Raw genomic sequence first — 42,644 nt, 5'->3', positions numbered from 1 at the left:
TATCGTATAGCTATCAGCGATGGAAGGATTACAGGTTTGGATAAGGAAAATAGGCAGGTAAGTTTTATGGTGAAAAATTACCGTAAAGGAGGTGAATTAGCAACAATAAGTCTTCCTGTCAACACCTTTGTTAATCGTTTTCAGTTACACATTTTACCCAAGGGTTTTACAAGGATCCGCCATTATGGATTGCTCAGTAGTACTACTAAGCGGAAGTACCTAAAGAAGCTGCAAGCGACATTGGCTAAAAGTCCACTAAATGTTAAAGCGCAAAAGATCAAGGACAACTACCGTATTTGCCCAAAATGTAAAAAAGGCACTTTGCAAATCATCGCTTACTTTGGGGTACGAGGTCCGCCAAAGCGCTGGTTAGAAAAACTAAAGGCTACATAGATTTTAAAAAAATCCCATAATAGGGACGGGACAAGTATTGTCCAAATTTAAAGGAAATAGCTCAAAATTGGATTAAACCCCATATAAAACTTATAATCGATGCCAATAGATTCGTTTTTCAATAGTCAAAGCGTATTTTCAAACCTTGAAATTTGTGAAAAACGAGGTTGTACTTTCTAGAATTGAAGATTACCACACATCACTTTCCCCATAAATCCACCACCGGGTCAGTCAACATCGCATTCATCTCTGGCCTATCGGCAAGACGAATGCTTTATGTGTTACAAAACGTTTTTTGTTCACCATTTTACAGGTACAGTTACACGTTCTCCTAATTTTTTTCCTTCTAAAAACTGTATGGAAATACTATCATTTTTTGTGAGTTTTTCAAAAAGTTCTTTGTGTGTTTTTTTGAACTCTTTAACGGTTCCAATGTGTAGAGTATCTTTATTTTGGGATAACATTTTTTTTATGAAAGTTTTAAATTGAGCTTGTGTAGAGCTAGTGGAATCTATAAAATGTCTTGTATATAAGATATAACTTAATTTGGTTTTGGAAGAAATTATTTTTTTTTTATTGTTTGAAATTCTTTCTAATTCATCGGTGTATAATTCGATACCTAAATTTCTCCATTTAGTTAAGGAATCTTCGTATTGATAATTTACCATAACAAAGGATTTATTTGATAAAGATTTATTTTCAAATTCTAATTTTTGAGGGAATTTTATACCAAAAACTGTGTTATATTTTGATTCCATTCTAAGAACAATAGATTCTTTAGATTTTTTTTGAGTTATCACTATGTTTTTTTTAGTTGGATTACATTCAACTAAAGAGAATATCAATCCCAAAAAAATAAGTGTTTTAAAAATTTTATTCATCAATAAAAATTGTTTCAATTACATATATAAATTCATCCCTATTACTATTTTTAGTTTTTCTATACAAAGCTTGAGTTTTATTATTAAAAACATCAATGTTTTCATCGGCATGATTTCTAAGTTCTTCAAACGTCTTAAATTCTCCTTGTATTAATTTATTAGCTGTATCACTAGAAATAGGAAGTAATTGCCAGTTAAATTTTTCATTATGATTCCAAGTACTTATAGCCTTACGAGTAGCTTCTAATCCTTCTAGTTTAGCCAGATCAATTTCGGTTTGTACTTCTTCTTCCAGCCACATATCCATTTCGGCTTTTTGCTCTTGTGCTAACACCCCTAATAAATCGGCTATTGGAGAAAGTGGACCAAAATTTAAAGGTATAGGTTTATTGGTATCTAAATCTTCGCCTACGGTTTTTACTAGGTTAAAAACATCAAATAAACTCCCTATAGGCTTTAACATTCCAAGTAATTTTACTCTTTTACCGTTTTTGGAAAAGTAATCGTATTGGCTAATTCCTTTGGTAGTATGCAGTGGTTTACCAGCATGTTTATATCCAAAATCTTTGCCTTGTTTTACATTTTCAAACAACTCCCCAGAGTTAGTATACATTTTTTTATATTCATGGATACGTCTTTGTCCTGTATATACCTTGCCAAAATTGTCTGCCATGTAGCCTTTTTCCATTTTAGTAAAAGCAATGTTACTAATTTTACTTGTAGCTTTTTCGCCTAAAGCCTCCAAGCCTTTGGAAATGGCTTTGTTTTTGGCAAAGTTTGCACTAAACTTCATCAAAAATAACGGATCTCCTTTATAGCTTATAAACTCAGGTAAATTGTGACCTATGGTTGGGGTTTTAAAAAAGAGGGTTTTGTTACTATAACCTACATAAAGCACCTCTTTTCTGCTTATAGGTAACTCTTTCTTTATATTATTATAACTCACGTTGCAGTAGAGCTCTAATTTATCACCTCCGTCATCAGCAATCATTCCACCCCAATTTTCGCTTAATTCAAATCTAGCAGTTGCTATCGTAGTTCCATCCATTTCCTGTACTATAGCTTTTGCATTAATTTCGTGTTTAGGAAATTTATTTTCATCAACATTTAAATAGTCTATTCCAAAAAAGTGGTCATATTCCCATAGTTGACAGTTAATGGACTCTCCAATTTCGATGTCTTTAGTTTGCACATGGAAGTATACAGTATCTCCAAGCATAGCATCTGTAATAGGATCGCACCCCTCACTATCACTCGTCCACCAGCCTTTAATTAAGTCAGGGTCTTTTTCTTCTATTACCGTTGGAGCAACTTGTGAGGCAAATGGGTTGCTAGGATTCCATTCGTTTTCATAGATAAAGCCATTAACCCTTAAAATACCAGGGCTTAGAATTATATTACAAGTCATGGGTTTGTTATCCTTATAGTTAAAAGACTCATGAAAACGTAACATATAGGCATTGGCAAATTCCCAATCTTTATGTTTATGCAGTCCATCACGTTGATAAAATCGGACAAGACCGCTAACCATCTGTCTAGAGGATACCGCTACAGTAAAAAATTCTACAACATCTTTAGGGGCGGGAATCGTAATATTTAGCTTACCACCATTAGTTATTGTTATAGGTAACCCTGTTCCATCATCTTGTTGGTTAATATCTGTATCAAATTTTAATACATCATATTCTTTTTCAAAGATAAAAAGCTTGGCTTTGAACATTGAGTTTTAGTTTGCGTTGATTTTGTAAATATAAATCATAACGTGCTAGTTATAAATATATTTTTTCAAGTTTGTTGAGTAATGTTTTGTAACGATTAATGTAAACGTTTGTGCGTGGTAGAGATTGCTACCTTCGACTCTAGAGTCTGCAGAATTTATTGTTTCTGATAATAAAGGTTTATATCCTTAGATAAATAGAGGTGAATACTAAAATTTTTAAGATAGGTTTGTATTCTTTGTCAAATGGACAATTTATAAAAATACTATTTTCAAACGCCATGTATATTATTCGGCTGTTTGAAGTTTCTCAACAGTTCCGTCAGTTTTATGAACTACTAAAACATTAGCTTGCTCAGAACTAAGGATTTTTTTACCATTCAGTATGGCATTTCTCTTTGTGTCAAATTTAGAAATTATTTTTTCCGAGCCTTCTCTAAAAACAACCCAATGTCCTTTTCTCGACATAACGTGAAATTTTCTTCCAGATGCTCCAGCTGTTCTAAATCTAGCGCTTAATATTTTTATTCTATCTGTTGACATAATAATTCAAATATAATGATTTAACTTTAGAAAATTTACAAAAGTTATTCCAAATCTCGACTAACGTCAATTTTTATTATTGAAAATCAAGACGTTGAAAAATCGAGATCTTCGGGTTTGATATCAAATTTATTGATTTGTTTTTTCATTCTTTTCACTAATCCCATTTTTCTTTTTTGATCGAGGAACAGATATTCATTTTTAGGTTTGTAGGGTTCTTTTTTAGTAGCCATATTCCAGATAATTACAGCTAGCTTTCTAGCTGTTGCGCTTATAGCGACTTGTCTACCTTTTTTAAATGCTATTTTTCTAAAGAAATTTGATAATTCAGTGTCTTTTAGATTTCCAATAGCATTAGCAGCTTGTCTTAGAGCAGTTTTTACCCGATTACTTCCTTTAGGAGTTCTGTGGCTGAGTACTTTGCCTCCAGATATTTTATTATTAGGAGCTAATCTCGCCCAAGAGGTAAAATTATAAGCAGAAGGGAATTTAAAAAAACCATCTGGTCCAATTTCATTAATTATCGTAAGTACCGCTGAATGACTGATTCCTTCAATTTTTAAGAAGTCTATGCCTCCAAAATATTTAAAAGCAATTTGATTGAGATCTATTTCAGGAGCATTTTTATTAGCTCTTTTATGTGGTTTAGGCTTGGTATTTAGTTTTTTTTACTGGATCAAGTTTGATCTGTTTTTTTAAGAATTTATCGATTTGTTTATCACAATCGGCAATTTTCTTTTGATAAAATTTATAGGATTCAAACTCTTGTTTTAGACCAAATAGAAAATCAGCTCTTTCATTTCCTTTAAGAGCTTTAGCAATTTCTTCTTCTGATTTTCTACAGTTGTAATGTCATCTTGAACTTTCGGGTTTATTGATTTGTAGTATTCAATCATTAATTTTCTTTAATAGTGTCTAACTTAAAAGTATAACTCACTTTAATAGTAGAAAACTCATAAGTATTAATAACTGGTTTGTTTTTTCTTAACTACAGTTGTTGCATTTTTTTTAAATTTTTTAATGTGATCTTTATTAGAAATAGTTGTATATGATTTATTTGCTACAGGCTTATAAATACGAATCCAATCTACTAAAAAAGTGTTGTTTTCTTCCATTTTCAATTGTTTTTTTGTTGGAGTTAAACCCTGCGCTGTTCTCCATGTTTGTTCTTCAGCATTGATAATGATATCCATTTCTTTATGAATACCTTTATTTTCAGCATAATTCATAGGATCAATCATATCTTTACCTTTGACAACCCTTACTAGTTCTCCGTCAATATAGTATTTTAAAGTAAAAGGATCCTTCCAATATAGTCCTACGCGCACCCACTCCTGATTCCAAATTTTACCATTTTGCGCAAACCAGCTTTCATCGTCAGTGGGTTGATAATCTTTAAAAGGTCTGCGTTCAAACATGTGATGACTTAAATGTATACGTTCTGAATACCACCTGTTTTTATCGGTGTTGGAGCCATAAGCTTCAATAATGTCAATTTCTTGGGTGTCATCGGGACTTAATAGCCATACAGCACTTGAAAGAGTAGAGTTACTTACTTTAACTTTAGTTTCAATAAAAACAGGATATTTCACTCGTATATTAGATGTGATACAACCTGTATTAATCATTTTAGTTCTTTTTTTCTTTTTGCCTTAATTTTTAAATATCCATCCGAAACTTCAGAAAAATTTTGATTCCACTCAGTTAACCCAGGTCCTTTCCAAGGGTTATGAAATGTATCGGTCCATCTTTTAGTAAAAAAATTATTTTTAGAAATGCCTTTAGTTTCATAATTAAAATCGTCTGATTGCGAATGTAATTGCCAATCGAAACCTTTCTTCAATTTAACTGGGATTTCAATATCTTTCCAATCTTGAGCAAATGAAAACATATGTACAAAAAATAGAATGTAGCTTATGTAAAGTTTAGTCATAGTTGTCTTATTTTAAAATCTAATTTCAGTCTATACCGATTGCAAACGTTTAAATAAATTCTTACAACTATTAGAGCTGTTCATTAGTGTAAGAAATTAGAATAATTAGGTATTTTTTTATTGATTTAGTGCAATTTAACGATACAATATGTCTATAAATATTATCAATTATTTCAAAAAAACATTAAAATCGTTGTAATGTATCTTTTTTAGGATTAAGTGTGTTAATTTTTTTAAATAAAGATATTTAAAGTAAGTCACTGAATGTTAGCTTGTATATTTTTCGTGTTAGCTATTATTTTTGTAGGAAACTATTGTTTCGTTGATAAAGTAACTATAAGCGTAGCTGAAGGTATGGTATACAGTATTAAATGATAAGAAACCATTTAAACGAAAATTTATTGTAGCAAATAATATCTAGAAAAAAGTTTTTCTGTTCATAAGATACTTAAGCAACCAAATAAAAAACGAGTAGGCCAAAAGCATACTCGTTTTTATACTAATTTTAAATAAAGGGCTAAAAATGCAGCCTCTTTTATTAATTTTTTCGATTGGTAGTTATCGAAAAAAGGCACAGGTTTCCCTGAAGTGTGTTACTACTTGACTTGTCAACTATTAAAAACAGTATTTATTTTCGGTAGTAATTTTATCAGCAATCGTGTTTCTTAAAGCAACTACATTAGGCATGTTTTGATATTTTGTAAAACGCTTAAGTCCCATAAGCATCATGCGTTGTTCATCACCTTCTGCAAAGCTAGCAATAGCTTCTTTTGCTTTTGAAGTAATATCCTCAACAGCGTTAAATAAGTACAATTGCGTCATGGCAATTTGTGGCGCTTGCTCAGATTCACTAGTACGTTTGATATTTTTTTCGGTTCTTAAAATAGCAGATTCTACCATGTAAATTTCAATTAAAATATCACTAGCAGCCAAAAGTAATTGTTGATGTTCTTCTAACTGTAGGCCAAATTTTTGAACAGCGCTACCAGCCACCATTAAAAACACTTTTTTTAGCTTTGCTAGTATAGCTTTTTCTTCTGAAAGTGCAGCAGAATAGTCAGGAGTATCAAATGAAGGAATTCCGGTTAATTCATCGGCAACAGCCATAGCAGGAGCTAATAGGTCTACGTGACCTTTCATAGCTTTTTTTACCAACATACCAACACAAAGCATACGGTTAATTTCGTTTGTACCTTCGTAAATACGTGAAATACGTGCATCTCTCCAAGCGGATTCCATTGGAGTATCGGCAGAGAATCCCATACCTCCATAAATTTGAATTCCCTCATCCGTACAATTTTGAACATCTTCGGAAACAGCTACTTTTAAAATAGAACACTCAATAGCATACTCTTCCACTCCTTTAAGTTCCGCTTCCTGATGTGAATTTCCTGCAGCTTCGCGCAAAGTAATACGGTCTTCAATATTTTTAGCAGCCCTGTAGGATGCAGATTCACCAACGTAACAATTGGTTGCCATATCCGCTAATTTTTTACGAATTGCACCAAACTGTACAATAGGCGTTTTAAATTGAATACGTTCCGATGCATAATTGACCCCACTTGTAATTACCCTACGTTGCGCATCCAAACACGCTGCGGCTAATTTGATTCGCCCGACGTTTAGTGCATTCATGGCAATTTTAAAACCATTACCTCTTTCCGATAGCATATTTTCAGCAGGTACTACAGTATCATTGAAAAATACTTGTCGGGTGGAGGAGGAGTGAATTCCTAATTTGTGTTCCTCCTCACCCATGGTGATTCCGTTACTAGGATTGTTTTCAACAATAAAACCAGTAATGTTTTTATCATTTTCAATACGTGCAAAAACTATAAAAACGTTGCAAAAGCCAGCGTTTGAAATCCACATTTTTTGTCCCGTAATGCTGTAAGTTTTTCCGTCACTGCTAAGTACAGCTTTTGTTTTACCACTGTTGGCATCGGATCCGGCACCTGGTTCAGTTAAACAATAGGCACCAAACCACTCGCCAGTAGCTAATTTAGGTACGTATTTTTGTTTTTGTTCTTCGGTACCATACAGCGTTATTGGCATTGTTCCAATACCTGTATGCGCTCCAAAGGCAGTTCCTACGGAACCAGTTGCTCCCGAAATATAATCACAAACCAACATGGTAGAAACAAACCCCATTCCAAGACCATCATATTTTTCGGGTACTGCAATACCTAAAAATCCAAGTTCACCAGCTTTGCGCATGACCTCTTCGGTTAAGGCATAGTCTTTCTTTTCAAAACGGTCTTTGTGCGGCCATACTTCTCGATCCACAAATTCAGTAACCGCTTCTTTCATCATTAATTGCTCCTCTGTAAAATCTTCGGGAGTAAACACATCTTCACATTTTGTTTCTTTAACAAGGAATTGTCCTCCTCGTAATATGTCTTTTTCTGTTGTTTCCATAAAATATTTTAAATTTTAAATGTTGAATTATAAATTTTGTTGAGAAGTTTTTACAATTTTAGTAAGAATACTTATTAAGTGATTAACTTCATTCAAATGTGTATCAACATTAGTGTTTGTTATATTTGATTTATTTAATAATTGCAGCCAATATTTAGTTTCTCTAGCTTCCTTAGATGCTATGGACATTTTGTAAATAAAATCTTTTTTTGAAAATCCAGCAGTAGCTTCTTGAATATTAGCTCCAATGCTAGTGCCACTTCTCAACAATTGTTTTGAAATAATAAATTCCTTTTCAATATTTAAAATTCTATACAGCTCAATAATTTTAAGTGCAAATTCAAAACTTTTATCGACGACTATGTTTCCTCTTTCCATTAAAAATTTAACATTTAAAATTTAGCATTTAGAATAATTAAGAAAGAAACTCAAATATCCCACAAGCACCTTGTCCAGTACCTACACACATAGTTACTGCACCGTATTTACCTTGCATGTTTTGCTTGCGCATTTCATCAAATAACTGTACCGAAAGTTTTGCTCCTGTACAACCTAGTGGGTGGCCCAATGCTATGGCTCCACCATTTACGTTTACAATGTCTTTATTAAGCCCAAGCTCTCTAATTACAGCTAAGGATTGTGAAGCAAAGGCTTCGTTTAACTCAATTAATGATAAATCACCTTGTTTTAAACCGGCTTGTTTTAATGCTTTTGGAATGGCTTTAACTGGTCCAATTCCCATAATTCTGGGTTCAACTCCTGCAGCTGCATAGTTCACTAAACGAGCTATTGGTTCTAGGTTAAGTTCTTTAACCATTTCCTCACTCATTACCATTACAAATGCAGCACCATCACTCATTTGTGATGAGTTTCCAGCAGTAACACTTCCGCCTTGAGCAAAAACAGGTCGCAATTTAGCCAGGACCTCCAGACTTGTTCCTTTACGAGGGCCTTCGTCTTTTGTAACTGTATAAGATTTAGAGGCTTTTTTACCATTTTCATCTACATATACTTGCTCCACGTTAATAGGTACAATTTGATCTTGAAAACGATTTTCGGCCTGCGCTTTTAAGGCTTTCATGTGTGAATTATAAGCAAACTCATCCTGATCCTCACGTGATACCTTAAATTGGTTGGCTACAGCTTCGGCCGTATTTCCCATTCCCCAGTAGTAGTCCTCATGACCCGATTGCGCAATATCGTAATTCAATTCGGGCTTATTTCCTGTCATAGGTACAGAACTCATACTCTCGGAACCACCAGCAATAATACAATCGGCCATTCCGGCCTGAATTTTTGCAGTGGCAATACCAATAGTTTCAATCCCCGAAGAGCAAAAACGATTCACCGTCACCCCAGGCACATCAATAATATCTAATCCCATTAAGGAGATTAATCTGGCCATGTTTAGTCCTTGTGAACCTTCGGGCATGGCATTACCAACAATAACGTCGTCAATACGTTTTTTGTCTAATTGTGGTAATTCTTTCATCATGTGTTGAATGGTTTCTGCGGCCAATTCATCACTTCGCTTAAATCGGAAAACGCCTTTTGGTGCTTTTCCAACCGCTGTTCTATATGCTTTTACTATATATGCTTGTTTCATAATTTTATAGATTTTAGATTTTAGAAGTGAGATATTAGATTACTCTTTTGTAAATTTTTGAATTAAAGAATAGTTTATCTTTTGCACTTCAATTAAATCTTCAATAATAGGTTGAACTAAATTTTCATCAACAAGTCCTAATTGTTGTGATAAAATGAGCTGAGTTAACAATTCATTTGAAGAGCCATTAGCAATACCTAGAAAATTTTTAAATTCTCCGTTTGTATTTCTACCAGCCCCTTCAGAAATATTAGAAGGTATAGAAATAGCAGATCTTCTGATTTGACTTATTAATCCATACTTTTCCTCTTTAGGAAAGTTACTTGTAAGCAAATAAACGTCTTTAGTTACGTTCATTGCTTTTTGCCAAATTAATAGTTTTTTAAAATCATGCATATTATCAGTCTAAAGTCTATTATCTAAAATCTCATGTCTCAGAAATTTTAATTTCTCAATGGTTTACCTCGTTTCAACATATGCTCAATACGCTCTAGTGTTTTACGTTCGGTACACAGGCTTAAAAAGGCTTCGCGTTCCAAATCCAGTAAATACTGTTCAGTGACTAAGGTTGGCTCTGATAAATCACCTCCAGCCATTACATAGGCTAATTTGTTAGCAATTTTTTTATCGTGTTCACTAATGTAATTACTAGCTTCCATAGAGTCTGTTCCTACTAAAAACATTCCCAAAGCTTGTTTTCCCAACACTTTTACGTCCTTTCGTTTTACGGGTTGCGTGTACCCTTGTTCAGCTAAAAGTTTAGCGTACGATTTTGCAAGACCAATTTGCCTGTCCTTGTTAACCACAACAATATCTTTTCCTTTTTGAAGAATTCCTGTATCGTATGCTTCATAAGCAGAAGTAGACACCTTAGCCATTCCAATAGTTAAAAAGTGTTCTTGTAAAACGTTTAATTCAACATCTCCCTTTTGGAAATTATCGCTTGCACGAAGTGCCATTTCTTTGGAACCTCCACCACCAGGAATAACGCCTACGCCAAATTCTACTAAACCGATGTAGGTTTCAGCCGCAGCAACCACTTTATCGGCGTGTAACGAAAGTTCACAACCACCACCAAGAGCCATTCCGTGTGGCGCAGCAATAGTTGGAATTGAGGAGTAACGCATACGCATCATGGTATCTTGGAAATACTTGACAGCCATGTTAAGTTCATCATATTCTTGCTCAACCGCCATCATAAAGATCATTCCAATATTGGCACCCACAGAAAAGTTAGCGGCTTGATTTCCTACAACTAGTCCTTGGTAATCTTTTTCAGCTAAATCAATGGCTTTATTTAAACCTGCCAATACATCACCACCAATGGTATTCATTTTGGATTGAAATTCAACATTAAGAATTCCATCACCTAAATCTTCAACAACAACACCTGAGTTTTTGAATACTTCATTTGATTTTCGGATATTATCCAAAATAATAAATGAATCTTGTCCTGGTTTTTTAGTTTGTGATTTAGAAGAAATATCATAAAAATACGTAGCGCCTTCTTTTACGCTATAAAAGGTATCGCTTCCGCTAGAAATCATATCGGTCACCCAATTAGCCACCTCTAAACCTTCAGCTTTAATAAATTCCATTCCTTTTTTTACACCAACGGCATCCCATATTTGAAAAGGACCGTGTTCCCATCCGAAACCAGCTTTCATGGCATCGTCAATTTTATATAGGGCATCAGTAATTTCGGGAATACGAAAGGAAACATATGAAAACAATGCAGCAAAGCTTTTACGATAAAATCCACCAGCTTTATCTTTACCACCTACTAAAACCTTAAAACGATCGACAACTTTATCAATAGATTTAGTCATTTCAAGCGTAGGGAAAGAAGCTCGCTTTTTTGTTCTGTAATCTAAAGTATCTAAGTCAAGCGAAAGAATTTCCGTTTTACCTTCAGGAGTTTTTGTTTTTTTATAAAAACCTTGTCCTGTTTTACTTCCAAGCCATTTATTTTCCATCATTTTTGTGATGAAATCAGGAAGCTTGAATAAGTCATGTTGTTCATCATTAGGGCAATTGTCAAAAATACCATTGGCCACATGTACTAAAGTATCTAAACCAACAACATCTACGGTACGGAATGTAGCTGATTTTGGACGCCCGATAACGGGTCCCGTTAGTTTGTCCACCTCTTCAATGGTTAAGCCTAGATCTTTAACAGCATGAAATAAACTTTGAATACTAAAAATACCAATTCTATTTCCAATAAATGCAGGAGTATCTTTGGCAACTACTGATGTTTTTCCTAAAAATTTATCACCATATCCATTAAGAAAATCTAATACAGACTGATCTGTTTTAGGCCCAGGAATAATTTCGAATAATTTTAAGTAACGTGCTGGGTTAAAAAAGTGTGTTCCACAAAAGTGCTTTTGAAAATCATCACTACGCCCTTCGCTCATAAATTTGATAGGAATACCTGAAGTATTACTAGTGATTAACGTGCCAGGTTTACGATACTGCTCTAGTTTTTCAAAGACTGACTTTTTAATGTCCAATCGTTCCACTACCACTTCAATAATCCAATCCACCTCACTGATTTTACTAATATCATCTTCAAGATTACCAGTAGCAATTCGTTTGGCAAAATCCTGATGATAAATAGGAGCGGGTTTTGATTTAAGAGAAGTGGTTAAAGCAGTGTTCACCAATCTGTTTCTGACTACCTTATCTTCAAGGGTAAGTCCTTTGGCCTTTTCTTTATCATCTAATTCCCGAGGAATAATATCTAGTAATAATACTTCCACGCCAATATTAGCAAAGTGGCAAGCAATACCAGAACCCATAATTCCAGAACCAATGACGGCTATTTTATTTATGTTTCTTTTCATGTGTAGGGATTTCTATTTTAAAAGTGTTTTACTTTTTTGTTTAAATACTTCATGCAATCGAATGAAAAATTGATCAAAGTGTGTCATAGGAGTGTGATTTTTTATTTAGAATTATAAATTTTTTTGTTTGAAATTAATTCGTTGATAGTATGAAAAACTTCAATAAAAGTGTCAAGTTTATCGCTGGGAACTGCATCTTTAACCGCATTATCGAATTTAAAAACTACTTCCTTTGAAAATTCACGCATTTCAACTCCAAAATCAGTTAAACCTATTAATACACTACGTCCATCATCAGGGTTTTTACTTCGGGTAATTAACCCTTTTTCTTCCATAGTTTTTAATGTTCTGGAAAGGCTTGTGGCTTCCATACCCATTTTTGGACCAAGTGAAGTTGAAGGAGTACCGCTTTCGGGATCGATACTTAGTAACGCAAATCCGGTGGACATGGAACTTCCTTTTTTACCCGCTTCTTCATTGTACATTTTGGCTACTGCAATCCAAGTGGACCGTAATAAATAATCTATGGTGAGTTCTCTCATTTATAATATTGTAGTTGTATTGCGCTTTAGAGTTCATAAAAAGAAACCACAAGCCGTTAGAGTTTACGTAAATATAAAAAATTTTATTATGCATGCATAGTAAAATGAAAATTAATTATCAATATTGTTCTTAATTTAAGTAATTAATACGTAAAAAAAAACAAACTCCCCAAAATTTGGAGAGTTTGTTTATAATTTAAGAATAGAATAAGCAATATTTTGTTTTTACAACTAAATTAAGGTGTAAAAATCAGGTATATTACTGAAATATTGCAAATTAAGCGTATATTTTGTCGTATAAATCTTTATGTAATTCTCTTATAATTTTACGTTTCAATTTAAAAGTAGGTGTAAGATGTCCAGAATCGACACTCCACTCCACGGGAGTAAGTTCAAAACGTTTTATTTGCTCCCATTTACCAAATTTGGCATTATGTTTGTCAATTTCATCTTTAATTCTATCGATTACATCTTGATTTTTACAAATTTCAATGTTTGTAGATCCCACTACCATATTTTTAATTTTTGCCCAATCTTTAATATAAGCGAAGTTTGGTTGTACAAATGCAGCGGGCATTTTTTCGCCTTCGCCTATAACCATAAGTTGTTCAATAAAAGGAGATTGTTTCATGGTATTTTCAACTAATTGCGGAGCTACATATTTACCACCTGAAGTTTTAAACATTTCCTTTTTACGATCGGTAATTTTTAAAAATCCTTCACTGTCAATTTCACCTATATCACCAGTGTGGAACTTGCCATTTTGAATAGCTTCAGCGGTTTTTTCGGGATTTTTATAATACCCCATCATTACGCTGGCACCTTCAACTAATATTTCACCATCTTCAGCAATGGTCACCTTAGTTTCATCAAGTATTTTACCCACTGTTCCAATTTTAAATCCTTTGTCTCGGATGTCATTTACTGAAATTACAGGTGAAGTTTCAGTAAGGCCGTAACCTTCCATCACGTTGATACCTGCAGCATTAAAAACACGTGCCAAGCGAGATTGTAATGCAGCACTACCCGATGCTATTACTTTTAAATTACCACCAAGTCCTTCCTGCCATTTACTAAAAATCAATTTTCGTGCAATGCCTAATTTAAATTCATACCAAGCGCCATTTTGACCGTAAGGTTCATAAATTAATCCCAGATCAATTGCCCAAAAAAATAGTTTCTTTTTTAACCCGGTTAAAGCTGCTCCTTTCGCGTATATTTTATCGTATACTTTTTCAAGTAAACGAGGTACGGCTGTCATTACATCGGGCTTAATTTCTTTCAAATTGTCGCTTATGGCTTCAATAGATTCAGCAAAATAAATGGATATTGATCGATACTGGTATAAATAAAGTAGCATGCGTTCATAAACATGACATACGGGTAAAAAACTCAGTGCTTTGGCATTTCCATCTTCTACTTCAAAGCGTTTAGAACTATTTAGAGCGTTACGAACAATATTTCGATGACTCAACATAACACCCTTAGGGCGGCCTGTAGTACCCGAAGTGTAAATTAGTGTGGCTAAATCATTTTCGTCAATGGAGTCCATTATTTTCTGTACTTCGTTTTGATTGCTTTCGTCTTCCCCCAGTTCTAATACTTCTTTCCAACTGCTGCAATTAGGAATAGCATCATAGGAGTATACTTTTTGCAAACTAGGAACCTGATCTTTAATTTTCATGACTTTATCATATACTTCTTGATCGGAAACGAATACAAATTTTGATTCGGAATGATTTAAAACGTATTGATAATCTTCCTCGGAGATTGTTGGGTAAATAGGTACATCCTGAGCTCCTGTTTGCAAAATACCAATATCAGTAATGTTCCATTCGGTTCGGTTGTTTGATGAAATTATTGCAATTTTATCATTGGGTTGTACTCCCATTTTTAGTAAGCCGCGACTGATTTGATTGGCTTTATCAATATATTCCTGAGTTGAGGTTTTTTCCCAAATACCATTAGTTTTGGTAACTAGTGCATCTTTAAGGTTACCTTTATTTAATTGATAGTAGGGGAAATCGAATAGGCGTTTTATTTCTGTCATGGTAATTTTAGGCTATATCTTTGATATGTTTTCTACTAAATATAAATAAAATGAAATTAAAAATATAATTTATTTCCAGATTATTAATAAAATTCAATTTTTAACGTAAAGATTAAATTTTACGTCAAAAAAAAATTAAAGATATAGTACCAACAGAAAGAAAAATTAGTTGGCGTTATTTTTTTACGAGTTATAACATAGTTTAGCGATTAGTTTTTTTACCAGAAGCTATAATATCAATCGAAGGTTAATCATTTTCTTAATTATTATTAATTATTGAGTAATAATTTCTCCACAACCAATTCTTGGTCCGGCGGCACCTGATGGTTGTGAGGTAAAATCATCGGGGCCTTTGTGAATAATTATAGCTTTACCAATAATGTTCTTTTTATCATCTTCGCAATTAATGCACCATAAATCAGTAGTTCTTGAAATGGTGCCATTTCCTTTTTCATTAATTTGTATGTTACCAATATCTCCAATATGAAAAGTTTCAGAATTCCATTTTCCATGATTAGTATTTGTAGGATTCCAATGGCCGCCTGCTGATTTCCCATCTTCTGAATTACAATCGCCAATAGCATGAATATGTATGGCATGCGGTCCACTGTTTGAAATATTATCCAATTGCGCTATCATTGTAACTTTTTGATCAATTTCGGTAAATGTAATTGTTCCTGATGTTTCTGTATTTGATTTTGAATCAATAGTAGCAACAGCTATTTTTTTTAAAGATTTCTTATTTTCTGCGGAAGCTTCTACTTTGATATTTGTATTTTTTTCTTTTTTGCAGGAAACTAAACTAATGGAGTAAAGAGCTAAAAAAATGTAAATTAATGTACGCATGATTTTAAAAGTTTAAATTTCACACTATTATTGAACTATCTTAAATGATTGACAAATTAGAGTAGGTAATAATTTAAGAGACTCAAATATTTGTGCTTTAACAAAGATATGTTGACGTAAGTATGCATGTTAACTCAAAAACCAAAAATGAGTTCTCATCTCATTTTTAAGAACAAAATTTTAAATAAAAACTGTTCAGTAAATTGAAACAGAAAAATAAAACACACGGTTCTTTTCAATTTAAAAACGATTTGTTTGAATTTCTTTTTTAATTTAATTTTTAAAAAAAATAGGGTAATCATTAATTGAGGTGTTATTATTAAAAATAATACACAAAACTATAATTATGAAAAAACTTTTTTTACCCTTATTTCTATTTTTCACAAGTATGCTATTGGCACAGACAAATCCTGATGCTTTTGTATTTAAATATAATATAACAAATGCAAATCAAGCTATTTCGTTTGATGTTGGAGCTTCAACAAAGGCTTTTGATTATAATGTAGATTGGGGAGATGGGACTACAGATACTAATTTGTCAGCTTTGGCAAATCATACGTATACTACTCCAGGTGAATATACAGTATCTATTACGGGAGTATTTCCAATTTTAAAATTTTCTTTAAATCCAATTATTTCTATAGAACAATGGGGAACTAATGAATGGGAGTCATGCGAAAGTATGTTTGGACGAAACAGAATGTTAACATCTATTAATGCAACGGATATTCCAAATTTTGCACCAAGTGCAAGCTTACAATCAATGTTTATTGATTGCGAGCAACTAGAAGCTAATATAAATAATTGGGATGTTAGTAATGTGACTAATATGTCAGGTATGTTTTTGAATGCTTTTAAGTTTAATAGTCCTTTAGATAAATGGGATGTTAGTAACGTAACTTTAATGTCTGCTATGTTTAATAATGCAGAGGCATTTAATCAGCCAATAAATAATTGGAATGTTAGTAATGTAACAGATATGACATCAATGTTTCAAAAAGCAGAAAATTTCAATACTTCAATAAATGATTGGAACGTAAGCAAAGTTACTTCAATGGCTAATATGTTTAGAGAAGCTGAAAACTTTAATCAACCTTTGGGTAAATGGAACGTTAGTAAGGTAACCAATATGCAAAATATGTTTAGAGGTGAACTTTTAAGAGGAAAAATGGTTTTTAACCAGCCTTTAAATACTTGGGATGTAAGTAATGTTACTGACATGAGTACTATGTTTGGCGATGCGGAAGTATTTAATCAGCCTTTGAATAACTGGGATGTAAGTAAGGTGGCAGATATGAGCAGTATGTTTGGTGGTGCTAAAGCTTTTAATCAAAACATTAATAGTTGGACAACAACATCATTAAAAGATACAAGGGGCATGTTTTTTAAAGCAGAGGCATTTAATCAGCCTTTAGATAATTGGGATGTAAGTAAGGTAACAGATATGCGCAGCATGTTTAGCGAAACTAAAGTTTTTAATCAAAACATAAATAGTTGGAATACAGGTAGTTTAAAAAATGTTAGCTCGTTATTTGAAAGTGCCGAAGCTTTTAATCAGCCACTAGACAATTGGGATTTGAGTAATATATCTTCAATTGAATATGAATTTGTATTTAATGGGGCAACTGCTTTTGATCAGCCTCTTGAAAATTGGTACCCTAGACAAGGAAGCGGAGTTAGGTTTATGCCATTTTTCTTGAACAACTCAGGAATGTCAAGTGCTAATTATACTAAAACTTTAATTGCATGGTCAAAGGCACCAGATATTTTGGATAACAGCAGTGAAAGATTTGGGTTTATATTTCAAGCTGAAGGAATAAACTATTGTGATGAGGCTATATTAGCAATACAAATTTTAGAAGACGATTTAAATTGGAGTGTCAGACATGGAGATTTAGATCCTGACTGTACTGGTCCTACTTTAAGTACTTTTGATTTTGATACAGAAAATTCTAATTCAATGTTTTATAACTATAACAATGATACATTGGATATTGTTACCGAAAAAAATACTAATTTGACAATTTATGATTTATTAGGAAGAGAAGTTATGGTAAAAGAAGTTGAGTCTGGTGCTACATCACAAAATTTAAGAGAATTACTACCAGCTGTTTACATTGCAAAACTTGAAAATCATGCTACAGGAAATAGTAAATTGATAAAAATTATACTTAACTAATCTGACTTCAAGAATTTTATATTCTACTAAGCAAAAAATATTAAGAAATAAAGAATTGCTATTAAAGAGAAGAGCCGCTTGGAAGAAATTTCATGCGGCTTTTATTGATTTATTAAAATAGTAAAGATTGTTTTTGTTTATAAAATCAAGTTTTTCAAGCACAAAATAACTCTCATGCGTATTTGACACTAAAATGATCTAAATAATTTATTGAAATGAATATAAAACTAACTCTAGATTGCAACAATTAAAAGTTTTTTAAATAATTTAAAAACAAATTTTTACATTAAAATTATGTAAGTCTTAGTTATATTGTAATCAATTTTATCATTTTTTTAGCGCTCATATTTCTACGTAAATACTGTGTTCAGAAATAAACATACGCAACCTTGAAATGTATTTTCTTTCTTTTTTTTGTAAGAATTAATTTTTAACCACATATATTGCCATTCTAAATTAAATACTTACTCATAATTGATGTAAGAATTATTTTAAAAGAGTTAATGTACAAATTTGTTGTAAAACGGAGTTTAGATTTTTTTGGAGCACTATTACTATTAGTATTCATTTCTCCGGTGTTTATGCTGGTTGCAGTTTTTTTGTTTATTACCAATAAGGGAACTCCATTTTTTGTTCAAAAAAGACCAGGTAAAAATGAACGCATTTTTAAAATTATTAAATTTAAAACAATGAATGATTTTAAAGATGCCAATGGTAATTTATTGCCTGATGGTGAGCGACTGACTAAAATGGGAAGCATTATCAGAAAAACATCATTGGATGAAATACCCCAGTTAATCAATGTATTAAAAGGAGAAATGAGTTTTATTGGACCAAGACCATTGTTAACAAGGTATTTGCCCTATTATACTGCTGTAGAAAAGAAAAGACATACGGTAAGACCCGGAATAACAGGTTTGGCTCAGGTTTCAGGTAGAAATTTGTTACACTGGGAACAACGATTGGCAAAGGATGTATTTTACGTTGAAAATTTATCCATGCTCATGGATATAAAAATTATTTTTAAAACAATTGTCAATGTATTATCGTCAAAGGATATAGTAATAGACCCAAGTTCAACATTACAAGATTTGGATGCGTACAGAAAAAAATAAAATCAACTGGGCCATTTTGGTAACAGGCTGGGGGCGTAATGCAAAAGATACGTTAGATTTTTACAGTAAAGGAGTGTTTAAAAAAAGTGCTATTTCATTAGTAGTTTATGAATCAGATCCGTGTGGTGCGGCCGATCGTGCTACAGAATTAGGTATTGAAACGATTAAGTTGATCAAAAATGATTTTTCTAATTTACTTGAATATCAAAAAGAACTTACAGCAATACTTCAGAGCAAAAAAATTGATTTCGTGTTTATGCTAAATTACAAATATGTAATAAAGCAAGAAATGCTTAATGCTTTTCCGAATAGAATTTTAAATATTCATCCATCGCTTTTTCCAAGTTTTTTAGGCACTAAAACCGCCATACAAGATGCATTAGCTTACGGCGTTAAAATTACAGGCATTACGACACATATCATTGATGATAAATTAGACGAAGGTATAATTTTAGCCCAAAAAGCTATTAAAATAAAAAAGAACGATAATTTTGATAGTTTGTATCCAAAATTTGCCGAACACGGAAAAAATTTAGTTGCAAAAACTATTAAAATTATTGAAAAGCAATATTTTTTATCGATCAATTAAAAGTAATTTTAAAATTTGTACTACATAATATCCAATGAGTAACGATTTACGAATCATTCCTGTAACAAAAGCAGCACTAAGAATAGCTGTTGAAAAAAACACCTATTGGGATAGGGAAAATGTTCCTATTCCTAAAAGTAAAGCTATTTGGTTGTTGTCAAATTTAAGAATTGAAGAAGATGATTATTGCGGTGTATTTGGGTTTGAAGGCGATCAAATGGTGGCTTTTATTTATATGTTTCCTGACTTATTTAACTTTGGAGGTAAAATAGAAAAAGCATACTGGGAACTTTTATGGTGGGTGAGTGATGCTTACAAAAATACCGTATTAGGAACCTATATTTTTAATGAAGCTTTAAATTTGGCAAATAAAAAAGTGGTTGTAAAGTCTTATGCTGAAGGTGTCAATGAATTTTATGCAAAACAACCTTTCAATTTAATAGAAGCTAGGTTACGGCATACCATTTTTTTTAGTTTAGATGCCAATATTTTATTGAGTCGATTTTCATTTTTGAAACATTATAAATTTATTTTACAAACAGCCGATAAATTTGTGGGTACTGTGGTAAAAAAAATTAATAACCTAAAGGTAAAATCAAGAACAGCAAACATTACATACCATTATTTAAATAAACTTGACCGGCAAACGTGGGAGTTTATAGCACCCCTTTGCACAAATGATTTGATTTATAAAACTGAGGAATATGTGAATTGGCAATTGGATAATGCACAATATACCCAAACTCCTGTTTCATCAAAATATCCTAAGCGCTCCTTGCAAGTAGGCATTGGTCAAAATATTCGTATACATAATGTAAAAGTTATTTATAATGAAAAAGTGATTTGCTTTTTGTCCTATATTGTAAATCACAAAGAATTTAATGTCAAATATTTTTTAGTGAATGAAAATAGCAATTATGACATTTGTGTTGATGTACTTATGGAACATTTTTTACAGTCAGGAATGAATTTTATTTTTACTGATGATACTGAATTATCAAATACGATAACAAATCGCTACAAGTCGGTATTTACTTATAAAATTGAAAAAAAGGCGCTAGCTCATGAATCAATTTCATTTGGAACTGATCATTTAAAAATTTACAATAGAGATGGACACTTTTATTAATCAAAACTCATGGAATTCGTAAAAAAACTACATCAATCAATACATACAAATGCAGCATTAAATGCTTTTTATATTGAAGAAACTTTTTATACCTATCAAGAATTCTCAGATTTAATTAATGCTATCCGTTTTGCCATACAGCAAACTATTGATGAAAAAGAAAAAATGGTTGGTTTGGTAACCAATAATGATTTGCAAACTTATGCAGCTATTTTAGCATTATGGTTTGAAGGTAAAACTTACGTACCCGTAAACCCTGATTTACCAAAAATACGCAATCAAAAAATTTTTGAACTTACGGATATTAAACATATAATAGACTCCTCTGAAACTACTGTTTTTTCTAATTATAGAGTAATACATTCATCAACTATTGCATCGTATAATGAGGATTTATCTTTAAAAAACATAAAAGAAAATGACTTGGCTTATATATTGTTCACCTCAGGAACCACAGGTTTGCCAAAGGGGGTACCTATAAGTTTTAGTAACGTAAATATACTTGTGAATGCTATTGATAAAGAACCCGATTTCAATTTAGTAGCTTCAGACAAATGTTTACAAATGTTTGAACTGACATTTGATTTTTCAGTAGTTACATATTTATTTCCCTTGTTAGCAGGATCGTGTATTTATACAATTGCTAAGGATGCCATTAAATATTTTTACGTATATAAGTTAATTAAAGAACAAAAGCTAACTGTTTTAACTATGGTTCCTTCAATAATCAATTATTTAAGGCCATATTTTAGTGAAATTAATGCTCCCGATGTTAGGTATTGTAGCTTTGGTGGCGGAGCATTGCATGCCGATATCGCCAAAGAATGGAGTGAATGTTTGCCAAATTGCAAAATTTTTAATTATTACGGTCCAACTGAATATACTGTATATAGTGGCTTTTACCCATATCACAAAGATACAAACACTAAAAACCATAACGGTATCATCGCGATAGGGAAACCTCAGGCAGGTACTCAATATATAGTTGTAGACGAAAATAATCAGGAAGTTCCAACTGGAGTTACTGGAGAATTATGTTTAGGAGGGGGGCAAGTCACTCCAGGGTATTGGAAAAATCCAACAAAAAACAAGCAAAGCTTTTTTTTTAAAGCGTATAATGAAAAAAAACTACGTTTCTATAAAACGGGAGATCTTGTTTTTAAGGATGAAGAAGGGGATTTTTTATACGTTGGACGATCTGATTTTCAGGTAAAAATAAGAGGTTATCGTGTAGAGCTAGCCGAAATAGAGTATCATGCTAAAAGCAAATGCGAAAAAAAAGTAAACATGGTTGCTTTAGATTTAAAAAATAAGTTAGGAAACGCTGAATTAGGACTTGCTATTGAATCCGACAAATTCGATTTTAGCGCTGTTTTAGAATATATGAAGACTAAAATACCAGATTACATGATACCAAGTCATTTAGCCTTTGTAAAAGAATTTCCACATAGTATTAATGGTAAAATTGATCGGAAAAAATTGAAAACACATTTTGATATAAATTAAATATGAATAAAGAAGACATTTTTAAAAAAATTGAAAACGCATTAAAAACAGTTTTGGGACACGATAATTTTCAATTATCTGAAACTACGACAGCTCATGATGTTGATGGTTGGGAGTCAGTAACACACATGATGATTATTTCGGAAATAGAAAATAATTTAAATATTAAGTTTAAATTAATGGATTTAATGAACATGAATAGTGTAGGTGATCTTGTTAAAATAATTGAATCAGAATTATAGTTTTATTATAACGAGTATTTGTGTTCGTTTATCTGTTTTTATGTATTTTAGATTAAATTTTTTTGGTGTAATTGCTTTTTTATATTCAATGAAAAAAAACTACTTTTCGCAATATGTATAATCCTTTTTTTAAAAGAATTACTGATTTTGTATTATCATTAATTGGTTTTTTAATGCTTTCGCCAGTAATTATTATCATAATAATGGTATTGCTTTTTGTAAATAAAGGAAAGCCCTTTTTTTTTCAGCAACGTCCAGGTAAAAATGGCAAGCCTTTCAATATCATAAAGTTTAAAACTATGACTGATATCGATTCTAAAGATGATCAAAAAGTGCATAATTTATCCAGAGTAACAAAATCAGGTGCATTTATCAGAAAGTATTCTTTGGATGAAGTACTTCAATTAGTAAATGTATTAAAGGGTGACATGAGTTTAGTTGGTCCACGACCATTATTAATGGAATATTTGCCCTTGTATAATGACATACAAAGCAAAAGACACAACATAAGACCAGGAATCACAGGTTGGGCACAAGTAAAAGGTAGAAATTCGATCAGTTGGTCAAAAAAATTTGAATATGATGTTTGGTATGTGGATAACGTAAGCTTCCTGCTTGATTTTGAAATTTTACTGCTCACGGTAAAAAAAGTATTTATTAAAGAGGGTGTAAATTCTGATGAAAACATAACCATGGAGGTCTGGAAAGGAAATGTGTGATTCAATCATATAACTCCGTATTTGTAAAAATTGTTGAATTAAATTTCTTTTTCATTTGAATCCAAAATATACATTATCAATTCATGAAATAGTTTCAGAAAGTGATGCGGATTTTTATAATGATCTATTAAAAAAGAAATGGGGTAATAATGTTTATTATTCCATAGCGCACATGAATTATTTTTTGACAGACAATCAAAAATTAATTTATTTTCTATTCAAAAAAGATAATGATATAAAGGTGATAATGCCATTAATATTAAGGCAAATTGAAATTGAACAAGAATTAACTTCATTTTTTGATGTCACAAGTCCTTATGGATATAGTGGTCCTTTATTTTGTAACTCAACAATCAATGAAGAAATCATTAATTTTTGGTTAGCAGTTGATGAATGGTACAAGAAAAATAATGTAATTTCAGAGTTTATTCGCTTTAGTTTAAATGAAAACCACAAATATTATTCAGGCCTGTTAATAGCATCATTAATTAATGTGCGTGGCAAGCTTTGTGAAAATTTTGAAGATCAATGGTCAGGATTTCTATCAAAAGTGCGGAACAATTTTAGGAAAGCGGCAAAACATTCGCTAGAATTTAAAATTTACGAAAAAGAACAATTGACCACTCAAGTTATAGCAATTTTTTATGATATTTACACGAAAACTATGGAGCGAAATAAAGCTGCAAGTTTGTATTTTTTTTCTCAAGCCTATTTTGAAAATTTAATTCTTTCCCACTCTACAAATTTTACTATTGCCATAGCGTATTATAATAATATACCAGCGTCGGTTGAGCTGAATATCCATCATAATGAAACAATTTATGCTTTTTTAGGCGGAACTGACTCAGATTACTTTTCTTACAGGCCAAATGATTTTTTACGCGTAAAATTAATTGAATGGGCAATTAATAATAAGAAAAAATATTATGTACTGGGGGGGGGTATAAAGAATGGGGATGGTTTGTATAAAAGTAAAAAAGCTTTTTTTCCTAAGGATGAAGAAGTTATATTTTATACAGGTAGAAAAATCATTGATGCAAAAATATATAATGAACTTAACTTCGCTACCAATGAAAATTACTCAAAAACAAAAGATATTGCTTTAACTGACTTATTTTTTCCTTACTACCGAATCAATAATTAGATTTGCAAAGTAATAAAGCAAATTTTATTATTTAACAGTTGATTTAATAGCTATATGTCTACATCAAAATTTAAAACTATATCGGTTAAAAATGAATGGCAAAAACTTTTGGATGATGTGGAACAATATGATTTTTATCATACTTATGATTATCACCATTTGTCAAAAGCCAAAGGGGACATACCAATTTTAATTAAATATGAGGAAGACGGTGTTATTATAGGTCTTCCTTTTTTAATGCGAAGAATTTTTGATACAGAATACTATGATATTACATCGGTCTATGGCTACGCTGGGACACTTCATAAAAATGTTGATGAAAATTATGATAACACAAAATTTATAGCTCAGTTAATTCATTACTTTAATGAAAATAAAATTGTTTCTGTTTTCTCCCGTTTAAACCCATTCATTCCTTTTCAGGAAACTGCCATAGCTAAAATTGGTAAAATTAGTACGCTTAGTAAAATTGTAAATATTGATATTACTAAAAATATTGATGAGCAACGTACTCTTTTTTCAAAAACAACTAAGCGGTATATTAATAAAGCTCGAAAACTATGTTTAGTTAAGTCGGGTGGGACTATGGAGGATATGCAAACTTTTAGGGATTTGTATTATGAAAACATGGATCGCGTACAGGCTAAAAAATCGTATTATTTTAATGAGGCTTATTTTAACAGCTTTATAAATAGCAGTGATTTTGAAACTGATGTTTTGTTTGCAATTTTAAAAGAAACTAATGAGATCATTTCAGCAGCCATGATGGTTAAAACTAATAATATTATACAATACCATATTTCAGGGACTCGTAATGATTATTTGAACCTAACTCCGATTCGATTATTAATAGATGAAATGAGAATAAAGGGAACAGAGCATAATTATACTTACTTTAATTTAGGAGGAGGTTTGGGTAGCTCTGAAGATTCGTTGTTTAATTTTAAAGCTTCTTTTTCAAAAGATTTTAAAGACTTTAAAGTTTGGAAACATATTGTTAATCAATCAGTGTACGATGAGTTATCAAGTCAATATGCAAACAAAAGCAATGATCAAAGTTTTTTTCCTTTGTATAGAAATTCAAAACTCTAATAGATTCCCAATAAAGTAATTTTATTTGAGCAAGCTTCAATTTACTACATAAACACATCCCTGTAAAATTACTTACATTTCTAAAACAAATAGTGCAATATGTCATTTTAATAGGTATTTTGTCGATAAATGTGCTTTAAGTTTTTTTTAAATTAAAAGAATTTTTAATCACTAGTTAAATTATACATTACTTTTTGTTTAAAGTGATACTATATTTTTTTTGTTAAAATTTGTTTTTTGTAAAAATATAATAAGCTGATTATCAATAAATTAATATTTTAGGCAATTTCACATTGTTGTGTTTTTAATAATATATAATCTTTTTTTTTAAACATCCTTTAATTATTTAACATTTTTTGTATTTTTTTAGGCTAAATTGTTAAATTTTGGTTGTTTGGCGAATTTTTAATGTAGTCTAACTAAAAAGTTAAATTTTAAGCATGTAGATCGGAATAATAAATTACATTTGTTACTGAAAATTAAGTTTTATATTGTTGAACCAACTTGTAATATTATACTTATGCTTATTAATTTTTATACTCAGTTGTTTTTTAAATAAACATAATTTGATTACATACTTATTAGCAAAATCCCTTACCCTCTTATAGTTTTACTTTATAATCAAAAAAATACAATATATGTCGTTATTTGATTAAAAAAATTATGCGTCTATGAATGAAGTTACATGTAAAAAAATTTGGTTATCATCGCCTCATATGGGTGGAGCAGAACAAGTATTTGTCGATGAAGCTTTTGAAACTAATTGGGTTGCACCGCTAGGTCCTAATGTTAATGGTTTTGAATCAGATTTACAAAGTTATTTGAATGATGGTAATTATGTGGCAGCATTAAATTCTGGAACGTCAGCGTTACACTTAGGTTTAAAATTACTTGGCGTAAGTAAAGGAGATGAAGTATTGTGTCAAAGTTTAACCTTTGCAGCTTCGGCCAATCCAATAATTTATTTAGGAGCCTCACCAATTTTTATAGATAGCGAAAGCGAAACTTGGAATATTTGTCCAATTCAATTAGAAAAGGCTATTAAAGATAGGATAGCAAAAGGAAAAAAACCAAAGGCTATCGTTACAGTACATTTATATGGCATGCCTTATAATGTTGATGAAGTACACCGAGTGGCTCAAAACTACGAAATACCTATACTAGAGGATAGCGCTGAAGCTTTAGGAAGTTCTTATAAAGGTTTCAAATGCGGAACTTTTGGTGAAATGGCGATTTTGTCATTTAATGGTAACAAAATTATTACTACTTCTGGAGGTGGAGCACTGATAACTAATTCAAAAGTATTAAAAGACAAAGCGATTTTTTATGCAACACAAGCAAAAGATAATGCTCCACATTATCAACACTCGGAAATAGGATACAATTACAGAATGAGCAACATAGTTGCTGGAATAGGTCGTGGCCAAATGCAAGTATTGGATAGTCACGTTAGTAAAAGGAGGGCTAATTATGCTTTTTATGAAAATCAATTAACTGATTATTCGGAAATTGAATTTTTAAAAGAACCTAAAGGAAGTTTTTCTAACCGTTGGTTGACTTGCATATTAACAGATGCGTTTGAAACTAGAGAAAAGATAAGGTTGGCGCTAGCTGAAGAAAATATAGAATCAAGACCATTATGGAAACCCATGCATAGTCAACCTGTTTTTAAAAATTCAATTGCCTATACAAACGGTGTTTCAGAATCACTTTTTGAAAGAGGTTTGTGTTTGCCTAGTGGTTCTAATCTTGAAACTGCAGATTTAGAGAGAGTTGTATCAATAATTAAAAATGTATTGAAATGATAAAAAATTACCTAATTAAAAATTTGGATAAACATGCTTCCCAATGGCTTGTTTTATCTGTCGATATTCTTATTGTAGTTATTAATTTTTTCTTGGCATATGTTATTAGGTTCGGGATTACATTTCAAAACATCGAATTTAATATAGCTTATCAGTTACCAGTTATTATTACTTTTTCTGCACTTAGTTTTTTATGGATCGGATCGTACAAAGGAATAATAAGAAAAGCAGGCTTGCAAGATGTATATAACTTATTCCTTTCCGTAAGTGTTTTATTGGCTATGTGCAGCATTTTGGTTTTGGCAAGCAGATTAGCAATCATTCCAGCATCATTCAATATTCCAATTTCTATTATTGATATGCACTATTTGCTAAATATTATCACGCTTATTACAAGTAGAATAGTGTTTAAATATTGTTACCATTATGTAAAATATAAATTGGGACAGTCTTCAAGGGTAATGATATACGGGGCAGGGCATTCAGGTGAAATAACGTTATCTACAGTAACAAATGATACTGAAAAATTTATAACTGTTGTTGGTTTTATTGATGATAGTGCTAATAAAATTGGAAAAACAATCAATGGAATTAAAGTTTATGCCAATAAATCAATTGATCAAAAATTTATCGATAAAAATGAAATTGATGAAGTAATTGTTTCTATTCCTCATATTGATAAAAAAGGGCTAAGAAAAATATCAGATTCGTTAATTGATCTAGGGGTTAAAGTAAAAATTGTTCCTGCATATTCTGATTGGCATGATGGGGAATTTGAAGTTTCTCAAATTAAACAAATTCAAATTGAAGACTTGTTGGAAAGGCCTGCTATTGATATAGGGAACAAAAGCGTTGTAAATGAAATCAAAGATAAAGTTATTTTAATAACTGGTGCAGCAGGATCTATAGGTAGTGAAATAGTAAGGCAGTTGACAAAATTTGAGTACAAACATTTGGTTTTAGTAGATCAGGCTGAATCGGCTTTATATGATGTGCAACAGGAATTACTTAGTAAAAATATAGGTGGTTTTACGGCAATTGTAGCTGATATTAGGGAAGCACAGCGTATGGAACTTATTTTCAAAGAGTATAAACCAAGTATGGTTTTTCATGCAGCAGCGTATAAACACGTACCATTAATGGAGCGATATCCAACGGAGGCTGTTAAAATAAATGTTTTAGGGACAAGAAAACTTGCAGATTTATCTTCTAAATATGAGGTAGATAAGTTTGTGTTTGTATCTACCGATAAGGCAGTTAATCCTACTAATGTAATGGGGGCAACTAAAAGAGTTGCTGAAATTTATATTAAATGTCTTCAAAAAAAGAGTGCAACCAAATTTATAACCACCCGATTTGGTAATGTGCTAGGGTCAAATGGATCCGTTATTCCGCTATTTAAAAAACAAATAGAAAAAGGAGGGCCTATTACGGTTACCCATCAAGATGTTACCCGTTATTTTATGACTATACCCGAAGCTTCGCAATTAGTAATTGAGGCAGGTACAATGGGTAAAGGAGGAGAAATATTTATTTTTGACATGGGACAATCGGTCAAAATTTTTGATCTTGCTAAAAAAATGATTAGCCTTTCAGGACTTCATTATCCTGAGGATATCGATATTAAAATCACAGGTTTGCGACCAGGCGAAAAGTTATACGAGGAATTATTGTCTAATACAGAAAATACCTTGCCAACCTATCACAAAAAAATAATGATCAGTAAAAGTGATGAAAATGAGTCGTTAGATATTGTAAAAGACAAAATTGATGACTTATGTATTATGGATTTATTTAATCAGGATAATTTGATAGTAGGTAAAATAAAGGAAATTGTACCAGAATTTATTTCCAATAACTCTAGTTTTGAAAGTATTGATAAAAAGAATAAGGTCAAAACAAAATTAAAAATGAAGCAAAGTATTTCACTTTAATTTTAAGATTTAGCATAAAGCTTCGTAAATAATTTTATTTTTGATATAATAAAATGTTAACGCTACTTCAGTTTTTTTATGAGACCATCAAATTTACTTTACAGTTTCTTATTTTTTCTAGTAATATTTTCATGCAAAGTGCCTGAAGATGTGGCTTATTTTCAAAATACAGCCAATAAAGAAGAAGTGTCATCAGTTGATTCATTTGAACCTGTGTTTAAAATTGACGACATTATTAATATTTCAGTATCTGCAGCTGATATGGATACAGCACGACCTTTTAATTTATCGCAAGGTTTTTCATCTTCAAGTGAAGAAGGGGCAAATTCATCATCTGGTAATTCACAGTCTCCTTCATATTTGATAGACTATGAAGGAAATATTGAGTTTCCCGTATTAGGCAAACTTAAAGTGGTTGATTTGACTCGTATTCAGGTAAAAAAAATGATTCGAGAAAAGTTAAAATCTTACATTAATGATCCTATCGTTACCGTACGTTTAAATAACTTTAAAATTACAGTATTAGGTGAAGTTCGAAATCCAGGTGCTTTTTCTGTACCAAATGAAAGAATTACAATTATTGAAGCTTTAGGTTTGGCTGGAGATTTAACCATTAAAGGAAAAAGGACAAACATAACGGTAATACGTGAGAACGGCGTAAAGAAAATATTTCATAAAATAGACCTTACGTCAAAAGAAATATTTAGCTCTCCAGGATACTATTTAACTCAAAATGATGTAATTTACGTGGAACCTAATGAGTCAAAATTAAGAGAATCAGAAAATAATGCTACCAAATTAGGGGTATTATTCAGTTCTGTTGGAGTCTTAATTTCGGTATTGACATTTTTAATAACGGTTCGACGTTAATCATTTGTATATTTGATATATGGCATTAGAAAGGACAGCATCTATTTCTTCAAAAAAAATAATTCCAAAAAAAATAGATATTAGGGAAGAGGTGTCTAAATACCTTAAAAAATGGTACTTATTTTTACTGAGTATTTTATTTTTTGGTACGCTAGCTTATTTATATATCCGATATACCGTTCCACTGTATAATGTATCAGCTACAATTTCTATTTCGCAAGAAGATAATATTAGTGATTCGGCATTAGGCGCATTTCAGGATTTGGGCGTTATGAATCAAGTTAAGGATGAAATTAGTAGCGAAATCCAAATTATTCGGTCTAAAACATTAATTAATAATGTTGTCAAAAAACTAAAATTAAATATTCAATACTTTTCAAAGGGTAGAATTTTGGAAACTGAGAATTATCCAAAATCTGTTGTTGAAATAAATTTTTTATCGGCTGATTCCATTGTAGAAACCAAATCAGCAGTTTTTAATGTATTGGTAAATTCGGAAACTTCTTTTTCTTTTTTAGATGACAAAGATGTAGTATTGTCAACGCATTCATTTGGAAAAAAAATTACAACAGATGCAGGTAATATTATTTTAACACCTGATTTAAATGGCATAAAGTCAGGCTTGGGTCAAAAAATTAAAATAAAAATTAATCCAGTAAAAAATGTTGTCGAAGGATATCGTAAAAGATTAGCTGTTTTTGAAGTTTCTAAAGGGACTTCGGTGGTTAAAATAGCGTTAAACGATGCTAGTAAGGAAAAAGCAAAAGATTTTATTAATACTCTTTTGGACGAGCATCGAACAGCTACAATATTGCACAAAAAAGAAATCTCGGATAAGACCTCGAGTTTTATAAAAGAAAGAATAGGCCTTATAAATAAAGATTTAACTAGTGTTGATGATGAAGCTGCAGGTTATAAATCCAAATTCGGCTTAACCAATGATTTGGGTGCTCAAACACAACGAGTGGCTGAATTTGACTCGCAAAGTGTTCAGGAAATTGAAAGAAACAAAACGCAACTACGTCTTATTGAATCCATGAGTAGTTTTATTCAAAGTCAAGAAGGTATGTTTAATCCAATACCATCTAACCTTGGGTTTGATGATGCTTCAATCGCCAATACTGTTTCTAGGTACAACGGGCTTATTTTACAACGAAAAAGATTATTAAAAACATCAAGTGTTCAAAATCCGGTAGTTGTTAATGTTGACGAGCAAATAAGTGGTTTAAGACAAGTTTTAACTGGAGGATTAAACAGTCTTAAAAGAGCTATTAATATTAAATTAAGTAGTTTGCAAACACAAGAAAAGTACTTTAGCGGAAAGCTATATGTGGCTCCTACACGTCAAAAAGATTTAAGGGTAATTGAGAGAGAGCAAACAATAAAGGAACAATTATATTTGTACTTATTACAGAAAAGGGAAGAAGCTGAAATTACAAGTCATATAACCGTACCAAATTCAAGAATTATTGACAGAGCTTCTTCTGTAGGTTCTTTACCAGTGTCGCCAAACAAAAAAGCAATATTTGCGGGATCAATTTTTGTTGGTTTTTTGCTTCCTTTTATGTTTTTGTATTTGAAGGATTTATTAAATACAAAAGTGAGATCTAAGGAGGATCTGGAAGCAATGCTTCCAATCCCTATGCTTGGTTCGATACCTGAAAATAAGAAAAAGAATAAAATTATAATTGATGAAAAAAGTAGAACTCCCATATCTGAAGCTTTCAGAATATTAAGAACAAACCTTGATTTTGTAATGGCAGGTGTTGAAAAGAAATCGGGGAAAGTTATTTTTGTGACTTCAAGTATTTCTGGTGAGGGAAAAACTTTTATTTCATCGAATTTGGCCAAAACGCTCGCCATTTATGGGAGTAAAGTAGCTTATGTCGGGTCAGATTTTAGGTATCCGAAGTTTCATGTTTTTTTAGATTTACCAAAAGGAAAAAAGACTAAAGGATTTACAAATTTTATAATGACTCCTGATTTAAAACCTCAAGACATTATTTATAAAGAAAAGTCTGAAAACCCTTTGCATATCATTCCTTCTGGTGATATACCTCCAAATCCTTCAGGATTGCTTGTGCAGCCAAGGGTGAAAGAAATGTTTGATTATTTGGGAAAAAATTATGATTACATTATTGTTGATACTGCACCCGCCACTTTGGTAACCGATACGTTGTTGATAAGCAAACAAGCAGATTTGACAATTTATGTGGTGAGAGAGCATTATACAGATAAAAGAATTTTGAGTTATCCAGAAACATATTACGAGCAAAATCGCTTAAAAAATATGGCCATACTTTTAAACGGTGCTAAGTTAAGTATTGAAAATAATTATGGTTATTAATTTTCGGTTACATTTTTTAAAGTAGGTGCTGTTTAGTTTACTTACCATAGAAAACTCTTTTAATAGGATGATTGTACTATTTTTGCTTGGCTTATTTTAATTCGCTAAAGTCGCTTAGTGGAAATACAGGTATCCTAAAAGCAAGCGTCTTTTTTCTGCTGAACGCCTAGTGGGCTATTGAAGAGTTTGTTTGTCAAATTAAAAAGCCATTACACGGGGAAGGTGCAATGGCTCAAATTGTTGGGGGCCAATATAATTTAATTGTATGTTTGCGTTTACTATTTGTCCTGTTTTTGTAAAACTAATGTTGTCACCTCTGGAGTATCTTCAAATTCTACCACTTTTGACATTTTTTGATCATCATTAGTGATTGTCACGTCATCCGTTTTAAAAATGATGATCATTTGTACTATTACAGTAAATAGAAAAACAGATAATAACTTTATGGGGGTTCCTTTTTTCATAAGTACGTTGATTTATTTCTACAATATAAAAATAAGTAATATTATTCTTATCACCAAAAAATATTGCATTTAATCTATTTTTTTAAGCATTTTATCCATAATTAAAATCTATGCTTTGATTGATGTAATAACTTGAAATTTATTATAAATGTAATTTTATAAATAGATTACTGTGTTATAAGTTGAATTTTAAATAATTAATTAAAAAAATTTATTATTTTACAATTATTTTATATTTAATTTTTAATTTTTGACTTATAATTAAAAAGAAAAAACTTACACTCTATTAATTTGTACATGAGTTTTGTATTTCAGATACCTGATTTATAGTTATTTATTTGTTTTATTGATGTTTATGTGTAGTTAGTGTCGATTAAAAGCTATAAACAGTGTAAATTAAATGAGCGGTAGGGGTAATTCATGCTTATATTTACAATTATGAAATTACTAGGTTTATCACATATAAAAGAAGCTGATCGTTTAACTTTAATAAATCAAAACATCAGTTATTTAGATTTAATGGAGCGAGCGGGAATTGCTGTTTTTGAAACCATACATAATCGCTTACAAGGAGCTCAAGTTCCCATTCATATTTTTTGTGGATTGGGCAATAACGGAGGAGACGGGCTTGTTGTAGCTCGTTATTTAGTGACACATGGGTATAATGTAACTACCTATATTGTTAATTTTAGTAAAAATAGAAGCGAAGCTTTCTTAGTAAATTACGACCGCTTAAAAGAAGTAGATGAAGAATGGCCAGTTCAATTAAAAAATGATGATAACTTACCAGCTATTGCTGCAAATGAAATGGTCATTGATGCTATGTTTGGTATAGGACTTAACAGATCTATGTTGCCATGGGTAAAAAAGTTGATAATACATATAAATGCTTCAAAGGCGTTTGTTTTATCAATTGATGTGCCTTCTGGTTTATATGCCGAAAAATCTCCCGACGATAAAGAATCGGTTATTTATGCAAATGTGTGCTTAACATTTCAGGCACCGAAATTAGTGTTCTTTTTACCAGAAACTGCAAAATACGCTCAAGACGTAGATGTAATCGAAATTGGTCTTGACACCCAGTATCTAAATGACGTAGAAACGCAAATGAGTCTTATTCTAAAAAATGACTTGTTGGGATTTTACAACCCTCGAGGTAAGTTTAGTCATAAAGGTACTTATGGTCATGCATTATTAATAGGTGGAAGCAAAGGTAAAATCGGAAGCATGTTATTAGCATCAAAAGCATGCTTACGAGTAGGCGCAGGATTAGCTTCGGCTTTAATTCCTGAATGTGGTTACTTTACCTTACAGGTTGGTGTACCAGAAGTTATGGTTATTACTAATAAGAACACAGATTATTTGGAAGATTTTCAATTTGAAATGAAACCCAGTGTTATTTGTATTGGTATGGGACTAGGGCTACACCCTGATACTATTAATACTTTTGCTGAATTTATTAAAAGAAATCGAAATCAATTAGTTATTGATGCGGATGGTTTAAATATACTTGCTGCAAATCAGGAGTTACTTAAGTTTATTCCTGAAAAATCAGTGCTGACACCACATGTTAAAGAGCTTACGCGTCTTGTGGGTAGTTGGAAAGATGACTTTGATAAAATTGAAAAGGTGAAGGCTTTTTCAAAAAAATACGATTCCATTGTGGTTATTAAAGGAGCAAATTCTATAACGGTTTATCACGAAGAAATTTTTGTCAATACTTCGGGCAACCCTGGGATGGCAACAGCAGGTTCAGGAGATGTACTGGCCGGAATGATTGCAGGGTTAATCAGTCAAGGGTATAACGCTTTGCAAGCGACAATATTTGGGGTGTATTTGCACGGTAGTGCTGGTGATTGCGGAGTTGAAGGTTTTGGGTACCAAGCATTGTTAGCTTCCGATATTGTTGAAAATATTGGTAAGGCATACTTGGAGCTTTTTAAGCAGCCAGAAGAACAAGCAAACGCTTAAAAATAAGAAACCCCAATTGTTACCAATACAAATGGGGTTTTATTTAGTTAAGAAGTTAAATTAGTTTTTCTTCTTTTTCTTCTTTTTCTTCTTTTTAGGTTTTCCTAATGTTACACCATCAATTGGAGTAATTTCATCAACTAAATGTTTAAAAACATTTTCAGGATCTGCCCACATTGATAATGTATACGTATAGTTCGATTTTTTTGTAAGCTGAGCAGCTCCTTCCCAAATCCATAAACTTAAATCAATAGTTTTTGTTCCTGCACCTTCAACTTTATAAACTCCATTACCAATAACCTTGCCATCTTTTTTAATTCCTAAATAAATGGTACCTGGTTTGCTAGCAGTATACTTAATTTTAAATCCAGGAATACTTTGAGCTTTTGGGATGTACATTTTTGGAGGGGTAGCAAATTCTACACTTTGCGCAAAAGCTACGGCAGAAAATAATAACGCAATGGTTAAAGTTAAAAATTTGAATTTTTTTTTCATAATTAATTCTTTTTGAGGGTTAAGGTTGCAATAATACATTTTTTTCAATAAAAAAATGAAACTTATAATATCATTTTGCAATTATTGAGCCAAATTTTTTATGTAAATATAATTTGAGATTTTTAGTAAAACTAATTTCTTTTTTTTGATCGTATAGCGGCTTCCAGTTGATCCCATAGCTCTTTAGGTATTTGCTCCAACAAATTCATTTGTCCTGCTCCTTTAAGCCATTCACCTCCATCCAATAGTAATTACTTCGCCATTCATGTAAGCGGAAAAATCGGAGACTAAGTAAGCTGCTAAGTTGGCAAGTTCTTGATGATCGCCTACTCTTTTTAAAGGAACTTTTTTTGCTAAATCAAATTTATCTCTAATATCTTCAGGGAGTAATCTATCCCAAGCTCCTTTAGTAGGAAATGGTCCTGGAGCAATAGCATTAAAGCGCATTCCGTATTTAGCCCATTCCACGGCTAAGGACCTAGTCATTGCTAAAACACCTGCTTTAGCTGTAGCACTTGGTACTACGTAAGCTGAGCCAGTCCAAGCATAGGTGGTTACTATATTAAGTATACTAGTATTTTTTTGTTTAGTATCAATCCAGTGTTTTCCGAAGGTAAGAGTGCAATTTTTGGTGCCTTTTAGTACAATATCAATAATAGTATCAAACGCATTTGCAGAAAGGCGTTCGGTGGGTGATATAAAATTACCTGCCGCGTTGTTAAGTAAAACATCTACCTTTCCAAAAGTTTCAATAGCTTTTTGGTGCATAGCCTCAACTTCTTCAATATTTCGTACATCACAAGCCAATGCAAGGCATTTACTTCCAGTTTTTTCTTCTAATTCTACCTTAACTTGCTCTAATTTTTCTAGATTACGAGATGTTATAACTACATTGGCCCCAAGTTCCATGAAGTAGGTAGTCATGGATTTTCCTAGCCCACTACCACCGCCAGTTACTACTATAGTTTTTCCTTTTAAAGCGTCGTCACGCAACATTTTAGCGGTATAATTCATGTTTGTATTTTTGATGAATTTACAATATAAAACCTTAGAACCACAATTTATTTCACGAAATAGAAATTTTAGGACAAATTTCAGAAATTAATGAAGCTGTATCTCTTTCAATCGTATGACTTCCTGATAAACAATCGATAGGTGTAGAACTTAATAAATTACGTATTTTTTTAAAACGATTTAACATAATGGGATCTACTATAATAAAATCAATTTGAGCCATGTTGGCTAGGTAATAAATGGATGCTACGGATGGGATGTTTTCTGCAAAAGCAATAAAATTGAATTTTAAATAGCTAGGATTGTCAAACAAATCATGGCAAATATAAGCTAACAAAAAGCGAAGTACTCGCGTATAAATAGTTGTATTTGTTGCTGTTGTTATGGGTATTCTTAAATTGACCTTGCTTGCTTGATCTAAGGTTTGTATGTTGGTCTTAATTTGTTTAAAAAGAATAACTAAATTATTTATTGAAAACTCAGCTAACTCAAAATGTATCGTTTGTGATGTTGTTAACGCTACTTTTAAAGTCGTAACAAATTGATGTGTTTTGTATCCGCGAGTAAAAGGAGGGAACCCAGCGGCTTGTTGCTGGTCTTGGTTTTGTAGTTCTTGAGCAATGTAGTTTACTGAAATACTATTCATTGGAATATAAATTGTCCCAAATGGGTTTTTCTTGTGGAGCAGTCAAACGCTTTTTTACTATTGGTTGCCACAGTTTTTTTTTAGTACTATTTTTTTTAAAAGGGTAATTTATAGGATTTTTAATCGTTTCTGGGCGCGGTACAGTAAATTTTTTATTGAAAGCTAATTGCTCTGCACTTTCCTTTTCTTTAATTTTTTTATGTAGCAATCCTTTTTGCAATTGATGGGTAAAACCTCCGCCTTTTTGAATAGTATTCATTAATGTTTGAGTTTTGTCAATAAGTTGTTGCGTCAACTTTTCAATAAAAAAAGCATCGGTTATGTTTTCAGTTTTATTTATGCTATTTGTTTTACGTATTAATTGATTGTGATTTTTAATAATGCAGGAAAAGTCTTCTTCAAAAAAATAATAGTCTTTAGGCACGCTATTGATATGATTCACACCAGAAAATCTACCTATTTCTTGTTCAATACTACTAATTTCACTGTTAATATCTTGATCAAATAAATGAATATTACGATAGCTTTTTTGCTGAATTAATACGCATTTTATAGATAAATTGTGATTGCTAAAATAACTTTCGGTTAAAACCCTTAGAGCTTTCAATTTGGCAATTTCCAAATAAAAATCCACGCCGGTAGAAACTATAAAGTTTACGGTTTTACACGTTGTTAAGTCAATGTGTTCATTATATTGAGTCAATTGTGTTAGGCTATAAGCTAGTTGTTGTACTGGTGATGCTCCAGCATCATGAAACAAGCTTTGATTTATTAATAGGCTATTAGGAGAGTCATTTAACAGCTTATTTAGTTGATCAAAATCATGTTTAAAGTTTCGGTACCAATTGCCAGTTTGTGTTATTTTACCAATGGGGTCAAATAGTATGGTAACATTTTTAAATTTTTTTTGAATTTCAGCACAAAACTCAACGTTCAAAAAAAGAGGATAAATAAAAATTGGAATCGTAATGTTTTGTAATAATTGAACAACGTCAATTTTTTTGTCATATACTGTAAAAAATACACTTGTAAACCCTAAAGAGATGCCTTTAAGTGCTTCCTTATTGGAAATGGTTTCACCAATTACGGCTATTTGTAAACAAGCATTTGTTTTTTTAGGAAAATGAACAACACTTTTCTTTTTAATAGCTTCCTGCGTATAAAATGGCAATTGCGGAATATTGTCGGTATTAACAGTCACTAAGGTTTTTTGATAGTCCTCCCCCTGTAATTCATATTGGATTTTTTGTTTCCACTGCTTAGCAGTTACAGAAGCAAATTTTTCAAAATTGAGCTTATTGATTTTCATCGATACTATTTTTATCGTATTCAATGATGTAAATATCTTCATTTTCTTTTTTCATGAAGTATTTTTCTCGTGCATAATTTTCTAAACCGCTGCTATCCTTTAAAATTTTAATTAACTTTTCATCTTTTGTAATTTCTGTTTGGTAGTATTTTTTATTTTCTTCAAGTACATTCAACTCTTTATCTAAAGTCCTATGAATTAACCATGAGTTGGTATCAAAAAAAAGCATCCATACAGTAAAAAACAAAGCAATAAATAAGTATTTATTACTTATAAATTTAAAGTATCTTTTAGTGAAAAACTGTTTTAATTTCAAGGCTTTGTTTCTATTTAATAGCGGTAAAGTTATAGTAATTCAACCATAATTTCCGTGGATTAAACTGTTATTTTACTAACAAACTGTTTCCAAAATTAAGAATTTTCTACAATAAGGAAATTTTGCGTTTCGCAGTTTCAGTAGCAAAAAATAAAGAAATGGTCAAAAAATTACTATTTAATAAGCAAGAGCTACTTGCAAAATAATGGAAGTGTTCAAGTGATACAGTTAAAAACACTTCACTTAATAGCTTAGTTAAATCATTATAAATACTAAGTGTAGACTAGTTTTAAATAATTATCTTTCAAAAAAATTATACTATGAAATTTGCTATCTGTGTATTTTTGTGTCTTTTTTATAAGTTATCGGTAGCGCAAACTTCAAAAACAAATAGATTACTGAAAAATAGTATTGGTGTTCCTTTAGAAATGGCTAATTATCGGACTAAACAGCTCAAAGACGTTCAATACCATTTAACATTTGATATACCTGAAAAAAAAGATAGTCCAATTCAATCAAAAGTTTTGATATATGCTACTCTTTTAGATTTATCAAATCCTTTATATCTTGATTTCAAAGCAGCTGAAAACGCTATTAAAAAAGTAATAGTCAACAAAAATAACGTACCAATAAATTTTGAGAAAGAGCATGTTATTATTAATCATAATGACTTAGTATTAGGCGATAATACTATTGAAATTGATTTTGTTGCTGGGGATTTATCATTAAACAGAAATGAAGAGTACTTATACACTTTATTAGTGCCCGATAGAGCGCGAACATTATTCCCTTGTTTTGATCAACCCAATATTAAAGCATCTTATTTTTTAAACCTTACTGCACCAAAAGCATGGCAGGTTTTGGCAGGATCTTCAATTGAAGAAAAACATATTGAGGGTAATGATAAAATTTCTTACAAATTTAAAAAATCTGATAATATGAGTACTTATCTTTTTTCATTTGTAGCAGGAAAATTTAAAACAACAAATGCCGAAGGATTAGTACAACCTATGAAAATGCTACATAGAGAAACAAATAATGAAAAGCTACTGGCAAGCGAGGAGTCAATTTTTAAATTACATCAGTCTTCGCTTGATTTTTTAGAAACGTATACGCAGTATAAATTTCCATTTCAAAAATTAGATTTTGCCGTTATTCCGGGTTTTCAGTACCGCGGCATGGAACATGTAGGGGCAATTCAATACAGAGCTTCAAGTCTTTTTTTAGATGATAGTGCAACCAGAAATCAAGAATTATTCAGAGCCAAATTAATTGCCCATGAAACGGCGCATATGTGGTTTGGAAATTTGGTAACCATGCAGTGGTTTAATGATGTTTGGTTAAAGGAAGTATTTGCAAATTTTATGGCTGATAAAATTGTAAACCCAGTATTTACAGATATTAACCATGATTTACAATTTTTAACCTCGCATTATCCCAGGGCATATGCAGTAGACCGAACTAAGGGAACGAATCCCATTCGTCAACAATTAAAAAATCTAAACAATGCAGGTTCCCTTTACGGAAGTATTATTTATCACAAAGCACCAATAATGATGCGTCAGTTGGAGTTGGCATTGGGTGAAAATTTGTTTAAGGAAGGGTTGCAGGAGTACATAAACAAATTTGCAAATTCCAGTGCCGAATGGAATGATTTGATACGTATTTTGGATAAAAAGATACCGCTTGATTTAAAAAAATGGAGTAATGTTTGGGTAAATTCTTCGGGCAGACCCATTTTTAACGGTGAAATTGCTTATTCAGACAAAAACACAATCAAATCATTTCGTATAAATCAACAAGCCGAAGATGGATCAGATCACATATGGCCTCAAATTTTTGAAATCAGTTTGGTGTATCCCAACAAAATTCAAAAATTTACGATAAATAGTTCGTCGGCATCAGTCGATATTCAAAAGCTAAAAGGATTACCAAAACCAAACTATATTATTTATAACAGTAATGGTTTTGGTTACGGTGTATTCCCCACCAACGCCACAGCAATAAATCAAATTGCTCAAATTAAGTCAGAGGTTTCTCGTGCTCATGAGTATTTAAATAACTTTGAGCTTGTTTTTAATGGAAGTATTCCAAAAGAAACAGTATTTGAAAGCTTAAAGAAAGGACTGATCCTAGAGTCAAATGAGCTCATTTTAAGAATAATCAGTAAGCAAATTACTGAAATGTTTTGGTATCATTTTACAGCAGCTGATCGTTTAAAAAATCAAGATGCATTAGAGGCTCTCTTACTTGATAGATTAAAAGGCAAATCTTCAAAAAATATAAAGAAAATACTTTTTAAAACGTATCAAGACATAGCATATTCAGAAAGCGGGGTAACAGAATTGTATAAAATTTGGAGTCAACAAGTTTCTATTAATGCTTTAGTGTTAAATCAAGATGATTACACAAAATTAGCATCATTATTGGCTTTATATAGTCACCCAAAAACAGCAGAAATTTTGGCAACTACTCAATTAAAACAATCGAATCTAGATAAAAAAGAGCGATTTAATTTTATGCTTCCAGCATTATCCAACAATTCTGATGTAAGAGCCTCCTTTTTTAATGCGTTACAAAATGCAAGTAATAGAGAAAAAGAAAGTTGGGTGGAAACAGCATGTGCTTACATCCATCATCCATTACGGCAGGGTGAAGCTATTAAGTATGTAAATTTAAGTTTAACGTTATTGGAAGAAATTCAAAAAACAGGGGATATATTTTTTCCAAAAGGTTGGTTAAATGCCACTATTGGTAAATACAATTCGCAAGAAGCTTATGAAATGGTGGAGCATTATTTGACTGATCATCCTGATTTGGATAGCAATCTAAAGCAAAAGCTACTGCAGGCAACGGACTTAATGTACAGAAAACAAAAAGAAAAAATAACGGACTAAGTTTTTAGTTTGCTTTCTATTGAAAAAAACTTAACGAGTTAGTAACACTTAAGAGCAACTTTTCTAAAATTGCCGCGTAACATCAATTATTTAGTAAAATCATCAATCCATGAAAAATATTTCTCTCGAATAGATTCTTTCTCCAGACTGATATAATCAATAAATGCTTTAGCAATAGGCGTTAAAGTTTTGTCTTTCCTCCATACAATATTCCATTCCGTTTCAATAGGTAATCCAGAATAGGGTAATATGGATATTTCATTATTAATAACGGCATTTTTAATACCTATCAATGGCATTATCGAGTATCCCATACCCGCAATTACAGCTTGTTTAAGGGCTTCATTGGAAGTTAATTCAATTTTTTTTACCGAGGGTAAATTCTTTTTCTCAATAAAAGCTTCCATTGCATTTCGTGTGGCAGATCCCTTTTCTCGATATAACAGGGGAGCATCATTAAAAATAAGTGCCTTTTTTCCGGTGCGTTTTTTTTCTCTTTCAGTACCACCTACTAAAAATAATGAGTTTTTTATTAATGGAATACTATTTAAACCTAAATGTTCAGGCAATACTGATACAAGAGCAAAATCAACTTCGTTTTTTTCCAAATGGTACACAACATTTTGTTTGTTAGTAACATCCATGGAAAAGTCAATAGCAGGATGATCATCCAAAAAAGAAGATAAATAATAGGGCATAACGTATTTTCCAGTGGATACTACCGATAATCTTAGTCTTCCCGCTAGTTTTCCTTGAAATGCTTGCGTTTTGTGATTAATAGTATCTACTTCAATTAGTATACGTCTGGCAGTTTCTGCGATTTCCATTCCAAAGTCAGTCACGTAAAGCTTTTTACTAACAATTTCAGTTAAAGGAATCGGAAATTGATCTTGAAAGTTTTTTAATTGTATCGACACTGCAGGTTGCGTTAAAAATAAAGCTTCAGCTGCTCGAGTAATGCTTTTCTTTTCAACAATTTCAATAAAAACGCGTAGTTGGTGTAACGTATAATTCATAAAATATGCTTATGATTCGTATTTTGATAATAAATATAGGCGAATAAAAATTACTGTATTTATTAAA

Annotated in this window: 36 protein-coding genes and 1 pseudogene; 16 read left to right on the top strand and 21 right to left on the bottom strand. The window is 31.6% G+C overall.

Annotation, left to right across the window (positions count from 1 at the left end; genetic code table 11):
* The coding region (locus GMC_RS0114555; RefSeq protein ID WP_010522839.1) for a transposase at positions 1-393 on the top strand (393 nt) is incomplete at its 5' end.
* 299 nt (positions 394-692) lie between these two features.
* On the opposite strand, the gene GMC_RS0114550 is transcribed toward GMC_RS0114555, so the two are convergent.
* The 14 genes from GMC_RS0114550 to GMC_RS0114480 all read right to left on the bottom strand — a co-directional run bounded on the left by GMC_RS0114550 (position 693) and on the right by GMC_RS0114480 (position 15,778).
* The gene (locus GMC_RS0114550; RefSeq protein ID WP_010522838.1) at positions 693-1,274 is read right to left on the bottom strand and encodes a hypothetical protein; all 582 of its coding nucleotides are present in this window, start codon (positions 1,272-1,274) and stop codon (positions 693-695) included.
* Positions 1,267-2,994 carry a type VI secretion system tube protein TssD gene (gene tssD / locus GMC_RS0114545; protein ID WP_010522837.1) on the bottom strand — a complete coding sequence of 576 codons (1,728 nt, stop codon included), beginning with the start codon at positions 2,992-2,994 and terminating at the stop codon, positions 1,267-1,269. The genes GMC_RS0114550 and tssD overlap by 8 nt, the downstream gene beginning before the upstream one ends.
* Positions 2,995-3,279: 285 nt before the next feature.
* The gene (locus GMC_RS0114540) at positions 3,280-3,534 is read right to left on the bottom strand and encodes a DUF2188 domain-containing protein (RefSeq protein ID WP_010522836.1); all 255 of its coding nucleotides are present in this window, start codon (positions 3,532-3,534) and stop codon (positions 3,280-3,282) included.
* A gap of 86 nt (positions 3,535-3,620) precedes the next feature.
* Complete coding sequence (locus tag GMC_RS23035) at positions 3,621-4,091, bottom strand: transposase (protein ID WP_369073182.1); 471 nt, start codon at positions 4,089-4,091, stop codon at positions 3,621-3,623.
* Between the two features lie 405 nt (positions 4,092-4,496).
* Positions 4,497-5,162, bottom strand: coding sequence for a LamG domain-containing protein (locus tag GMC_RS20045; protein WP_050813322.1), 666 nt, complete (start codon positions 5,160-5,162; stop codon positions 4,497-4,499).
* A complete protein-coding gene (locus GMC_RS20860; RefSeq protein ID WP_050813321.1) occupies positions 5,159-5,467 on the bottom strand; it encodes a LamG domain-containing protein in 309 nt (102 codons plus the stop codon). The genes GMC_RS20045 and GMC_RS20860 overlap by 4 nt, the downstream gene beginning before the upstream one ends.
* Before the next feature lie 615 nt (positions 5,468-6,082).
* Positions 6,083-7,885 carry an acyl-CoA dehydrogenase FadE gene (locus GMC_RS0114515; RefSeq protein WP_010522834.1) on the bottom strand — a complete coding sequence of 601 codons (1,803 nt, stop codon included), beginning with the start codon at positions 7,883-7,885 and terminating at the stop codon, positions 6,083-6,085.
* Between the two features lie 27 nt (positions 7,886-7,912).
* Positions 7,913-8,263, bottom strand: a complete 351-nt coding sequence (locus tag GMC_RS0114510; protein ID WP_010522833.1) for a four helix bundle protein — start codon at positions 8,261-8,263, stop codon at positions 7,913-7,915.
* Between the two features lie 37 nt (positions 8,264-8,300).
* The gene (locus tag GMC_RS0114505; protein WP_010522832.1) at positions 8,301-9,491 is read right to left on the bottom strand and encodes an acetyl-CoA C-acyltransferase; all 1,191 of its coding nucleotides are present in this window, start codon (positions 9,489-9,491) and stop codon (positions 8,301-8,303) included.
* A gap of 39 nt (positions 9,492-9,530) precedes the next feature.
* The gene (locus GMC_RS0114500) at positions 9,531-9,887 is read right to left on the bottom strand and encodes a four helix bundle protein (protein WP_010522831.1); all 357 of its coding nucleotides are present in this window, start codon (positions 9,885-9,887) and stop codon (positions 9,531-9,533) included.
* A gap of 47 nt (positions 9,888-9,934) precedes the next feature.
* Complete coding sequence (locus GMC_RS0114495) at positions 9,935-12,340, bottom strand: 3-hydroxyacyl-CoA dehydrogenase/enoyl-CoA hydratase family protein (protein WP_010522830.1); 2,406 nt, start codon at positions 12,338-12,340, stop codon at positions 9,935-9,937.
* Positions 12,341-12,441: 101 nt separating this feature from the next.
* Positions 12,442-12,882 carry a MarR family winged helix-turn-helix transcriptional regulator gene (locus tag GMC_RS0114490; protein ID WP_010522829.1) on the bottom strand — a complete coding sequence of 147 codons (441 nt, stop codon included), beginning with the start codon at positions 12,880-12,882 and terminating at the stop codon, positions 12,442-12,444.
* A 277-nt stretch (positions 12,883-13,159) separates the two neighbouring features.
* Positions 13,160-14,932 carry an AMP-dependent synthetase/ligase gene (locus GMC_RS0114485; RefSeq protein WP_010522828.1) on the bottom strand — a complete coding sequence of 591 codons (1,773 nt, stop codon included), beginning with the start codon at positions 14,930-14,932 and terminating at the stop codon, positions 13,160-13,162.
* Positions 14,933-15,205: 273 nt separating this feature from the next.
* Positions 15,206-15,778 (bottom strand): superoxide dismutase family protein, encoded by a 573-nt coding sequence (locus tag GMC_RS0114480; RefSeq protein ID WP_010522827.1) that lies wholly within the window; start codon positions 15,776-15,778, stop codon positions 15,206-15,208.
* A gap of 346 nt (positions 15,779-16,124) precedes the next feature.
* Here GMC_RS0114480 and GMC_RS0114475 point away from each other — a divergent pair, with 346 nt between their 5' ends.
* The 13 genes from GMC_RS0114475 (at position 16,125) to GMC_RS0114415 (ending at position 32,449) form a co-directional block, all read left to right on the top strand.
* A complete protein-coding gene (locus tag GMC_RS0114475) occupies positions 16,125-17,957 on the top strand; it encodes a BspA family leucine-rich repeat surface protein (protein ID WP_010522826.1) in 1,833 nt (610 codons plus the stop codon).
* A gap of 503 nt (positions 17,958-18,460) precedes the next feature.
* Positions 18,461-19,072 carry a sugar transferase gene (locus GMC_RS0114470; RefSeq protein WP_010522825.1) on the top strand — a complete coding sequence of 204 codons (612 nt, stop codon included), beginning with the start codon at positions 18,461-18,463 and terminating at the stop codon, positions 19,070-19,072.
* Positions 19,053-19,661 carry a formyltransferase family protein gene (locus tag GMC_RS0114465; RefSeq protein WP_010522824.1) on the top strand — a complete coding sequence of 203 codons (609 nt, stop codon included), beginning with the start codon at positions 19,053-19,055 and terminating at the stop codon, positions 19,659-19,661. Before GMC_RS0114470 ends, GMC_RS0114465 begins: the two co-directional genes overlap by 20 nt.
* Positions 19,662-19,695: 34 nt before the next feature.
* Positions 19,696-20,790: a hypothetical protein gene (locus tag GMC_RS0114460; RefSeq protein WP_010522823.1), complete on the top strand. Its 1,095-nt coding sequence runs from the start codon at positions 19,696-19,698 to the stop codon at positions 20,788-20,790.
* A 9-nt stretch (positions 20,791-20,799) separates the two neighbouring features.
* On the top strand, positions 20,800-22,296 hold the full coding sequence (locus GMC_RS0114455; RefSeq protein ID WP_010522822.1) for an AMP-binding protein: 1,497 nt from the start codon (positions 20,800-20,802) through the stop codon (positions 22,294-22,296).
* Between the two features lie 2 nt (positions 22,297-22,298).
* Positions 22,299-22,538, top strand: a complete 240-nt coding sequence (locus GMC_RS0114450; RefSeq protein WP_010522821.1) for an acyl carrier protein — start codon at positions 22,299-22,301, stop codon at positions 22,536-22,538.
* Between the two features lie 113 nt (positions 22,539-22,651).
* On the top strand, positions 22,652-23,257 hold the full coding sequence (locus tag GMC_RS0114445; RefSeq protein ID WP_010522820.1) for a sugar transferase: 606 nt from the start codon (positions 22,652-22,654) through the stop codon (positions 23,255-23,257).
* 55 nt (positions 23,258-23,312) lie between these two features.
* Positions 23,313-24,401 carry a GNAT family N-acetyltransferase gene (locus GMC_RS0114440; protein ID WP_010522819.1) on the top strand — a complete coding sequence of 363 codons (1,089 nt, stop codon included), beginning with the start codon at positions 23,313-23,315 and terminating at the stop codon, positions 24,399-24,401.
* 54 nt (positions 24,402-24,455) lie between these two features.
* Positions 24,456-25,493, top strand: a complete 1,038-nt coding sequence (locus GMC_RS0114435) for a GNAT family N-acetyltransferase (RefSeq protein ID WP_010522818.1) — start codon at positions 24,456-24,458, stop codon at positions 25,491-25,493.
* Positions 25,494-26,164: 671 nt separating this feature from the next.
* Positions 26,165-27,298 (top strand): DegT/DnrJ/EryC1/StrS family aminotransferase, encoded by a 1,134-nt coding sequence (locus GMC_RS0114430; RefSeq protein WP_010522817.1) that lies wholly within the window; start codon positions 26,165-26,167, stop codon positions 27,296-27,298.
* Entirely contained in the window at positions 27,295-29,232 is a 1,938-nt protein-coding gene (locus GMC_RS0114425) for a polysaccharide biosynthesis protein (protein ID WP_010522816.1), read from the top strand. The genes GMC_RS0114430 and GMC_RS0114425 overlap by 4 nt, the downstream gene beginning before the upstream one ends.
* A 78-nt stretch (positions 29,233-29,310) precedes the next feature.
* Positions 29,311-30,102, top strand: a complete 792-nt coding sequence (locus GMC_RS0114420; RefSeq protein ID WP_029489812.1) for a polysaccharide biosynthesis/export family protein — start codon at positions 29,311-29,313, stop codon at positions 30,100-30,102.
* Positions 30,103-30,121: 19 nt separating this feature from the next.
* Entirely contained in the window at positions 30,122-32,449 is a 2,328-nt protein-coding gene (locus tag GMC_RS0114415; RefSeq protein ID WP_010522814.1) for a GumC family protein, read from the top strand.
* A 278-nt stretch (positions 32,450-32,727) separates the two neighbouring features.
* Here GMC_RS0114415 and GMC_RS0114410 read toward each other — a convergent pair whose 3' ends face one another.
* Positions 32,728-32,913 (bottom strand): hypothetical protein, encoded by a 186-nt coding sequence (locus GMC_RS0114410; RefSeq protein WP_010522813.1) that lies wholly within the window; start codon positions 32,911-32,913, stop codon positions 32,728-32,730.
* 438 nt (positions 32,914-33,351) lie between these two features.
* On the opposite strand from GMC_RS0114410, the gene GMC_RS0114405 reads away from it, so the two are divergent.
* Positions 33,352-34,884, top strand: a complete 1,533-nt coding sequence (locus tag GMC_RS0114405; RefSeq protein ID WP_010522812.1) for a bifunctional ADP-dependent NAD(P)H-hydrate dehydratase/NAD(P)H-hydrate epimerase — start codon at positions 33,352-33,354, stop codon at positions 34,882-34,884.
* A gap of 60 nt (positions 34,885-34,944) precedes the next feature.
* Here the strand turns inward: GMC_RS0114405 and GMC_RS0114400 are convergent, their stop codons facing one another.
* From GMC_RS0114400 to GMC_RS0114380, 5 genes and pseudogenes are all read right to left on the bottom strand, one after another.
* On the bottom strand, positions 34,945-35,379 hold the full coding sequence (locus tag GMC_RS0114400; protein WP_138940650.1) for a hypothetical protein: 435 nt from the start codon (positions 35,377-35,379) through the stop codon (positions 34,945-34,947).
* A gap of 131 nt (positions 35,380-35,510) precedes the next feature.
* Positions 35,511-36,393 (bottom strand): annotated as a pseudogene (locus tag GMC_RS20040) (SDR family oxidoreductase).
* 52 nt (positions 36,394-36,445) lie between these two features.
* A complete protein-coding gene (locus GMC_RS0114390; protein ID WP_010522810.1) occupies positions 36,446-37,039 on the bottom strand; it encodes a hypothetical protein in 594 nt (197 codons plus the stop codon).
* Positions 37,032-38,348, bottom strand: coding sequence for a methylmalonyl-CoA mutase family protein (locus GMC_RS0114385; protein WP_010522809.1), 1,317 nt, complete (start codon positions 38,346-38,348; stop codon positions 37,032-37,034). Before GMC_RS0114385 ends, GMC_RS0114390 begins: the two co-directional genes overlap by 8 nt.
* Positions 38,335-38,664, bottom strand: a complete 330-nt coding sequence (locus GMC_RS0114380) for an FtsB family cell division protein (RefSeq protein WP_010522808.1) — start codon at positions 38,662-38,664, stop codon at positions 38,335-38,337. Before GMC_RS0114380 ends, GMC_RS0114385 begins: the two co-directional genes overlap by 14 nt.
* A 320-nt stretch (positions 38,665-38,984) precedes the next feature.
* Here GMC_RS0114380 and GMC_RS0114375 point away from each other — a divergent pair, with 320 nt between their 5' ends.
* Positions 38,985-41,561: a M1 family metallopeptidase gene (locus GMC_RS0114375; RefSeq protein WP_010522807.1), complete on the top strand. Its 2,577-nt coding sequence runs from the start codon at positions 38,985-38,987 to the stop codon at positions 41,559-41,561.
* A gap of 86 nt (positions 41,562-41,647) precedes the next feature.
* On the opposite strand, the gene GMC_RS0114370 is transcribed toward GMC_RS0114375, so the two are convergent.
* Positions 41,648-42,577 (bottom strand): LysR family transcriptional regulator, encoded by a 930-nt coding sequence (locus tag GMC_RS0114370; RefSeq protein WP_010522806.1) that lies wholly within the window; start codon positions 42,575-42,577, stop codon positions 41,648-41,650.
* Between the last annotated feature and the right edge of the window lie 67 nt (positions 42,578-42,644).

Source organism: Aquimarina agarivorans (assembly GCF_000218485.1).
Taxonomy (GTDB): Bacteria; Bacteroidota; Bacteroidia; order Flavobacteriales; family Flavobacteriaceae; genus Aquimarina; species Aquimarina agarivorans.
This window is presented reverse-complemented; position numbering and strand designations above follow the sequence as displayed.

Bases quoted from the DNA above. Each gene is read 5' to 3' on its own strand.
- GMC_RS0114550 (WP_010522838.1), bottom strand. From the start codon at position 1,274: ATGAATAAAATTTTTAAAACACTTATTTTTTTGGGATTGATATTCTCT.
- tssD (WP_010522837.1), bottom strand. From the start codon at position 2,994: ATGTTCAAAGCCAAGCTTTTTATCTTTGAAAAAGAATATGATGTATTA.
- GMC_RS0114540 (WP_010522836.1), bottom strand. From the start codon at position 3,534: ATGTCAACAGATAGAATAAAAATATTAAGCGCTAGATTTAGAACAGCT.
- GMC_RS20045 (WP_050813322.1), bottom strand. From the start codon at position 5,162: ATGATTAATACAGGTTGTATCACATCTAATATACGAGTGAAATATCCT.
- GMC_RS20860 (WP_050813321.1), bottom strand. From the start codon at position 5,467: ATGACTAAACTTTACATAAGCTACATTCTATTTTTTGTACATATGTTT.
- GMC_RS0114515 (WP_010522834.1), bottom strand. From the start codon at position 7,885: ATGGAAACAACAGAAAAAGACATATTACGAGGAGGACAATTCCTTGTT.
- GMC_RS0114510 (WP_010522833.1), bottom strand. From the start codon at position 8,263: ATGGAAAGAGGAAACATAGTCGTCGATAAAAGTTTTGAATTTGCACTT.
- GMC_RS0114505 (WP_010522832.1), bottom strand. From the start codon at position 9,491: ATGAAACAAGCATATATAGTAAAAGCATATAGAACAGCGGTTGGAAAA.
- GMC_RS0114500 (WP_010522831.1), bottom strand. From the start codon at position 9,887: ATGCATGATTTTAAAAAACTATTAATTTGGCAAAAAGCAATGAACGTA.
- GMC_RS0114495 (WP_010522830.1), bottom strand. From the start codon at position 12,340: ATGAAAAGAAACATAAATAAAATAGCCGTCATTGGTTCTGGAATTATG.
- GMC_RS0114490 (WP_010522829.1), bottom strand. From the start codon at position 12,882: ATGAGAGAACTCACCATAGATTATTTATTACGGTCCACTTGGATTGCA.
- GMC_RS0114485 (WP_010522828.1), bottom strand. From the start codon at position 14,932: ATGACAGAAATAAAACGCCTATTCGATTTCCCCTACTATCAATTAAAT.
- GMC_RS0114480 (WP_010522827.1), bottom strand. From the start codon at position 15,778: ATGCGTACATTAATTTACATTTTTTTAGCTCTTTACTCCATTAGTTTA.
- GMC_RS0114475 (WP_010522826.1), top strand. From the start codon at position 16,125: ATGAAAAAACTTTTTTTACCCTTATTTCTATTTTTCACAAGTATGCTA.
- GMC_RS0114470 (WP_010522825.1), top strand. From the start codon at position 18,461: ATGTACAAATTTGTTGTAAAACGGAGTTTAGATTTTTTTGGAGCACTA.
- GMC_RS0114465 (WP_010522824.1), top strand. From the start codon at position 19,053: ATGCGTACAGAAAAAAATAAAATCAACTGGGCCATTTTGGTAACAGGC.
- GMC_RS0114460 (WP_010522823.1), top strand. From the start codon at position 19,696: ATGAGTAACGATTTACGAATCATTCCTGTAACAAAAGCAGCACTAAGA.
- GMC_RS0114455 (WP_010522822.1), top strand. From the start codon at position 20,800: ATGGAATTCGTAAAAAAACTACATCAATCAATACATACAAATGCAGCA.
- GMC_RS0114450 (WP_010522821.1), top strand. From the start codon at position 22,299: ATGAATAAAGAAGACATTTTTAAAAAAATTGAAAACGCATTAAAAACA.
- GMC_RS0114445 (WP_010522820.1), top strand. From the start codon at position 22,652: ATGTATAATCCTTTTTTTAAAAGAATTACTGATTTTGTATTATCATTA.
- GMC_RS0114435 (WP_010522818.1), top strand. From the start codon at position 24,456: ATGTCTACATCAAAATTTAAAACTATATCGGTTAAAAATGAATGGCAA.
- GMC_RS0114430 (WP_010522817.1), top strand. From the start codon at position 26,165: ATGAATGAAGTTACATGTAAAAAAATTTGGTTATCATCGCCTCATATG.
- GMC_RS0114425 (WP_010522816.1), top strand. From the start codon at position 27,295: ATGATAAAAAATTACCTAATTAAAAATTTGGATAAACATGCTTCCCAA.
- GMC_RS0114420 (WP_029489812.1), top strand. From the start codon at position 29,311: ATGAGACCATCAAATTTACTTTACAGTTTCTTATTTTTTCTAGTAATA.
- GMC_RS0114415 (WP_010522814.1), top strand. From the start codon at position 30,122: ATGGCATTAGAAAGGACAGCATCTATTTCTTCAAAAAAAATAATTCCA.
- GMC_RS0114410 (WP_010522813.1), bottom strand. From the start codon at position 32,913: ATGAAAAAAGGAACCCCCATAAAGTTATTATCTGTTTTTCTATTTACT.
- GMC_RS0114405 (WP_010522812.1), top strand. From the start codon at position 33,352: ATGAAATTACTAGGTTTATCACATATAAAAGAAGCTGATCGTTTAACT.
- GMC_RS0114400 (WP_138940650.1), bottom strand. From the start codon at position 35,379: ATGAAAAAAAAATTCAAATTTTTAACTTTAACCATTGCGTTATTATTT.
- GMC_RS0114390 (WP_010522810.1), bottom strand. From the start codon at position 37,039: ATGAATAGTATTTCAGTAAACTACATTGCTCAAGAACTACAAAACCAA.
- GMC_RS0114385 (WP_010522809.1), bottom strand. From the start codon at position 38,348: ATGAAAATCAATAAGCTCAATTTTGAAAAATTTGCTTCTGTAACTGCT.
- GMC_RS0114375 (WP_010522807.1), top strand. From the start codon at position 38,985: ATGAAATTTGCTATCTGTGTATTTTTGTGTCTTTTTTATAAGTTATCG.
- GMC_RS0114370 (WP_010522806.1), bottom strand. From the start codon at position 42,577: ATGAATTATACGTTACACCAACTACGCGTTTTTATTGAAATTGTTGAA.